We start from the raw sequence: 54,846 nt of genomic DNA on the forward strand, positions 1-54,846 counted from the left end.
GTTCCAGGGCGGCCTTCCCGCCGCCCGCCAGCGTCAGGCTCAGGCGACCGCAAGTGCCGCGCAGGAGCAGGAAATCAGCGCCGAGCGACTCGTGATCGCCAACGTCCGCTCTGCCTTCACCCAGTGGCGCGCGGCGAACGACGTGATCGCGCTCAACCAGACCGCGGTCGATGCCGCAGCGCTGAGCCTTGAAGGGGTGCGCGCGGAAAACACCGTGGGTAATCGCACGATCCTCAACATCCTCGATGCCGAGCAGGAATTGCTGCGCGCGCAGGTCGGGCTAGTGGCCGCGCGCCGCAATGCCTATGTCGCCGCGTTCAACCTCCTTGCCGCCATGGGCAAGGCGCGGGCGGCCGATCTCGGCTTCGATGCTGCCTCGCTCTATGACCCCGAGGTCAACTATCGCCGGGTGCGAGGGCGCGTGTTCGACTGGGCACTCGATGCCCCGGCACAGCCCAAGTCAACCCGCACGGTTGACACTCCGGCGCAAACTGCAACAATTCCTGCACAAACCGTGCCGTAATGGTACAGGCGTGTGGGGTGGTCGTGTGATTCGGCCAGTGGAGTTGTGTGGGGATCATGATGCGGCAGGCTTCCGAACCTTCGGTCGAGGAAATCCTTGAATCGATCAAGAAGGTGATCGCGCGGGACAATCGCGCGGACGCCGCGCGTGAACGCAGCCGCCGCGATGCGGCAGCGGACGTCGCTCCCGCTCCACGCGTCGCCGCCCGTCCCGCCCAACGCAGCGAAGGCCGGCCTGCAGCGTTTCCAGCCGATGTGCTCGACCTCAGCGAAGTCGCCGCGCAGATTCTCGGCGAGGAGCGCGCACGAAGCCAGCAGGACGTCGAAGTCGAAGAGGACGAGGTAGCACCACTCCTCGCTGAAGAGGCAACAGCATCGATGCGCGATTCGCTGGCCGCGCTGGCGATGCTCTCGTCGCCCGGCGCCACACCCCAGATAGTCCGCTCCGGCGAGACTTCGCTGGAAAGCCTGGTTCGCGAGATGCTGCGTCCGGCCCTGGCCGAATGGCTTGATCGCAACCTGCCGCCGATGGTGGAGAAGCTGGTAGCGGCAGAAATCACTCGAATCGTCGGCCGGAAAGGCTGATCTCGTCTTTTCTGGCGTGCTAGGGGCCAAGCATGGCGAGACCTGATCCCGCGTTGCTCGACCCTGCGCGCTACCCTTTCGCCAATGCCGTCACCACGCGGTTTGCCGATCTCGATCCCAACGGGCACATCAACAACGTGGCCATGGCTGCGGTCTTCGAGGATGCGCGGCTGCGCTTCATCACGGCTGTCGGCATGCCGAAGAACACAGATGGCGCCCGTTTCATGGTCGCCAATGTGACCATCGATTACCTCGCGCAGGCGTATTACCCGGCAGGCCTCGAATGCTGCGTCGGCGCGCTCCCTGGCGGGCGCAGCAGTTGGAGCCTGCGGCAACTTCTGCTGCAGGATGGCCGTCCGGTGGCGACCGCGCATGTCACCATCGTTTTCACCGATGGCGAGAGGCCGCAGCCGATCGCCGCTGATCTGCGCGGAAGGCTGGATGCATGGCTGATCAGGTAGTGCCCGACGAGATCACGCTCGCCCGGCAGGCCGTGGCGGGGCTCGGCGGTTTCGCGCCGCAGCGGCATATCCTGCTTTGTGCCGGGCCGGACAAGGACAAGTGCGCCCCGCGCGAAGCGGGCGATGAAGCGTGGAATTTCCTCAAGCGGCGTCTGGGCGAACTCAAACTTGGCGGGCCGCAGGGTGTGCTGCGCAACAAGGTGGGTTGCTTGCGCGTCTGCGCGGCAGGCCCGGTCGCGCTCGTCTATCCGGATAACGTCTGGTACCATTCGTGCACCCCGGCGGTGCTGGAGCGGATCATCCAGGAGCACGTGATCGGCGGCGTGCCGGTGGAGGAATATCGGCTCACCCCGCCAGAATGATCGCCTAACTCCACCATTCCTCGACGTGCTGTTCGAGGCCGTTGTCAACGGCTTCGTCGTGCCCGGTGCCGCTCGAAAGGAAAACGAGGCCCATCAGCGCGGCCATCAGCATCATCGTGAGGCCGATGCCCAGCACGGCCGCGATATAGAGGTGGATCGAGACCAGGCCGACGGTCTCGTAAAGGTAGGCCAGCGCCAGTGCGATCACCACGAGGGTCAAGAGGCCCATCCAGCGCATCACGCGGAAATAGCGGCCCCACGCGAATGCGGCGTAGTCCGGATCATCGAGCGGAGATGGGCGCACCGGATTGGTCATGCGCTTTTCCATGCGCCGCTGGCCGGGCCAAGGCAATCGCTTTCCCCGCCTGCCCTTTGGTGGCATGATCTGCGAATCGGCAAGCATTGGAACGACTTGCCGCACAAGCGTGACCTCCCGGAAGGGAGGAAGGAGGATGCCATGTCGATCGCGCTGTTGATCGCCGGCCGCTCGGGAGAGGTGTGGCACTGCCATGCCGATGATCTCGTTGCCGACGCTGTTGAAACTCTGGCCACACGCCGCATCGGGGCTTTGCCGGTCAAGGATTCGGGCAAGGAGATTGCCGGAATCTTTTCCGAACGCGATGTGCTCTACGCGCTGAAGACACACGGAGCTGCCGCGCTGCAGATGCAGGTGCGCGATGTGATGACAGCACCCGTGATCTCGGTCTCACCGGATCAGAGCGCACTCGAGGCGCTGGCGCTGATGACGCGGCGGCGCATTCGCCACCTTCCGGTGCTGGATAACGGGCGGATGGTCGGCTTCGTCTCGATCGGCGATCTCGTGAAGTTCCGCATCGACCGGATCGAGGCGGAAGCCGAGGCACTGCGCGAGTACATTCAGACGGCCTGACTTGAGCCGGCGCCCCAAGCGCCCTATCTTGGTGACATGACCTCGCTCACCCATGAGCCGGCCCTTGCCGGTGTAACGCTCGCCCCCAGCGCGGCGGCACGCGTTGCCGCGATTGCTGCCAAGCAGAACCGGCCCGCTGTGCTGCGCCTTGCGGTGGAAGGCGGCGGCTGCTCCGGCTTCCAGTACAAGTTCGAGATGGGAGGCGAGCCCGAGGCGGACGACCTCGTTGCCGAAACCGATGGCGTGCGCCTGCTGGTCGATGCGATGAGCCTCGATCTGATCGCGGGCGCGACGGTCGAATATATCGAGTCGCTCGGCGGTGCTGCTTTCCGCGTCACCAATCCGCAAGCGGCCTCGGGCTGCGGCTGCGGCGCGAGCTTTTCGGTGTGACGATCAAGGTTGCATCCTTCAACATCAACGGGATCAAGGCGCGGCTGCCCCGGCTTCTGGAATGGCTGGAGGAGACGCGCCCCAGCGTTGCCTGCCTGCAGGAAATCAAGACGCAGGACGCCGACTTCCCGGCCGTCGAGTTCGAAAAGATCGGCTATCACGCGATCTGGCACGGGCAGAAGGGCTTCAATGGCGTCGCCATCCTTGCCGACGGCACCAGGCCGGTCGAGATACAGCGCGGGCTGGCCGGAGAACCGGAGGATGAGCACTCGCGCTATCTCGAGGCCGATGTCTTCGGCTTGCGCGTGGTCTGCATCTACCTGCCCAACGGCAATCCGCAGCCAGGCCCCAAGTTCGATTACAAGCTGCGCTGGATGGAGCGTCTGCGCCGCCGCATGGCGGAAATCGCGGCAGAGGAAGTCCCCGCGCTGGTCATCGGCGATTACAACGTGATCCCCGAGGACAAGGACGTGTGGGATGTGCGGGCCATGGCTAGCGACGCATTGATGCAGCCCGAATCCCGCGATGCCTATCGCCGCCTCCTCAATGACGGCTGGACTGACGCGCTCGATCTGCACCATCCGCGTGGCGGCCTGTGGACATTCTGGGATTATCAGGCAGGCGCGTGGCAGCGCGACCACGGTTTCCGCATCGATCACGCCCTGCTGTCACCCGAACTCGCCGATCGGCTGGTTGGTGCCGGTGTCGACAAGGCCTATCGCGGGCGAGAGAAGGCCAGCGATCACGCGCCGATCTGGGTAACCCTGCGCGAACCGGCTCAAAGCCTGCCCTGAATCAGTTCAGCACCTTCCAGAACCGGATATGCGAGCCGGGGGCGATATCCACCGGCTGGAGCCAAGCGGGCGGCTTGCGGTGGAGCAGCTGCGCCATCAGGCCCTCTGGCGCCCGTGCGGCGTAGACGGCCGGTTCATAAATATCCGGGCAGACCGCAATCAGCGTGGCGTGGCGCTTGCGGATCAGCGAATGGGCTTCCTCCGCCGGGGCCATGAAGGTGGCAATCACGTCATGCATGCCGGCAGCGCCGCGATGGTGGCCGGTGGCGACCACCCGGTCGTGTGATTTCACGATCAGATCAGGCCCGATATCGAGCGGGGCGAAGATATCGGTCGCGGGCAGCCTGTTCAGCGCCGCGCCGGCCACGTCATAGCGGCACCTGGAAATGCTCATCGCGCCCACATTGATGCCGGCGACGGACTGCACCGCGCCACCTGTTGCCGAATTCGCCAAGACCGGCTTGACTGCGGCCATCGCCATGACCACCGGCAGTCCCGGCGCTAGCAGCGAGACCACGAGGGCATAGCCGCCGAGGCGCGGGAGGATCGGCACGCTGCGCAGCTTGTAGACCCAGCCGAGGATCAGCGCAGCAGCAGGCACGGCCGCAAAGACGAGCGCAGTCGCCGAAGCGCGCGCCACCGCCACGCCGATCAGCCAGGCACCGGCAAGCAGGAGCATGTGATCGAGCCACAAAAGACGCGTGGGCGCGTCCTTGGCATCGCGCCACAGACGATAGACACCGTAGAGCCCGACCAGTGGTCCAGCGACGATCGCAGCCGCCATCGGGGCGGACGTGTGCCAGAAGGGCATGCCTTCCGCGACCGAATCGTACCAGTAGCGCTTGACCAGAGGATCGAGCATCACGAAGGCACCGCCGCGGCATTCGGGCGCAATGCCGAACAGGATTGCGGCCGCACCTGCGCCCATCACGCCAAGCCCGGCGATCTGGCCGGTGAGTGTGCGCGGCGTGGCGAAACGAAGCGCAGCCGCGCCGGCTGCAACCCATGCGAAGAGCGCGAGGTGGACCGGCGAGATCGCATCGCAATGCGTGATGAGATCATACGTGCCGCGGGTCGTCAGGAAGATCACGCAGCTGCCGAGCGCGAGGCCCAGCGTTGCAGCATGGAGCCAGTCGAAGCGGCTCGACGGCATACGCAGGCCGCGCAGCGCGCAAATGCCCAGGAATAACGCGGTGAGCGGCAGGCCCTCGATCGAAATCGCCAGCAGCGCGGCCAGCGCCGCGCCGATCACGGCTCCGCCCTTCAGCGCATCCTTCGCATGGAGCCCACTCAGCGCGACGAGCGCGAGCACGATCTGCCAGCCGTGGTGATCGATGCGCATCGGGGTGAACTGGCACAGGATCGGCGGAGAAAGCCCGATCATCAGGCACGACATCGCCACGACTTCATCGTTGAACCAGCGCGCGGCAAGGCGGCCAAGCAGCGCCATGCCGCAGAGCAGCGTAAGGAGCGGCACCGTGACCACGGTGACGAATTCGGCCCCTGCCGTGCCCAGCAGCGGGCGCAGCAGCAGGATCAATCCGGCAATCGGAATATCGACAAGCCGCGACCAGTGCATCGGCACGCCTTCCGGCGCGGCAATGCGATACTGGTGGACATCGAACCACGATTGCCCGGCAAGCAGATCGCGCACCTGCAGCAAGCGCAGAGCGTCATCCGGATCGGTGAAGCGCAGCGCGGCGATCAGCTTGAAATTGACCAGTACCATTGTCAGCGCCAGCAGCGCCCAGGCGATCAGCACCCGGGTGAACGGCCCCTTGGCTGGATCGGTCACCGATACGGTCTGCGGCGAGGCGGCCTCACCGCCGGCATAGAGCGTTGCCATCAGCGGAACACCACGCGCTTGCGAAGAAGCCATGTCACCGCAAAGCTGACCACGATGGCGCACAGCTTGGCGCCGCGCGGATCGAGGCCCGCAGCCGTGGCCCCACCGACAATCAGCGTGGTGATGCCAAGCCCGATGAGCGCCGAGACGACGAACATCGCCTTCTGCTTGGTCCGTTCGATGCCGCTCTCGGCCACCTGATCGGCAAACACCTTCCGGCTCGAAAGGATCCAGTGAACCATGATCCCGATGGCATACCCCGTGGCCGACGCAGCGACAGGAGGAACCCCGGCGGAGAGGAGGGCAAGGAACGTACCCATGTCCACCGCCAGCGCACCCACGCTGGCGAGGACATAGCGCACCAGCACGATCTGGCGGATGCGGTTGAAGGGGGCGATATCGAGCACGGTCACGGACTGATCCTGTCTAGCGGGACATCACGTAAGGGGGGGGCGCCTTGGTCAGGCTGCAGCGCGGTCCTTGCCCTCGACCTTGGCATCGACCTTGGCGGCAACGTCGTCGACGATCCGGGTCGGCACATCGCGCAGCGAGTTCAGCGCGGCGGCCTGGTCCTCGCTCACGGCGCGGGCGGGGATCGAGTTCTGCGCGCCCTCGTCGCCAGCCTCGTGATACTCGGCGTCTTCGTTCACGCACCAGATGTCGTAGACGCGGTGGCCGGCGAGGATGTTCTCGACCGTGAGCATCGCGGTCATCATCGCGTGATCCTGGTTGTTGTAGCGGTGCATGCCGTTGCGGCCGACAAGATGCAGCGTCGGATGGCTGGCTTCGAGTTCGGCGCGCATCGCGGCGACGTTGGCGGCGTATTCGTCATCATAGACCGGATAGGCCTTTTCCTGCCGGACGACCGCGCCGCCGATCACCTTGGCGGGATCGACCAGGCCGAGGATGTCCATTTCCTTCGTCGCCAGCTTGATCAGGTCCTCGTCGCTCGAGGCCCAGAGGTCGTCGCCTTCGAAGCAGAAGTATTCGAGACCGACACAGGCCACGCTCTCATCGGGCACCATTTCGGGCGACCACGAGCGGAAGTTCTGCACGCGGCCGACGCGGACCTTGCTGTCGTGGATGTAGATCCAGTTGTCAGGGAACAGGTCCTCGGACCGGATCTTCAGCGCCACGGTCAGGAAGTCGCGGTACTTGAGGCGGCTTGCCTCCAGCGTCGATTGCGGCAGCGGGTGCAGGCGCGCGGCAAGCTCGCGCATCGGTGCGGAGCTGATCGCGTGGCGGGCACGGATCACCGTCTCGCCGCCATCCTCGGCCCGCGTCGCCGAAAGGCGCCAGCCGCCCTGGCCATCACTGGCAAGCTGCTTCATCGCATGGCCCATGAGGACAAGGCTGCCGGCAGCGACGATCTTGTCGCGCGCGGCTTCCCACATCATGCCCGGGCCCTGGCGCGGATAGCGGAAGGTTTCGAGCAGGGTCTTGGTCTGCATGCCGTCGTTCGGGCGCTTGTTGAGCCCGAGGCTGCGCTTGAGGCCATCGAAAACCGCAGCGCCGAGTGAGAGCCCCTTGATGCGCTGCGCGGCCCAGTCCGCGCTCATCTCGTTGCAGGGCATACCCCAGACCTTCTCGGTGTAGGTCTTGAAGAAGATCGAATAAAGCTTCTTGCCGAACTGGTTGCTGGTCCAGTCCTCGAAGCTCTTCACCTCCTTGATCGGGAACAGCTTCGTCCACGCATAGCTCGCCATGCAGGTGGTCGAGCGCCAGATGCCGAGGTTGCGCAGCGCCTCGAACGCGCGCAGCGGATAGGAGTAGAACTTGCCCTCATAGTAGATGCGGCTCATGCGCGGGCGCTGGATGAAGTCGTCCGGCAGGATCTCGTTCCACAGGTCGACGACCTGCTGCGACTTCGAGAAGAAGCGGTGGCCGCCGATATCGAAGCGGTAGCCTTCGTGCTCCACGGTGCGGCTGATGCCGCCGACGTAGCGAGTATCCTTCTCGATGATCGCGACCTTGAGGCCCTGCTTGGAGAGGAGGTAGCCGGCCGTCAGCCCGGCAGGCCCCGCGCCGATGATCGCGACATCGACCTGAACCTCGCTGCTGTCCCCCTGAAGACCCGTGAAACCGTTACCCATCACTTGCTCCCGCTGATGCGTTCATGCCTTGGCAACGGAAGTGAACGAAAATGGATAAGAGACGGTTAACAACGGCCGCGGGAAAGGCGAAAACAGGCCTACGTCAGGCCTCGCCAGCCGGACGCTGCAGCGCCCCCGTGGCGGCCTGCTCCTCGAGCAGCTGCGCGAGCTGGAGCGGTGCCGAAATGTTCGCCAGCTGCTCGAGCCGGAAGGTATGCTCGAAGATCAGGCCGTAGCGCGGATGACTGCGCCAGCGCACCTTGGCATAGAGCGGCGGTGTGACTCCGGTATCGATGCGCACCAACTCGTTCATCAACAGCCACTTTTCGGATTCGATGCAGGCTCCCTGTTGCGAAAGATTGCGGAACGCCACCGGCACGGCCTCTCCGCCCGAATGCAGTACGCCGCCCAGCACGATCTGCAGCCGAACCTGCCGCTTGGGATACAGCCCGCGGGATTCGTCGAGCAGCTTCTCCACCTCGATTTCCTCGGGAAACCGCAACCCGGCGAAGTCATCCTTCTGCCAGACCAGAGTAACCGGATAGCGATCGCCCGTCATCATCTCGAGGATCAGTTCGCGTGACGGGGGAAGCGCGCAGAACAAGCGAATCTTGAGGCCGCTCGAGGAGGCATCGCGGATGATGCAGAGAAACTCGCGCCCGTCGGCAATGATCTTGGCAGTGCGAATCAGAACGGCGTAGCGCGGTGCGGAGCGTAGCTCCGAACCGGGTGGCGCACCGATCTCTTCCTGCCGGGACTCTCCCGGCAGCTGCTGTTCCTGTGCCAAGCCGTGTTTCCTCTTGCGCACCCCACCGGGCGATCCCGGCAAAACGCGCACTCCGCTGTGCAGGAGCGCTTCTAACGCACTGATCCTTGAGATGTTGTTACCCCAAGGTAAGTCGGTGGGGTTACCAGAGCACCCAGGCTTCGGCCTTCTCGGCCTTAAGGAACGTCTCGGCCTGCGGCCCTAGCAGCATGGCAAGAGTGGAAAGCGTGCCAGCCTGCACACAAGTTCGTGCGGCGACCGTTACCGAGCGGGGCGGACCTTCGACCGGCCATCCGGTGCGCGGATCGAGGATATGGCTGTAGCGCTTGCCATCCTTTAGCAGGAAGCGCTTGGCATCGCCGCTTGTCGCGACAGCCCCCTCCCCGATCTGCAGCAATCCACCCGAGGTCTTGGCGGGATCAAGCGATTCAATGGCCACGGCCCAACGACTGCCCGCCTTGGCGCGCGTCGTGCGCAGATCGCCACCGAAATTGACCAGCACGGGAGCATCAGCTGCCGCCAGGATCGCCATCGCCGCCCGGTCGACGGCATATTCCTTGCAGATGCCGCCAAGATCGATTTCCATGCCTGGTGGCAAGGTGAGGCGTGGCCGCTCCCAGCCCACCTTGCGCCAGCCGATCAGCGGCATGAGCGCGTCGACTGCGGGGGGCTCGGGCACGCGGTCCGATCCATCGAACTTCCAGGCCCGCCGCAGCACGCCCGAGGTTATATCGAAGCGGCCCTCGCTCAGCGCATGGACCTGCGCGGCGTAGTCGAGCAGACCAGCGGTTTCTTCGTCCACCTCGACAGGTTGGCCGCCTGCATTGTTGATCGACCAGACTACGCCAGTCGGCTTGTAGCGCGTGTATTTTTCCTCGATGCGCCGCGCCTCGGCCTCTCCGATCCGCGCGAGCCGCGCACCGAGCTTGCTGTCGCGCGTCTCGACCTGCACTTCGCAGGGGGTGCCCATCGCCGTGAAGCGGTGCTTGTGTACGCCCGCCGGTTTTGCAGTTTTGCCCAACATGCCAGGTCAGCTAGCGCCACGTATACCGCAGCCCGCTGATCAGGCTGGTCGAACGGGTACCGTTGAACAGATCGGTTTGAGCCAGAACTCCAGGCGCGCTGCGATCGAACCGCCGCCCTTCCTGCACATAGCGCTCTGCCGCACCATACAGCTCGAGCCGCGAGGTCAGGTGTGCGCCAGCCTTGAGCGAAAAAGTCCACGCACGGAAGCGGGAAAGCCGGCTGTCCGCACTCACGAAAGGCGGGGTCGGCACGTCGATGCCGAGGTAAGGCGCAAAGAAGCGCGCGGCAGTCTGCCGGTAGAACCTGAGGCCCGGTTCAACATAGCCTGCGTGGCCGACCGGCGCGTGTTCCGAAACCGCATAGGTCATCGCGTTGACGCCCCAGCTGTCGTGATACCAGCGCACGGAAGCGTCGGTGACCGCGGAGCCCAGTGCGAACTTGGTCGCACCGTAGATGCTGCTGCGCTCGCGCCGGTCGGGCCGCTTCTCATAGATATAGAAGAAGGGATCTCCGGTATCGACATCGACCAGCGTGAATATCTTGTAGGGATCGGTGTGATAGCCGCGACTGTCGCCGTAGCTGTAATTGAGCTGGATCAGCCAACGCGGGGTGAGCACTTGCGTCACCCCGACGACGAGGCTGTAGATCTGTTTCACCTTGGCCCCGCCAACGATGCGATCACCCATGTAGGACAGCGCACGGGGCACACCGGTGAACGGCCGCACGCCATCGCGTTCATAGTTGAAGCCAAGCGAGAGCGTCGTGTTCTTGCCCCACATGTCCTTGGCCAGCGAAGCGCGTGCGGAATAGGAGCTGAAATCGGTTTCCGAGGAGGCTGCGCCTCCGACGCTCAGCTTCAAGCCATCTGCCAACGGAAAGGTCACGCCAAGATCATAGGCCTCGCGGTGGTCCTTGAAACCCTTGTCCACCGGCAACTGGTTGGGTGCGACCGTGTAGCGCCCCGATGCGCCGGTATGCGTGTCAGGATTGATTCCAAGGCCTCCACCGATGAAGCGCGTCTTGCGCGGCGGCACGAAGGTCTGCTCGTAGCGTGAGCGGATCGCGCCGTTGGGTGTCGCGCCAGTCAGCGTGTCATAGGTGAACTTGCCAGAGACGATCATGCCGCTCGGCGCGTTCCAGGTCAGGCCGGTTTCCGATTCGATCGCTCGGACGCGGTGGTCGTCTTCCTGATAGACGAGCAGCGCGGTATCGGCGACAACCGAGCCGACTTCGCTTGCGCTCTGGTCATAGGCGTTGGTTGCCGAAGCAGCCTCTGCCTCAGCCGCGGCCGGCGACGATCCCAGCAAGGTTCCCGCAAGCGCTCCCAGGACCGCAGCGATACCGCTACGGTTCAATTGCACCCGCAGCCCCCGCCATCAAAGCTGCGCCCGCCCGAAGCCGCTTCCTTGCTGAAATAGGTGTGCTCGTCGAAGGCCATGATCGCCGGCTCGCGCGCAAGCTGCATCGATTTGCGTGCAAGGACGTCGCGCTCCCACGGCTGCGCACCGATGTGCGCGCAGGCACCGAGTAGAGGCAGAAGGGCAAGAACGAGGAGGCGGCGGCGCAAGTGCTTAGCCCTCCCGCACGAGCTGGGCGACATGGCCCTCGTACTCGCGCACCTTGCCCGGAAAGAAGCCCTGATGGCGGAAACGCATCACGCCCTTGCGATCGAACACCAGCGACGTCGGCATGTCGGCCACTTTCCAGGCCTGCGCCAGATCGCCGGTCGCATCATAGATCACAGGGAGGTTGGAACGGACCTGCCGCATGAAGGCATCGGCAGCGGCGCGCTGGCGATCGACATTAATCGTCACCACGGCAAGATCACTCGCCGGATAACGCGCGGCAAGCTGTTGCATGAAGGGAAACGAGAGCTTGCAGGGCCCGCACCACGAGGCCCAGAAGTCGACGTAGACGACCTTGCCGCGATACTTGGCGAGATCAAGCACGGCCGCAGCCTTTGCTGGCGTGACGCTACCTGCCAGTGCAACGCCGGCGAGGCCGCCTAGAACAGCGCGGCGCGAAGCCGGAACCGAAGCTGTCATTGCAATCATGCGCCTCCCGCGCGGAACCTAAAGAACGAAGTCACTGGATGTCAGCGTGTGGACGCCTAGAATCTTGATGCAGAAATCCGCCGTCGCATCGCCATTGACGCTGCCATAGACGTAGGTGTTTCCGCCGATAACGTCATAGCGCAACTCGCGCGCCGTTTCGATATGGAAGCGGTTGTGGTTGATGAACACGAACGACTGGTCGCCGGGCTGGTTGTAAGGCGTCGCCGTGCTCACCGCATCGACGAGGCTCAGATCGATCTTGTCGCCCGCTGTGAAGTCGACGATCACATCGGCGTTGGTTGCCGTCTTGCTGGAAAAATCACCGTCGTCGAACACGAACTTGTCGTTGCCGGCACCGCCGGTCATCTTGTCCATGCCTTTGCCGCCGACGAGCAGATCCGCACCGGCCCCGCCATCGAGGCTGTCGTTGCCATCAAGGCCCTTCAGTATGTTGGCGCCGGTGTTGCCGGTCAGGGTGTTCGCCAGACTGTTCCCGGTGCCGTTGATTGCGCTCGTGCCGGTGAGCAGCAGGTTCTCGATGAAATTGCCAAGCGTGTAGCTGACGCTGGCCTTTACAAGGTCGATGCCCTCGCCGGTCAGTTCGATCACCTTGTCGCCGGTGGAATCGACGATGTAGGTGTCGTCCCCCGCGCCGCCGTACATGGTGTCGTTGCCGACGCCGCCGTCAAGCAGGTCGTTTCCGCCAAGCCCCTTTAGAATGTCGATACCGGCAAGACCGGTGATCTGGTCGACATCCGCAGTCCCGTTTAGCGTATCGGCGTTGATCGTGCCCTTGATGACCGCCATGGCCAGCCTCCCTGCAGCTTTCAGACGCTTTGCGCCGGTTATATTAACCGGGACCGAACGGATATCCTTACGTTCGCGTAACCGTCCGCACAAGCGGCGGAGGGAGGTGAGTTCACGGCAAGTGGATGGGGATCGGCGAGATACCCCTGGTACGGACGGCGGGACTCGAACCCGCACGAGCTGAGCTCAAGGGATTTTAAGTCCCCTGCGTCTACCATTCCGCCACGTCCGCACGTCGATGGTCAGGAACGCGGCGATGGCACAGCGCCGCGCGCACGGCAACGGGCGCGGTGACCGCGGGGCCTTCAGAAAGCAGGAAGGAATGGCCGGTCGCGGAATACTTGCCGCGCCTGCCGTCCGGCACCTACTCGGCGTTGAGCCGGAGGCGCATATCCTTGCCGGGCTTGAAATAGGGCACGCGCTTGCCGGGAACCTCGACGGAATCGCCGGTCCGTGGATTGCGGCCCTTGCGGGCGTCGCGCTCGCGCGTCGAGAACGCACCGAAGCCGCGCAGTTCGACACGCCCACCTTCAGCCAGACGCTTTGCAATCTCGTCGAAGAACACGTCGACCACGCGCTCGATCTCTTCGCCGCGCATGCCTGGACTTTGTTTGGCAAGCGCCTGCAACAATTCGGATCGGATCATCCGCATCCCCCCTACTTACCAGCCGGAGCGTGCGGGCACCCTTTGGGCTTGGTCCGCACTTCCGACAACACTCCTCCCGGGCGAGTCCCGGTCCGCTGGAGCGCCGCAAGTGTGCCAGACCATTGCCGGTGCGGCAACTTATCAATCGTTATACGTCAAGGGATTGCGTGAAGGGGCGGTTCAGGCCCGCTCCGGCTCGCCAAACAGTTGTGCCGGATCGATATGGAGCCGTCGCATGCGTGCCCTGATCTCGGGCAATTCCGTGGTCAGAAATGCCTCGCGCTCACGGGCCCGCAAGGCCTCGGCTGCACCGGGGGCCACGAACATGCCCACCCCGCGCTGGACCACGACAAGACCTTCGTCCTGGAATTGCTGGTAGGCCTTCGCCACGGTGAGCGGATTGGCCCCTTCGGCTGCGGCATAGGCGCGCACGGATGGCAACATGGCCCCTTCAGCGAAGGTCGCATCCAGAATCGCAGCGGCGATCTGCTCGCGCAGCTTGAGATAGACAGGCCTTGCGGCAGTGCTGGTCGATGATGACATGTGGTGATGCAGTGCCATAATACAGCGACGCAGGCAAGGACGCGCAACAAAGTTTCGCCAAGCGGCGCGCCAGAACAATCCTCGGTCCCGCAGGCGAGGCGAGGCGCATGAAAGCGCCTTGCCCCCTGAAACACCAAGGAAAACCGCGACAAGAACCTTCCAATGGCGCGGTTAAACGCTAATCATGCCGTCAAAATCCGCGCACGATGCGCAAGGGGAGCACATTCACGTCATGACAGAACCGCTTGGTGCCGCCGCCACGGCAGCGTCGCGACAGGGCAAGACTGAGAACCTGTGGTTCGGGCATCCGGCTCAGCTCGCCCGGCTCTTCACGACCGAGGCCATGGAGCGCTTCGGCTACTACGGCATGCGCGCGTTGCTGACGCTCTACCTGGCCCAGCATTTCCTGTTCAGCGACACCACCACGACCGGTCTCTACGGCGGCTTCACCGCGCTCGTCTATCTGACCCCGCTGATCGGCGGCATGATGGCCGACCGGTTCCTTGGCTCCAAGCGCTCGGTCAAGTTCGGCGCCATCCTGATGAGCCTCGGCTACGCAATCCTCTGCGTCTCGAGCACCGGCGGCGCGGCCAAGCCCTATGCGATGATCGAGGGCACGCGTTACGAAGTGACAGTCGAGGGCAGCGGCGAGGCGCGCAAGCAGTACGTTACCGATCACGGAGCGATGCTGCGGATCAAGGGCAACGAGGACAAGAGCGTCTCGCTGCTGCGCGGGGACGGCAGCGAGGCACGTCATGTGCCGGCCGGCGGGTTCGAGGGCGGGGGGGAGCGCAATCCGCTCTACACCTTCCTGCTCATCGTCGGCCTCGCCTTCGTCACGGTCGGCAACGGCTTCTTCAAACCCAACATCTCGACCATCGTCGGCGAACTGTACGAGCAGGGCGACCGACGGCGCGATGCGGGCTTCACCATTTTCTACATGGGCATCAATCTGGGTTCGCTGTTCTCGCAGATTCTCTGCCCGCTGCTCGCGGTGGGCATGGGCTCGTGGGGCGGGCTCGGCTGGTGGGCGGGTTTCGCGCTGGCCGCTGCGGGCATGGCCGTCTCGTGGCTGCTGTTCCAGTTCGATGGCGGCAAACTTGACGGCTTTGGTGAACGGCCCGCTGGCGCAAACGCTTCGCGCGACGTTGTCGTCTATGTCGGCGCGATCCTGGCGATCCCGCTGGCCTATCTGCTGTTCGCCAACCTGATGGCCTACGTGAAGCCGCCCGCTGGCAGCGGTCTCGTCGGCTACATCATGAGCCTGCCGATCATGGGCAAGATCATGTTCGGCACCTTCATCGTCGCGATCCCGGGCATCCTCGTCTGGTCGTGGCGCAATGGCGACAAGCGCGAGTTCGAGATGATGGTGGCCGCCATCGTCCTCATCACGTTCAACACCGTGTTCTGGACCCTCTTCGAACAGGCCGGCTCCTCGCTCACACTGTTCGCCGATCGCAATACGGACATGAATGTGTTCGGCCTTTTTTCCATCACCGCCGGGCAGACCCAGTTCTTCAACGCCTTCTTCATCGTCGCACTCGCGCCGCTGTTTTCGATGCTGTGGGGCACGCTGGCGCGGCGCGGGATTGAGCCCGGGATTCCAGTGAAATTCGGCGTCGCGCTGGTCGGTGTTGGGGCGGGCTTTCTGTTCCTCGTCTGGGGCGCGCAGTTCGCCGGGCCCGACTACAAGGTCGCACTGTGGTGGCTGGCCGGGCTTTACCTGATCCACTCAATGGCCGAGCTGTGCATTTCGCCGGTTGGCCTCTCGATGGTGACCAAGCTCTCGATCGCACGGATCGTCGGCCTGATGATGGGCACCTGGTTCCTCTCGATTGCTGTTGCGCAGTATGTCGCCGGCGTCGTTGCACAGCTGGCCAATGTGGAGACGGTCGGCGGCGAAGTGACCAACCTCAAGGTCAGCCTCGACACTTATGTCGGCGTGTTCCAGACGATCGGCGAGATTTCAGCCCTTATCGGGCTCGTTCTTCTGGCGCTTTCAGTGCCCCTGAAGCGCCTCATGCATGGTGTGAAATGAGCGAAATGACACCCTTCAAGTCCGTCGGCCGCGCCATGCTTCATCTTGTGGCCGGCCTTGCGGTAATTGCCGCTTCAAGCCCGGGATCTGCGGAAACCAAGTCGGCCCCCGGGACTCCGGTCTGGCAGGAAAATCCCTTCCCCTCGACCTACACGCCTTATCCGGGCGAGCCGACCGCGATTGTTGGCGCCACAGTGTTTGACGGCACCGGCGGGGAAATCCCGAGCGGGATCGTTCTGCTGCGTGACAGCAAGGTGGTTGCAATCGGCGATGCGCGGCTGGCCGTACCGGACGGCTACCGCAGGATTGACGGAACCGGCAAATTCGTCACCCCCGGCGTAATAGACATTCACAGCCATCTCGGCGTCTATGCGAGCCCGGGTGTGCCCGCGCATTCCGACGGCAACGAGGCGACCTCTCCGACAACCCCGCAAGTCTGGGCCGAACACAGCGTTTGGCCGCAAGACCCCGGCTTCAGCCGCGCGCTCACCAACGGCGGCGTCACCACGATGCAGATTCTGCCAGGCTCGGCGAATCTGATTGGCGGGCGCTCGGTCGTGCTCAAAAACATCTATGCCCGCACCGTACAGGCGATGAAGTTTCCCGGCGCGCCCTATGGCATGAAGATGGCCTGCGGCGAGAACCCCAAGCGCGTATACGGCGGACGAAACCAGATGCCCTCCACCCGCATGGGCAATTTCGCGGTGGACCGGCAGGCCTGGATCAAGGCCGCCGAGTACCGCAAGAAGCGCGCCGATGGAAAGCTGACCGAGCGCGACCTCGCTATGGATACGATGGCCGACGTGCTCGACGGCAAGATCCTTGTCCAGAACCACTGCTATCGGGCGGACGAGATGGCGCAGGTCATCGATATGGCCAAGGAGTTCGGCTACAAGGTCTCGGCCTTCCACCACGCGGTCGAAGCCTACAAGATCGGTGATCTGCTGCGCGACAACGGCATCTGCGCGGCGATCTGGGCCGACTGGTGGGGCTTCAAGATGGAAGCATTCGATGCCATTCCCGAGAACGCGGCGCTGCTGGCCGATGCCGGGGCCTGCGTGATCATCCATTCCGACGACGCCAACGGGATCCAGCGGCTCAATCAGGAGGCCGCCAAAGCGCGCGCCGCTGGACGAAGGATCGGGATCGACATTTCCGATGGACAGGTGATCCGATGGATCACGCTCAATCCGGCCAAGGCGCTTGGCATCGACAAGCAGACCGGAAGCCTGGCTGCGGGGAAGATGGGCGATGTGGTATTGTGGAACGGCAACCCACTGTCGGTCTACTCGCGGCCCGAGAAAGTCTGGGTCGATGGGGCCTTGCTGTTCGATGCTACCGATCCGAAACGACGTCCGGTGAGCGATTTCGAGCTTGGCCTGCCCGGCGAAGGAGATGTCAAGTGAAGCGGACCGCTCTTGCTCTTGCCGCGCTGCTGCTGGCCGGGACTGCCATCCCGGCCACCGCTGCCGATGCCCCCTCCAAGGCACCACCGTCGGGCGATTTCGCAGTCACCAACGTGACTGTCGCCATAGGCGATGGTAGCGCACCCATTCGCGGCGGCGCGGTCGTCGTCCGCGGAGGCAGGATTGTCGCAGCCGGCAAGGACGTGGCTGTTCCCGCAGAACTGCCCGTGATCGACGGCACCGGCAAGTGGGTCACGCCTGGATTGGTTTCCGCGATGACCGACCTCGGCCTCGTAGACGTCGGCGCGGTCGAGGAAAGCAACGACAGCTATGCCGGCACCGCGCGGTTCTCTGCAGGGCTCGATGTCTCACTGGCGATCGACAACGATGCACCACCGGTTGCGGTGAGCCGCGCGAGCGGCATCACGCGTGCTGGCGTGGCGCCGATTGCCGCCAATGCGATCTTTGCCGGGCAGGGCGCGGTGATCGATCTCGCGCAGAACGGGCCGGACGCCGTTCAGCCGCGCGCCTTCCAGCTGGTCGAACTGGGCGAGCGCGGCGCGGATCTTGCTGGGGGCAGCCGGGTCGCGGCGCAGGCGTTGCTGCGCAATGCGCTCCGCGAGGCGCGCGAACTGGCGCAACGCAAGCCCGGCAAGGACACCGAAGGTCTCACACTGGGGCAGCCGTCCGATGCGCTGCTGAGCCGCGCCGACGCCGCCGCACTCATTCCAGTGGTTACCGGCAAGCAGCCGCTCTTCGTGCATGTTGAGCGCGCGGCAGACATTCGCGGCGTACTCGCACTGGGCCGCGAGTTTCCGGCTCTGCGCCTTGTGATTGTAGGCGCGGGCGAGGGCTGGCGGGTGGCGAACGAGATCGCCGCAGCCAAGGTGCCGGTGCTGGCCAGCGCGCTGGCCGACCTTCCCGGCAGTTTCGAGACGCTCGCCGCGACACAGTCCAATGTGGGGCGGATGACTGCCGCGGGCGTGAAAGTGGCGCTCGGCGGTTTCTACGACAACGACCAGCCGCGCTATGCACCCCAGTTTGCAGGTAATCTCGTTGGCCTGTCGCGCGTGCCCGGTGCCACCGGGCTGAGCTGGGGTCAGGCGCTGGCGGCGATCACGTCGATACCAGCCGAGATCCTGGGCGGAGGCAGCACCTTCGGCAGCCTGAAGCCCGGCTTTGTTGCCGACATGGTCCTTTGGGACGGCGATCCACTCGAGATATCGACCGGTGCGGTTACGATCTTTATCGACGGAAAGCCGCAATCGCTGGTAAACCACCAGTCACGTTTGCGCCAAAGGTATCGTTACCCGAAGGAAAGTGGACTACCCAAAGCCTACGAGTGATCACGAACCTGCTCTGCCGATCCAACGGGGGCAAGCATCACAGAAGGAACCAAACCTTGGATATGGCGACTTTGCTGCTTGCATTGGGGATGACCGCCTTCGTCGGTAGCCATCTGCTTATGTCGCACCCTTTGCGCCGCGGTCTGGTCAGTCTGTTCGGTCAGACCGGCTTCCTTGTGATGTATTCGCTGGTTTCGCTGGTCTTGTTTAGTGGAGCGGTCATCTCCTTTGGCAAGGCCTCGCCCCAGCCGCAGTTGTGGGAAGGGCAAGCGCTTGTTCCCTGGGTGATCGCTTCGTTGCTGACGATCACCGCCCTCGCACTGTTTCTGGCCTCGCTCATCGGCAATCCGGCCCTTGCCGGCACTGATGTCTCAGGCCTGTCTACTCGCCTCCCGAAGGGCGTGTTCAAAGTCACCCGGCATCCGATGATGTCCGCTTTCACGCTCTGGGGTGTGGCGCATATCCTCGTCGCACCGAGCGCAAGGACAATCATTCTGGCCGGCGGCGTGATCCTGCTGGCGGTGATCGGATCATATGGTCAGGATGCGAAGAAGGTCGCGCTACATGGTCAGGATTGGCGCGTCTGGATGAGGCGCACACCATTTTTTCCCAATCCCGCAGCATTCGGTCATCTCGGCCTTTACTGGTTGGCCGCAGTGCCGGCATGGTTGTTGCTGACGTGGCTTCATCTGCGGCTCGCGCTTATCCCGGCCGGAGTGTGGCTCTGGACCGAGCAGTATTGAGCCAGCGAAGCGGGCGCCCGGCAAACAGTCCGGTCGTCAGGCGCGCGCTTCCTGCACTCCGGCGCTGTTGTGGCGCAAGGCCTTCAGGACCGTATCGACGATCTGGGGGGCATTGAGGCCCGCGGCATCGTACTGCTTATCCGGCGCATCTTGGTCCTGGAACACGTCGGGCAGTCGCAAGGTGCGGATCCGCAGGCCCGCATCGGTCAACCCTTCGTCACTCGCCATCGTCAGCACGTGCGCGCCGAGCCCACCGATCGCGCCTTCCTCCACCGTTACGATCACATCGTGCGATGCCATCAGGCGGCGGATCAGCGCCTCGTCGAGCGGCTTGACAAAACGCAGGTCGGCCACCGTGGTCGAAAGACCCTTGGCATCGAGATGGTCTGCCGCCTTGAGCGCTTCAGCCAGCCGCGTGCCCAGCGAGAGGATGGCAACCTTGCTCCCTTCGCGCACAACGCGGCCCTTGCCGATCTCGAGCCGCTCGGGAACCTCGGGCATTGGTACGCCGACGCCGTTGCCGCGCGGATAGCGGAACGCGATCGGCCCGCTGTCGTGCATCGCTGCGGTGTGGACCATGTGGACCAGTTCGGCTTCATCTGCCGCAGCCATCACGACCATGTTTGGCAACGTGGCGAGATAGGTCACGTCGAACGAACCCGCATGCGTTGCGCCATCGGCGCCGACCAGGCCGGCGCGATCGATTGCGAAGCGCACCGGCAGGTTCTGGATCGCCACATCGTGGACGACCTGATCATAAGCGCGTTGCAGGAACGTCGAATAGATCGCGCAGAAAGGCCGCATACCTTGCGCGGCCAGGCCTGCGGCAAACGTGACGGCGTGTTGCTCGGCAATGCCGACATCGAAATGTCTCTCTGAATACGCCTTGGCGAACTTGTCGAGACCCGTGCCCGAAGGCATCGCAGCCGTGATCGCGCAGATCGTGGCATCGCGCGCCGCTTCGGCCATGAGCGCCTGGGCGAACACAGCTGTGTAGCTCGGCGGTCCTGCCGCGCTCTTGGCCTGCTCGCCGGTGATCACGTCGAACTTCTGGACGCCGTGATACTTGTCCGCCGCGTTCTCGGCCGGAGCATAGCCCTTGCCCTTCTGTGTCACCACATGGACGAGGCACGGCCCTTCGGCCGCATCGCGCACGTTCTCCAGCACCGGGATCAGCTGATCAAGGTTGTGCCCGTCGATAGGCCCGACGTAATAGAAGCCGAGCTCCTCGAACAAGGTGCCGCCCATCGCCATGCCGCGCGCGAATTCGTCGGTCTTGCGCGCCGCCTTGTGCAGCGGCTCGGGCAGGCGGCGCGAGATCGCCTTGAACATCTCGCGCAGTTCAAGGAACGGCCGGGAGGACACGAGCCGCGCCAGATAGGCCGAGAGCCCGCCGACCGGGGGCGCGATTGACATGTCGTTATCGTTCAGGATGACGACGAGGCGGTTCCCGGCCTCGGCCGCGTTGTTCATCGCCTCATAGGCCATGCCCGCGCTCATCGCACCGTCACCGATCACCGCGATGGCCTTGCCCGGCTGGTTGGCCAACTTGTTTGCCACGGCAAAGCCAAGCGCCGCCGAGATCGAGGTGGAGGAATGCGCCGTGCCGAACGGATCGTATTCGCTCTCGCTGCGCTTGGTGAAGCCGGACAGCCCGCCGCCTTGGCGCAGGGTGCGCATGCGGCTGCGCCGGCCGGTGAGGATCTTGTGCGGATAGGCCTGGTGGCCGACGTCCCAGATCAGCCGGTCGCGCGGGGTTTCAAACACGTAATGGATCGCGGTCGTCAGCTCGACCACGCCAAGCCCTGAACCGAGGTGACCGCCGGTCTGCCCGACGGTGGCGATCATTTCATCGCGCAGTTCATCCGCGAGCTGGCGGAGTTGCGAAGGCTGGAGCTTGCGAAGGTCGTCAGGCGTATCGACCGTATCGAGCAGCGGCGTAACCGGTTTGGACATTAAGGTGTCTTACACCCTTGTAATGGCTGTGTCGAACCCGTCTTGCTCAGAAAGTGATGCAGACGATCAGGTGGCGCTAGCCCCCAAACCACAGGCATCGCAGCAACCGCGGATTTCCACCACCGGGCGCACAGCGGCAAATCCGGCCCGGTGCGCCGCATCGCGCAGCGCGCCGGTCAGGCTGTCGTCGTCGAGATGAGTCGCCTCACCGCAGATGTCGCAGATCAGGAAGATGCAGTCGTGGTGGCAGCCGGGATGCGTGTTCGCGACATAGGCGTTTGCGCTTTCGACCCGCCGCGCAAGATTGGTGCGCACGAACAGATCGAGGATTCGGTATACGCTGTTGGCCGCCACCCGCTTGCCCCGACGCACACCTACGCTTTCGGCAATGTCGTAGGCCGACGCGGGCTTTTCGTGCGCCGCCAGCGCTTCGAAGACGTCGCTGCGCATATCGGTCCATTGCTCGCCGGCAGCCTGAAGCGCCCCGCGTGCAGCATCCACCAGCATGTCGCCGGCGAAATCGTGATGGTTGTGTTGGCCCGACATAGCCCGGGAAATACGCCGCCTTGCGCGCTAGCGCAAATCCGCGTGTCAGCCGCGCGTAAAATCGGGTTTCCACAGCCCCGGGAACACCCGCTTCAGGGCAGCCACCTTGGGCACGTCCCAATAGCGGATATAGGGATGGTCAGGGTTCTTCAGCGCGAAGTCCTGATGATAGCCTTCTGCCGGAAAGAAGCCGTGATCGGGTTCCACTGCCGTGACGATCGGGCGCTTCCAGAGGCCCGCCTTCCCGAGCTGGGCCAGATATCCGGTCGTTACCCGAGCCTGTTCGGGGCTGAGCGGCACGATCGCGCCGCGATACTGCGGGCCGGTATCGGGACCTTGCCGATTGAGCTGGGTGGGATCGGCTGCCACCGAAAAATACACCTGCAGCAATTGGTCAAAGCGCACCACCGCTGGATCATAGGTGATCCGCACAGCTTCGGCGTGGCCCGTCGTGCCGGTGCTGACGGTCTCATACCGCGCATCGGCCTTGCGGCCGCCCTCGAAGCCCGACACGACACTGGTCACTCCCTTCACATGGCTGAACACCGCCTCCATGCCCCAAAAGCATCCACCTGCAAGAACAGCGGTCTTGAGCCCCTTGCCCTCGCGGGCCTTCACCAGAGCTTCCGGGGCGGCAACCACAGACTCGGCCTGTGCCGGCTGGAAACAGGCCGCCACGAGTGCGGCGCCGAGCGCGGCGACAAAAAACCGGGCGCGGCTCATCGTACGGTCTCAACCGCAGGAACCGAAGCGGATGCGGCCTGCGCCGGCTGCACTCCATAGGTGAGCGCCATGGCCGCCGAGCCGAGCACAAAGCCCAAAGCCAGCGAGCGAACCAGATCCTTGCCGAAAAGCGTCATTCCACACCGTCCAATCTAGTGTCGCATCAGCGGGACCGCTTGATCGGCCAAAGCCCGACCGCGTGGTTTCCGGCCCAGTTGTGAAGATGGGCACAGAGTTGTCACGGAGCCGTCCGCTGGTGGAGGGCAGATGGTTACGGACCCGCAAAATACAAGGTACGATCCGCTGCGCAGCGACGGGCCGAAGCGTGGCTCGATTGACCTTCCAGGTCCAGCGCGCGAAGAAGGCCGCGCAGATGCCCAAGGAGAGGAATATCCCATGTTGCGCCCCACGCCGAGCCTCCTTGCCCCAATAGCCACGGCGCTGGTCCTCGCGCTCGCCGCCGCCCCGCTGGCGAGCAAGGAAACGTCCGCCATACCGAAGGATCTGCCGCCCGTGTTCGAGGCAGTGGTCAATTGCCGCACTCTCACTTCAGATAGCGAAAGGCTTGCCTGCTACGACCGGAGCGTCGCCGCACTTGCCGCCGCGCGCGACAAGGCAGACATCGTCGTCGCCGACCGCGCGACAATCCGTGAGACCAAGAAGGGCCTCTTCGGCTTCACCTTGCCCAAGCTCAAGCTCTTCGGCGCCGCCGAGAACGACGGCGACGACGTAAAGGAAATCGAAAGCACCATCACCGCGGTGCGCCGCACCGCCGATGGCCTAGCTATCTTCACACTGGCCGATGGCGCCCGCTGGAAGCAGACCGATGGCGGCGCTACCTTTGCCAAGCCCGGCATCGGCATCCGCATCAAGCGCGGCACGCTGGGCAGCTACCTCGCCTCGATCGACAAGGGCGCGTTCATCCGGGTCGTGCGCCTCGCGCAATAGGCGCCCTACTCGTGGCCGTTTATCAACTTCGGCGTCATTCTGTCGACCGTGTCGCGTGCATTCTGATTGCCCTCGAGAAACTCTTTTTCCCACTGGGCGTTAGTGTGGCAGGTCAATGTCCGCTTGATCAGCGAACCGGTTTCTTCGAAGCGCTTGCATCGAATATAGTTCGGATCCTTTTTATCGCGTCCCAAATTGAACGCCCGGATCTCCGATTGCGTCATCACGGTGGGATCTTTGTCGAACGCCGGAATAACTGTCGCAGGGGCCTCAGGACTCGTCGCGACGACAGCAAGAGCAAACAAGAATGACGCAGGCATGCGCAGTGATCCTCTGGCGATTAGGGGCTAGGTGTATCTAACTGGCCGCCGACCAGCCCGCAAGGCGGGGAAACGTGCTAACCGAGGGCAGCATCGTTTGCCGCGAAGTACGCAGAAATGGCCGCGCATTCACGCTCGGTAAGATGCGGATTCCACGTGTCGATGATCAGGACCGCGCGCCGGGCGTCGCTGTCGTTCCACGCTTCGTGCTCTATCGTGTCATCGAAAGCAAAGGCCTTGCCCTCCACCCACTCACGCATCTCTCCGCCTACCCGGAATCCGCAGCCTGGCGGCACGTCGAGCGCAAGGTGGACAATCGCGCGGGTATTGGTGACACCGGTGTGTGCCGGGATGCGGCTGTGCGGCTGCAAAATCGAGAAGAACGCATTCGGCGCGCGGCCCGGAATCCGTGCGAGCGACAGGTTTTGCAGAACCCGGGCGGTGTGCGGGCATCGTTCAACAACGGCCGCGTTGGGCACGCCATATTCCCATAGAAAGCAGGCCGACCAATCGAGCGAGCCATCGAGCGCGGTCCACTTGTTGTCCGGGCTGCCCGCCTCCATCCGCACATAGGGCCGGATCGCCTCGCCAGGTTCGGCCAGCAGCGCATCGAGTTCGGCCCGGATTGCCGCGGCCTCTGCTTCCAGCGCCGCGAACCAGGGGAAGTGGCGACGGTCGAAGAATTCATCGGCAGGCAGGAACGGATAGTGCAGCCCGGCGCACTCGTTCACGTAGATACGTCGCTGTCCCAGCGCTGCCGAGGCAAAGGCGTCGATCCGGCGCCGCTCGGTCTCGTCACGCAAATCGGCATCAGTCGCGAGCGCAGCGCGCGTGGCCGCTGCAATCCGCGCACGCAAGGCAGCGCAATAGCCCTCACCGGCAGAAAGCTCGGCGCGGACCGGGTCGGGCAGGCCAGGAAAGTGCTGCGCCAGTTGCAGCACCCCGTCCCACGCAAGCAGAGCCTTGGTCTCGTCGCCTTCGCGCTGGAGCAGTTGAGCCATGCGCAGCTGTGCCGTGAAGTCCAGCCGGTCGAGATCGAGCGCCCGCTCCAGCGCTCCGCGCTCGCCCGCGCTGTCGCCACCCATCCGGCAGGCGAGCGCCAGATTGATCCACAGCGACAACGCCTGCGGGTCAGCCTCTGCCGCCTCGCGCGCCGCCTGGATCGCGGCGGGCGCATCGCCGGCCCTGAGCGCAGCCATGGCACGGGCATTGGCGGCCTGGGCCCGGGCGCGATCGATCGGAGCTGGTGTCATCGCCGCCAGTGTCTACAGCGCCGCGCGCGTCAGGCAAGCGGCGTTGCAGGAGCGAGGCGTGCGCCCTAAGGCTGGCGGCATGGCTTCAAGGTCGTTCCAACTTGGTGATGCCGAATGGCTCGCTCACAGGCTGGTCGAAGGCACGGACGCGGTCCGCTTCGCCCACGTGCCCCGCGCGGCGCATGAAGGCATGGCCTTCCTGACCGACGAGAGCTTTGCCGCGCACTTTGGCGCCATGCCTGACCAGGTCGATGTGCCGGCTGTCGAGCTGCTCGCCGGAATGCCGCGGCGTCCTCTTGGCCTGCTGCTCCATTCCGCTTTCTGCGGCTCCACGCTGCTGACCCGCGCCCTGGCGGCACCCGGTGTGGCGATGGGACTGTCAGAACCGGTGATCCTCAACGACGTCGTCGGCATGCGTACCCGCGGCGCGGCGCCAGCAGCCGTTGCCCGTGCGGCAGACCTTGCGCTGCGCCTGCTTGCGCGACCCTTCGCGCAGGGCGAGGGTGTGGTGATCAAGCCCTCCAACCTGCTCAATCCCTTTGCCGAACTGCTGCTCGCGCTCGCACCCGAAGCGCGCGCGCTGTTCCTCTACGCGCCGCTCAAGACCTTTCTCGTTTCGGTTGTCCGTAAGGGGCTGCCCTGCCGGTTGTGGGTGCGCGAGCTATTGGAAGGCTATCTCAAGGCCGGTATCGTGGCGCCGCTTGGCATCACCCCCGAAGACGTGTTTCGCCAGACCGACCTGCAGGTTGCCGCAACGGGTTGGCTGGCACAACACCGCCTCTTCGCACTGCTTGCCGCCAAAGTGGGACCGGAGCGGCTTCGCACCCTGACCTCCGAGCAGCTTACCAGCGACCCCGCACGCGCGATTGCCGCATCCGCCGGGCATTATGGCCTCGCGCTTGAACCCTCGACCGTTGCGCGAATCGCGGCCGGGCCAGCCTTCACGCGCCATTCCAAATCCGGTGAGGCGTTCACGCCTACCCAGCGCCGCGCCGAATATGCTGCTGCCCACGCGGCACATGCCGAGGAGATCAATCTGGTGCATCGCTGGGCGCTAGACGTGGCGGAGCAGGCCGGCATCGCGATGGATGCCCCCAACCCACTGCTTCAGCCCGCGTAACCCAGTTTCTCGATCCACGGCTGGAGGATCGGCAGGACCGGCTCGAGGTATTCTGCATAAGGCTCCCACTGCCGCGTTCCATCGTAAAGCCCCCGCCGGACCTGTTTTGCACTGGCGGTCGAGACGCCCCGCGTGCGCGCCGTGCGGTCGAAGCGGCGAAGTGCCTCGGTCCACTCCAGCCCAACGAACCGGCAGATCGCCTGCGTCGTCGCATCGAAGTCCTGTACCATGCGATGGTAGGGCACTTCGTGCAGAGCCAGCGGCAACCGCGCGAGCGCAACTTCGGTAAGCTGCATTAGCGCGTCGTAGTGCCGCGCTGCGCCTTCCAGCGTGGTGAAGTCCATCGCCGCATTGCTGAGCGCGAAACTGGTGCGAAAGCAGCTCCACACCACATCGCGCGGATCGCGGCGGACCAGCAGTACCTTGGCTGATGGAAACAGCCGGGCGATCAGAGGCAAGCGAATCGTCTTCAGCGGATCCATGTCGATCAGCGCCAAGCTCGCCGGGTCGCGGCCGAGGACCTGCCCTGCGCGCTGCCAGTACGCGGAGCGGTATGACGCAAGCGCTGCCTCATCGAGCCCGGCGAACCTTGCCAGCCCGCCCGGTTCGGCCAGAAAGGCTATGTCCGCCTCTCGCAGCGTCGGCATTTCCTCGATCGCGGCGGTGCCCGGCAACGAAGCCAGCACGTTCTCCAGCAGCGTGTTGCCACTGCGCGGATAGCCCAGCACGAACACATGCGGCGGCGCGGTGGAAGTGGTGGGCGCTAGCCAGCCGGAGACGTCCATCGTCGCCAACGGCGTCGTCACACCGGCAATGAAATCACGGTGCGACTGCCGACCAGCAAACGTCCCAGCGTGGATCGCGGCGAAATCCTGCTTGGCCTTCGCATATGCGGCAAAGGCGGCGCCAAAGTCGCGCAGGCGGCCGCAGGCATCGCCCAGCGTATGCAGCAGTTCCATCCGCTCCGGCGAAGGGGCCGTGAGGCGGGCGAGCGCCGGTTCGACAAGATCGCGAGCCGCCTGCGCGTCACCCGCTTCGAGCTCGATGGCGGCAAGCGCCGCGACCGCCCCGGTGTGGCCGGGCTCGGCGGCAAGTGCTGCTAGGGCGTGCCGGCGGCCGATTTCCTCTTCGCCATCGCGCGCGGCAATCGCGGCTAGCCCCGCATGGGCCGCCGCATGGGCCGGTGCCCGTGCCAGAACCTCTGCATAGCAGCGTCGCGCCTCGTCCATCACGCCGCCCGCCGCCATGACACAGGCGCGCTCGAACCAGGCCTCCGGGTAGCCGGGCGCCACAGCAAGCGCGGCATCACAGCTGAGCGCCGCATCGCGCAGCCGACCCGCAGCGCGATGAAGCCCCGCAAGGCCAATCATGGCTTCCACGTCGCGCGGGTTCAGCTGCAGCGCCCGCTCGAACAGGGCACCTGCCCCGGCGTGATCCCCGGCAAGCGCGCGGTGCCAGCCGAGCGTGGTGCAATCCTGCGCCGTGCCGCGCCCGGCAGCGAGCGCTGCGGCAGCGGCTTGTGCGGCGGTCTCGAGGTCCTCGGCCATGCCAGGTGCCATCACCTGCGCCGTGCCTCAGGTCAACCGCTGCGGACGCGGCAGGTAAAAAAGGGGCGGGCATTGCTGCCCGCCCCCCTGTTTGGTGCCTGATCGGTAAGGATCAGAACTTGACGCGAGCACCGATCGCGAAGCGACGACCCAGCGCGTCGTACGACGACGGGAAGGTGTTGCCGCTGTTGTACGCGGTCGAACCGATGGTGTTGCCCACGATCGGCGGCTTCGTGTTGAACAGGTTCTGCACCGTGAAGGTCAAGGTGAACTGCTCGACATTGAAGCGGGTCGTCACGTCGAGGTAGTCGAACGAGTCGATCTTGCCGAAGTTGACCGCCTGGCCGCTGAGCGCGCCGCTGTCCGCCGGGATCGTGCCGTTGAAGGCACGCGTCGTGCAGGGCTCGACCGCGTTGCAGGGTTCCTGCTTCGCGCTCGACTGATGGCGCCACAGCAGCGACAGGTCCATCGCCTTGAAGCTGAAGGTGTTCTGCACCGACCAGGTGCGACGCGGCTGGATCGAGCCGGTGAACGAGCAGTTCACCGAGTAGTAGCCGACGCACTCGCGATCGAAGCCGCTCGGGGTGGCCTTGAACTTCGAGTGGAAGGTGAAGTTCGCCACGGCGTTGAGGGTCCACTTCACCGCGCCGATCGGACGCTGGTAGTTGAGGATCACGTCGACACCGTCGGTGAACAGCTTGCCCTGGTTGGTCAGGCCACCGAACAGACCCTTGGTCGTTGCGGGGCTGCCGTCCAGACCGCCGGTCGAGGGATCGCGACGGATGATCGTGCAAGCCGGATCCGTGGCGCTCGCCGCCGTGAGGTTGCCGAAGCAGGCGGAGATAAGGTCGGCAGGCAGCGGGGTACCGATCTGGTCGGTCACCTTGATGTTGTAGTAGTCAACCGAAGCCGAGAAGCCGGGCAGGAACGACAGGCCCTGAACGACGGCGCCGACGGTGTAGGTCGTTGCCTTTTCCGGGTTCAGGTTGAGGTTGCCACCGGTGGTGATGTTGGCCTGGGCCGCTGTCGGATCCTGGATCTGGCCGATCGAGTTCGCCGGAGCGCCCTGAGCAAGGCAGACAGCCTTGAGGACATCGCTCTTGAGCGGCTTGTCGCCCGAGCACGGATCCTGGCCAAGGTTGGTCAGGCCGGTGGTGTTGGGCGTGAACAGTTCGGCGATGTTGGGTGCACGAACCGCGCGCGAGTAGTTGCCACGCAGCTTGAGCTGATCCACCGGCTCCCAGCTGCCGCCAACCTTGTAGGTCCAGGTCTCGGTCTTCTTGCCGCCCTGCACGCTGTACTTCGAGTAGCGCACGCCGCCTTCGACGGTCAGGCTCTTGAAGAAGGGCTTGTCCGAAACGAGCGGCGCCACGAGTTCGCCGTAGCTTTCCCACACGCTGTAGGCGCCGTTGATGTCGGGAGCAGCACCGCCCGCGCCACCAAGCTCGCCCGGAGTCTTCGAAAGGGTGTCAGAAATCTGGACCGCCTTGTACTTGCGGTATTCCGCACCAGCCGCAAAGCCAACCGGCTCGCTCGCAGTCGGAACGGTGAAGCCGAAATCACCCGAAAGCAGGCCGCGAACCTGCAGCAGCGAGGTATTGTTCGCTGTGGTCGAAGGCGACAGCGTGTAGGCAGCCTGCTGCGGCGTGATCGAGCCGGCAGGACCGAACAGGTTGATCGGCACGCAGCCATCGTTCTGGCTGAGGCACTCAGTCCGGCTGGTCGCGAGCAGTGCATCCTGAACACGCGACTTGAGCACGTACCCGGTGATGGTCTGCAGGCGGTCGCTCTCGCCGTAGCTGGCGCGAACGTCCCAGTTCACCGTCTTCGTCAGCGCGCCGCGGAAGCCGAGCGAGTAGTCGAACACATTGGTGGTGAACTGCGAATTGCGAGTGCCGGTTTCGACGAAACGACGGCGCACCACCGTGTTGAAGGTGCGGTAGTTCGGATCCGTCGGATCGGTCGCGGCGCGGGCAGCAACGCACTGGGCATCGGTCAAGCCGTTGGCGGCGCAGAACTGGCTGGCAGCGCCGTCGGGCAGGTAGGGGTTGCTGAACGGGATCGTCATGCGCTCGGCGAACAGACCCGAAGGCGCGATGATGGTCTTGACGGTGTTCTTCGAGAACAGGCCGCGGGTATAGACTTCAACCGCATCCGAGAGCTGGTAGTTCGCCTGGGCGAAGATGTTGAAGCGCTGGAACGGCGTCTGGAAGATGTTGTAGGGGTTGAAGTTGAAGGCGTTGAAACCGCCGGTCGTCTTCAGGAAGCCCGTGGTCGGATCGATCTGGCGGTTGCCGCCGTTGATCGAGAAACGCGACGGAGCCGTGGTGCCCGAACCGCCAGCCGTGCCCGAGAAGCTGTCGAGCTGGATGTTGGAGAAGTCGCGCGCGCCCTGATAGACGGCGTTCGACTTCTGGTAGCCGAGGCTCAGCACGGCGTTGCCGCGGCCGTCGTCGAAGTTGACGCCGGTGGTCACGTCGGCGCGGAAGTAGTTGCCGTCACCCTGCTCGGTGAGCTGGTCCGAAACGGCGAGATCGACGCCGGCAAAGTCCTTCTTGGTGACGAAGTTGACAACGCCGGTGATGGCGTCCGCACCATAGGTGGTCACGGCCGCACCGGTCAGCGAGTCGACGCGGCTGATCAGGGCGAGCGGGATGTTGTTGAGGTCGACGCGGCCCTGAAGGTCGGCCGGGACGATGCGCTGGCCGTCGAGCAGGACGATGTTGCGGTTCGAACCGAGGCCGCGAAGGTCGACGTAAGACGAACCGCCGTTGCCGTTGTTCACCGCCGAACCGATGTTCGGCACGATGCCGGGCACCTGGCGCAGAACTTCTTCCGCGGTGTTCGACTGCTTGAGCGCGATCTGGTCAGCCGTCGTCACGTTGACGGGCGTGGCCTGCACCAGATTCGGGTTGCGGATGAGGCTGCCGGTAACGACGATCGCGGTGGGTTCGTTGGTCTCGGTCGCGGCGTCAGCCTGCGGAGCCGCCTGCTGCGCGAACGCGGGGGCGGAAACGAGCGCGAGCGCGACAGCGAAAGGCGCGGCACCGGCCTTCAGCACGGTGTTCTTGTTGGTCTTCACGTGTCCAGTCCCTTCAATGGGCGACCTCGATCCCCAAGGCCGCCGGAAGAAGTCCCTCGATCTGGAATGCCTCTCTCCCGGTCTGCGCCGGGCGCGACAGAAAGCATTCGATCTATGAGGAACGGTGGGGCTTACTGGTAGATTTCGCTGTGCTCTTGGAAGGAAGTTCTTAGGGCAGGCCGCAAATCGTCCCCACCATGTGGCGAGATTGCAACACCCTGTCGGCAGTCCGCAACGCCCGGAAAACCCGGCGTTCAACAGCGCAATGCTTAAAAATTACCTCCGGATCGGTGTCAGGATAATTTTTTGCGTCCGTGGCTGACTTTGGAGAAAGAAACGTACGCTTAGCGGTAAAATCAACGTTCTGGGTTTGCGAACAACCGCGGATCGAGGCGGCGGCCTCGCCAGGTCATTGCCCAGTGCAAGTGCGGCCCCGTCGCGCGGCCGGTCATCCCGACATGCCCAAGGAGCTGACCCTGCGCGACAGTGTCACCCTCGCGCACCACCAGATCGGAGCAATGGAGGAAAGCCGACGTCAGTCCCATGCCGTGATCGAGGATCAGCAGATGCCCTTCGAGTGTGAAGGGCGCGTCGCCTGCGGCCAGTGTCACCACGCCGTCGGCCGGTGCGCGGATTTCGGCGCCTGCGGGGGCGGCAAGGTCGATGCCGGCATGGTAGGCACCCGGCTCTCCGCGATAAATCCGCTGCGAGCCGAACTCGCCCGAGATGCGACCCGCCGCTGGCCAGATCATGCCCTGCCGCCAGCCACCGGCAGTGCTGCCGAGCCGGCGCGCTGCGCCGATGCGGGCAAGTTCCGCCGCGCGCCGCGCCTGAAACTCGGCGTCGGGCAGCTTGCCGGGCCGCTTGGCCACATTAATCGATTCGATCCGCCAGCTGCGCGGCGCGATGGCGAGCTCCGTGGAAAGCGTAAAGCCGTCAGACGCCGTGACCGCCAAGGCAAGACTTGCAGGCGCGTCGCGATCGAACGCGGCGAAAAATGTGCCGTCTGACGCTAGCGGCAGCGGTGTTCCGCCCAGCGTCACCGCGCGCGTTCCGTCAGGGGCCTGACCGCGGAGCCAGCCACCCTGTGTCAGGCGGCCACGGTACTGTAAACCGCCGACCGAAACGCTCGTAGGCGCCGCGGATGGTATCGGCGCGGGGGCCGGTGCAGGCAGCGCCTGAGGCGCGTGCTGGGACTTGGCGACGGGCAGCGCGGAGACCGCGGGGGCCTGGCTTGCACCGCAGGCACCGAGCACCGCCAGCGTTGCCAACGCGCCGCGTAAAACCGCGCCAGCCGGTGACATCACGGCGGTTGCGCGCCTGCGCTTCATTCCTCGCCGAGAAGACGGCGCGTCGCGATTTCGGCACTCGCGTAGGCTTCCTGCCGCTCCACGCTCCAGTAGCGCAGCATATCAAGCCCGATCCGCGCCCCGCTCACCGCGCAAAGCACGTGATCGCCCGCGCCGGTCTGGCGGAAGTGGCTGGGCAGGTAATGGAGACGCGCAAGGCGATTGGCAGGGTTCATCAGCATGACGCGCAATCTACTGCGTACAGCGGCTCAACGCAATTTGCTCTCACAGAAGTTTGGGCTGGGCATCGCCGGAGGCGGGCGGGCGCGGTCTGGCAACAGGCCTTGCAGGAGCGGGGGAGGGCGCGGGCCCCGGCACAACATCGAGCACGCCGTCGACGAATTTCAGCTGAAGCAGCGCCTGCGCAGTCGCCGCCTCTCGCGATCGGACAAGTGCGCCATCTGCACCCTTGACCAGCACATACCCCCGCGCGAGGGGCGCTTCGGGATCGAGCGACCGGCGCAGCCGGTCGAGGCCCGCGACCGCGCTGCGCGCAGCCTCGATTCGCTGCAGAACCAGCGCCGATCGCAGCCGCTGGGCCGCCAGCGCACTGCGCGCCTGCTGCAACCGGGCTGCAAGCACAGCGGGTCGCAGGCCGGCAGCGCGCTGTGCGAGCTGCGTTGCGGCAAGGCCGGTACGGTGCGCCAGACCGCGCCGCAACCGGTCAGCGAGGTCATCGAGCCGCTGCGTCTGGGCATCGAGCAGCATCTGCGGCTCAGGCAATCGCCATGCGCGCTGCTCCAGCCGTTCGCGGGAAAGGCCAAGCAGGCGCACCACCGCGCGCTGCTGCCGGGCATGGAGATCCGCCAGCCCAGCGATCAACTCCCCCCGCACCGGTACCGCCATCTCGGCTGCGGCTGTCGGGGTTGGCGCGCGGACATCGGCAGCGAAATCAGCGAGCGTTGTGTCCGTCTCGTGCCCCACCGCGCTGATCGTCGGGATCGATGAGGCGGCTATGGCCCGCACCACGTCCTCGTCGTTGAAGCACCACAAGTCCTCTATCGATCCGCCACCACGCGCGACGATGACGAGATCGGGGCGGGGGACCATGCCGCCGGGCTCGATGGCGGAAAAGCCGCGCACTGCCGCCGCGATCTGCGCTGCCGCGCCCTGGCCCTGCACGAGCACCGGCCAGACGACGACATGGGTCGGAAACCGGTCGCGCAGCCGGTGGAGGATATCGCGGATCACCGCGCCGGTGGGCGACGTCACGACGCCGATCACGCGCGGCAGATAGGGCAGGGGGCGCTTGCGCGCGAGAGCGAAAAGGCCTTCCGCCTCTAGCCGCGCCTTGGTCTTCGCCAACAGCGCAAGCAGCGCGCCTTCGCCGGCGATTTCCATCCGCTCGATCACGATCTGGTAGTTCGAACGGCCGGGATAGGTCGTCAACTTGCCTGTCGCGATCACCTCGACTCCATCTTCAGGCACGAAGCCCAGCCGCTGCGCCCCGCCGCGCCACATCACCCCGTCAAGCCGCGCGTTTTCGTCCTTGAGGCTGAGGTAGAGGTGCCCGGATGCCGCGCGCTTCACGCCCGAAAGCTCGCCGCGCACGCGCACGAAACCGAAGCGGTCCTCGACCGTCCGCTTGAGCAGCGCGGAAATCTCGCTGATCGAAAGCGCCGGGGCGTTGTCGCCTGCGGTCTGGACCGCTAACAGCCCGGCATCTGCATCATCACGGTAAGGCGGCGTCTCTGGCATGAATATCCTGCTCATCGGCTCGGGCGGACGCGAACATGCGCTGGCGTGGAAGCTGGCGCAATCGCCGCGTTGCACCACGTTGTGGGCTTCTCCGGGCAACCCGGGCATTGCCGAGGTGATCGATGAGCTGGACACACGTCGCAGCGGCGAGGTTCCCGGCGCCTGCGTGGCGATGGACATCACCGACCACGCCGCCATCGCCGCGTTCTGCGCCGCCCATGCCATCGATCTCGTCGTGATCGGCCCCGAGGCCCCGCTGGTCGATGGCCTTGCCGATTCGCTCCGCGCTGCCGGCATCGCCGTGTTCGGGCCCAGCAAGGCGGCAGCGCAACTCGAAGGATCCAAGGGCTTTACCAAGGACCTCTGCGCCCGCGCCGCCATCCCGACGGCAGGCTATGTCCGGGCGAAGAGCGCAGCCGAGGCCCATGCCGCGCTTGCCCGTTTTTCCATCCCGGTCGTGATCAAGGCCGATGGCCTTGCCGCCGGCAAGGGCGTGGTCATCGCCCAGACCGCAGAGGAAGCCACCGCTACGGTGGATGACATGTTCGGCGGCGCGTTTGGCGGGGCCGGCGCCGAGGTGGTCATCGAGGAGTTCCTCGAGGGCGAGGAAGTCAGCCTGTTCGTGCTGACCGACGGCAAGACGATGATGACATTCGGCTCGGCGCAGGATCACAAGCGCGTCGGCGATGGCAACACCGGCCCAAACACCGGCGGCATGGGTGCCTATAGCCCGACCCCGGTCCTTACGCCGGAGGACGAGGCCGCGACGCTCGAGCGGATTATCGCACCAACGGTAACGACCATGGCAGCCGAAGGCATGCCCTATTCGGGCGTGCTGTTCGCCGGGCTCATGCTCACTGCCGAAGGCCCCAAGCTGATCGAGTACAACTGCCGCTTCGGCGATCCCGAATGCCAGGTGCTGATGGCGCGGCTCGAAAGCGATCTGGTCGACATTCTCGACGGATGCGCGCGCGGCAAGCTGGCAGAAGTCGCGCCGCCGCGCTTTGCCGACGGTTTCGCGATGACCGTGGTTGTGGCCGCAAAGGGTTACCCGGCCGCGCCGGCAAAGGGCGGGCGGATCACGCGCATCGCCGAAGCCGAGGCCCACGGCGTCCGGGTGTTCCACGCCGGCACCACACGCGATGCGGAGGGCCATCTTGTCGCATCGGGCGGCCGCGTGCTCAACATCACCGCCTGCGAGCCAACGCTCGTCAAGGCGCGCCACCGCGCCTACCGCGCGCTCTACGAGATCCGCTATGCCGACGGTTTCTGGCGCAGCGATATCGGCGCAGCAGGTGGTGCGCGGCTGATGCAGGCCGCGCGCGAACGCGAGCGGAACAGCCGCCCCGGAACCGCGACCGAAGTCTTCCGCCAGCGCGGCGCCCGCCGCCTGGTGATGTTTCACTGCGATCACTTCGAACCCTGGCGCAACAAGCCGCGCACGATCGGCCCCGAGAACGCCGAGCTGATCGCGCGCTTTGCCGAGGTGACAGAGGCGCTGCCCCATGCCCGGAAGCTGACCCTGTTTTATCGACCCCACGTCAAGCCGATCGACGCGCCGCGCAAGGGCGGGCAGTTCGTGGAAGGCGATCCCCTGGGCTTCGTCCCGCTGCGACCGGTCGATCTGGACATCACGACGCCCGCGATCCGCAGGCTGGTCAGCGCGGGGCACGAAATCCAGCTACACATCCATCACGAGCGCGTGACGCGCAACACGCGCTATGCCCCTCACACGAAATGGGCAGATCACGTCGAGACCTGCGGCGATACAGCAGATTCGGCGCGCTATGAACTTCTCGTGCGGCTCAGCGTGGAAGCCGCGCGTGCCGAAACCGGGCTCCCGTTCAACCAGTGGCTGCACGTCCATGGCAATTGGGCCCTCGCCGCCTCCGATCCGCGGGTGTGCAACGTGCGCGACGAGCTGGCGATCCTGCATCGCCACGGCTGTGCGGGGGATTTCACCTTCCTCGGCGAGCCCCACGACGTGTTCTGCCTGCCGGGCTACGATTCGCCCACACTGATCCGTCCTGTCGTGGGCGAGAAGGCCTACGACCTGCCCGAGGCCGACCCGGTTCCCGCCTGGGGTGCCGGTTTGGAGGGAGCGGCCGAGCGCCTGTTCATCTGGTCCACCGCTGAAGGCCGCGAGGCGCATTCGCTGGACTATACGAGCATGCCGGTCCTGCTGCGCCGCGAGGATCCCGCGGCGTGGGCCGCCGAATTGGCAAGCAAGGCGGTGCTGCTTGGCGATACGCTCTATGTCGGCACCTACGCCCACTCGATGAGCGCGGCGCACGGAAGCCATGAGGACATGGTTTTCCCGCACGAGCAGCCGCAAGTCCGCAAGATGCTGGAAACGCTGATCGAGGGTGCCGAACGGGCAGGTCTGACCGTGATGCTGCGAACCGCAAGTGAAGTGCGCGAGGAGATTCTGGCCGGTGCATAAGTCCGAGATCGCGGCCTTCGAGGCCGAAGCCCGCACATTCCTCGCCGAGCGCCTTGCAGCCATGGGCCCGGACGAAGGCGGCCTGGCCAATTTCTACCTGCGCAAACTGGAAACCGGCCGCATCTTCAGCCGCTACGACCGGGAGCTGATTGCCCTGCTGGAAGGCGAGGCGCGGGTGGTCCATGCCGGTATCGGGATAGGCCAGCTGAGCGCGGCGCTTGCGCTGCAAGGCAGCGAAGTGCTCGGTTTCGAAGGCGACCTGCGCCGCCACGCGGCGGCCGAGGCGCTGCGTCTGCGCCTCGCGCCCGATGCGCGCTACAGCATTGCCTTCGCGCGGTTTCCCGACGGGCTCGATCCGGCCTACGATCCGTCCGGCGCGACGCTGCTCTTCACCAACGTGGCGGCCACCTGGCCGGATGAGACCTACGAAGCGATGTTCGCGATGATGCACCGCTTCCGCCGCACCATCCTCGATCTCGCCCGCTTCGGCGATGCTCGGCAGGAACCTGCCGAGCAGGCCGAGCTCGCCGAGCGGATCGCGGCGAAAGGCCTTGCCCTGACCCCGCTGAACTTCGTGGCCGAGAAGACGGCCTTCATGGAAATCCGCCGCGCCGCGTGACGGTCAGGCAAGGCGCTCTGCGGTGAGGGCGGCCAGATCGGCTTCCGGACGCGCGCCATAGTGCGAGATCACTTCGGCCGCGCAGATCGCACCGAGCCGCAAGCAATCGGCCAGGCCCTTGCCGCGCACATGGCCGAACAGGAAGCCCGCTGCGAAGAGATCGCCCGCGCCGGTCGTATCGACCACCCGCTCGACCGGTTCGGCCGGAACGGCAACGTGTTCGCCGTGCGCAACCGCATGCGCCCCGTGCTCGCTGCGGGTAACGACCAGAACAGGCACCTTCGGCGCCAGCTGGGCAATGCCCGCGTGGAAATCGTCCTCGCCGGTCAGCGCGGCAAGTTCATGTTCGTTGGCAAACAGGATGTCGATTTCGCCCGCATCGATCAGGGCGCGGAAATCATCGCCGTGACGCGCGATCACGAAAGCGTCCGACAACGTGAACGCCACCTGCCGACCAGCAGCACGGGCAGCCGCAATGGCACGGCGCATGGCATTGCGCGGCTCCTCCGGATCCCACAGATAGCCCTCGAGGTAGAGGACCGCAGCGTCTGCAATCGTGCTGTCATCGAGCGCGGAGGCGGGCAGAAACTGCGATGCGCCGAGATAGGTGTTCATCGTTCGCTGCCCGTCGGGCGTCACGAAGATCAGGCAGCGCGCCGTCGCGGGGTCCTCGCCGCGCGCTGGTGTGTCGAAGGCAATGCCGCCCGCACGGATGTCATGCGCAAAGACTTCGCCGAGCTGATCATCCGCCACCTGGCCAATGAAGGCGCACTTCGCGCCGAGCGCCGCGAGACCGGCCAGCGTGTTCGCCGCAGACCCGCCGGAAATCTCGCGCGCCGGCCCCATCGCCTCGTAAAGTTCGTGAGCGCGCGCGGTATCGATCAGGGTCATCCCGCCCTTGGCGAGGCCGAGCTCCACGACGTCCTCCTCGGCCGCAGGTGCCATCACGTCGACGATCGCATTGCCGATGGCGATCACATCGAAGCGGGCAGGGGCAGGGCTCATAGGGACACTCCAGCTCAGGGAAGACACTTGGCGCGGCCTAGCGGGGGCGGCGGCCCGGTGCAATGCTGCGTTGCAGCGTACCACGAAACGTTGACACCGCGCGGTGCAGCGGCGATTCACGCCGCCATGAATGTGCGTCACCTGCTTGCCCTGCCCGCGCTGCTGGCCCTTGCCGCGTGCGGCGGCAGCTCCGATGCGGTGCGCCCGCTGCCGCCACCGCCCGCACCCAAGGGGATCCATCCGGCACCCCCTGCCGTCATCCAGACGCAGCGCCCCAAGGCCCATCTGCAAGTGCTGCCCGGACTTGAAGGCGTGATCGGCGCAGATGCCGATGCGCTCACGCGGCAATTCGGCACCCCGCGGCTGGACGTGCGGGAAGGCGATTCGCGCAAGCTGCAATGGAGCGGCGTGGCTTGCGTGCTCGATGCCTATCTCTATCCGCCAGACGGCGGCGGCCGTCCCACCGCGACGTATGTCGATGCGCGACGCGGCGATGGCCGCGATGTCGATCGGGCGGCGTGCGTGGCAGCGCTACGACAATCGCCGCAGCGCCGCTGAGCCTTACCCTTCCACGGCGAAGGCGATCTCCGCGTGCGCGCGCAGACGCTCGACCAGCGCCTCGCCCAGCAGCGCGCCCGGCGTCGCGATTGCTCCTTCCGCCTCGCATGAGAGGAGCGCAATGCCGGTCTCGGCCAGCATGCGGCTGGTCGAGCCATAGCCCGGATCATACCGGCCCTTGACGCCATAACGGATCTCGCGCCCATCAGGCATCTCGCCGATGAACAGCACGTCGTAGTGCCCGTTCTGCCGTTCTTCCGCGCTCGGGCCCTCGCCGGGCTTGGGATCGTTCGGCCCGCCGATCATCGGCGTCCTGGCGACGTGCTCGGCAATTGCCTGGCCCTGCTCGCCCGGCCCGGTCAGCACCATCTCGTCATAGACGAAGTCCGCGCCATAGGGATGTCCGCGCAGAAAATTGGTGCGGTGGACGTTCTTGGTGTTGATCACCGCCATGATGAACGGAGCGGCCCAGCTGCCGGTGGCGTCATCAAGGAACGGCTTGTCGCCCGCCGGCTGCTCCGGCCCCTCGAAGCCTGGTGTGAGACCGAACGGACTGGTCATGATCGGGATCAGCGAAGGGTTCGCCCCCAAAGCCTTGAGCGTGGCGCCGAGGCTCGCCGCCGTGCCGCCCGAGAAACCGCCCTGCATCGCCCGCACGCGGCACTTCACGCGCGGTGCCGGGACACCGAAACGCGCCTTGGCTTCCTGCTGGAGCATGAACACGCCAAGATCGAACGGAATCGAATCGAAGCCCGAGGAAAACGCCACGCGCGCCCCGGTTTCCTTCGCCTGCTCGTGCAGGGCATCGACCATCTGGCGCATCCACACCGGCTCGCCGCAGAGGTCGGCATAGTCCGTACCCGCCGCGACGCACGCGCGCAGCACCGGCTCGCCATAGAGCTGGTAGGGGCCGACGGTCGTCACCACCACGCGGGTCTGTTCCGCCATCGCAGCAAGGCTGGCGGGATCGGACGAATCGGCGACCACCAGCGGCGTATCAGCCGGCGCGCCGATCAGATCGCGCACTTCCGCCAGCTTTTCGACGCTGCGCCCGGCCATCGCCCAGCGCGGACCATCCTTGCCATAATGATGCGCCAGATACTCCGCCACCAGCCGGCCGGTGTATCCGGTCGCGCCGTAAACGATCAGATCGAATGGCCGTTCGGCCTTGCTCGTTGCCATCATTCTCTCCCGTCAAATCGTTGTTTTCAGAGCCTCGGCAGGGTCACCCCGCGCTGGCCCATGTACTTGCCCGCGCGGTCCGCATAGCTCACCTCACAGGGCTCGTTCCCCTGCAGAAACAGGAACTGGCACGCGCCTTCATTGGCATAGATCTTCGCCGGCAGCGGCGTGGTGTTGGAAAACTCCAGCGTCACATGGCCTTCCCAGCCCGGCTCCAGCGGCGTGACGTTCACGATGATCCCGCAGCGCGCGTAGGTCGACTTGCCGAGGCAGATCACCAGCACGTCGCGCGGCACACGGAAGTATTCGACCGTCCGGGCCAGCGCGAAGGAATTGGGCGGGATCACGCAGACGTCGGTCTTTCGATCGACGAACGAGTTGGAATCGAAATCCTTGGGATCCACCACCGACGAATCGATGTTGGTAAAGATCTTGAATTCATCCGCCACCCGCGCGTCATAGCCATAGGAGGAGAGGCCGTAGGAAATGCAGCCCTCGCGCCGCTGACTCTCGACAAACGGCTCGATCATGCCGTGTTCCATGGCCTGCGTGCGGATCCACTTGTCGGAAAGAATGGCCAAGGCGGCGCTCCGGTATGCTGGAAAGGGAAGGAAGAGGTTCAGGCCAGATTGGCCGGTCCGAACGCGTGCGGCAAGAGGGCGGAGAGCGGCATTCGGGTCAGGCCCCTTTCGGAAGCCCCGATGATCTCGGGATCGCTGCCGCCGAGCGCTGCGAGTTCATGCAGCATCTGCCGGCAGCGTCCGCAGGGCATGACCGGCTCGGCACCCGGCATCACCACACCTGCCGCATCGGGCCGCCCGCCCACGATGACCACTGCAACCAGTCCGCCACGCCGGCCCTCGGTCATTGCGCGGACGACGGCATTGGCCTCGGCGCACAGCGAGAGCCCGTAGCTGGCGTTCTCGACATTGGCCGCCGGAACCACCGCGCCATCATCGAACAGCAGCACCGCGCCGACATGGAAACCGGAATAGGGCGCATAGGCACCTCGCGCCGCCCCCATCGCCGCTGCGACAAGTTCGTCAATCTCGGCGCTCATCGATGCACCGCCACCCAGCGCACCGGGCCCGCCAGACCCGCGATGCGCAGCCGCGATGTCGCGGTCCACATCACCCACGGCCGCCCGGTGTAGCTCGGGTCCAGAAAGTCTCCCGCGACCCAGAGATTGCGGTCGATCCGTGCGGCAAGGTGATAGTGCGCCTCGAACGTACGCGAAATCATCAGGATGGCCGGGCGTTCGGTGTGCTTCTCGATCTGGTTGAGAAACGTCGTGAGCTCGCTCTGCATCGCCGCCTCGCCCGGCGGCTCGGGGCACGAGCGCGAATCGAGATCAAGCGCTACGGCCGGGGGGAGCAGCGCATCATCGCGCGGCACCACGGTGACGAAGTTTGCCGCCTGCGCATCGGCGGGTGCACACAAGTCGTACACGTGAACCGCCCCGAGCTGCAAACCTGCCTTGCGCGCGGCCGCAAGGCCCGAATCGAACGCTTCATCGCGCCGTCCGGCCCCCTCGCTGGCGCTGAGATAGACAAAATCGGCTCCGTGCGCCTTGAGCATGGACCAATCGGCTGCACCGTCATGCGCATCGAGCCAGGCCCCCTGCACCGGAAAGCGATTGCGATCGGGTTCCCACCGCCGCGATTCCCACCAGACGAACGCTGCTGCTCCCGCGATGAGCAGGACAGCCCACAGGATCCACACGCGCCGCCGCGCCGGCTTTCCGGGCTTGCTCACGATGGGTTCTCTCGTCTGTTGATCATCCCCTGATATGCAGGACGCAGATCAGGGTGAACAGTCGACGGGCTGTGGCAAAATCGGTCTCAATCTTGCCTTCCAGCCGCTCGAGCAGCATTTCCGCCGCTTCGTTATGGACTCCGCGGCGGGCCATGTCGATCGTCTCGATCTCCTGCGCAGTCGCGCGGCGGATCGCTTGATAGTACGAATCACAAATCGCGAAGTAGTCGCGGACCGGGCGGCGGAACCGGCCAAGCCCGAGCACGATCGTTTCGAGCGGACTTCCGTCTTCCGTCGAAATCGCCAGGGCAAGCCGACCATCGTCGACTGAAAGCCGCAGACGGTAAGGCCCATTATGGCCGGCCGCAGCCGCACGCAGCGGGCGGAAGGTGTTTTCCTCGATCAGATCGAAGATCGCGATTCGGCGTTCCTGCTCGATATCGGCATTGCGCCACACGATCGTCGCCTCATCGAGCTCGATATGCGAGATGCGCGGGTCGGCCATGGTGGCCAGTGTCTTGCAGACGGATTCAACGCGGGCAAGCCATTTGCGAGAGGAATCCGCGCTCTTTCCCTATCCCTCCCCGCTATCCACAGGCGGTGTGGCATCTGCGCCGCTTGCCGCGAGGGCACCGCTCCTCCACAAGGAAGGGATGTCCGCTGTCCAGCCCATTCCCCTGCGCGAACCCGAACCAACCGGGTCCTCTGCCGCCTCCCTCCCCGCTAACGTCGAGGCGGAAGCTGCGTTTCTGGGTGCGGTGCTGATCGACAACCGGATTCTGGAAGAACTGCCCACCCCGCTGCGCCCGGAGCACTTCTTCGCGCCGGTTCATGGCCGCGTGTTCGAGCGCATTCTCGCCCTGATCGACCGCAAGGCAGTGGTCACCCCGGTCACCCTGAAGCCCTATTTCGAAGCAGATGACGGCCTCAAGGAACTGGGCGGCACGGCCTATCTGGCACGGCTCACGGCGGACGGTCAGGGCCTCCTCGCGCCAAAGGAACTTGCCGAGCAGATCTACGACCTTGCCTTGCTGCGCGAACTGATCACCGTCGGGCGCAATCTCGTCTCCGGCGCGATGGACACCAGCGAGACTGTCGCGCCCCTGAAGCAGATCGAGCACGCCGAAGCCGCGCTCTATGCCGTCGCGGAAGGCGCGCAGACCGGAAACGAGGCGCAGAGCTTCGGCACAGCCACGCGCGTCTCGCTCGAGATGATCGAGAAGGCGCTGCTGTCCGGCGGCCACATCTCGGGCAAGACCACCGGCCTAACCTCGGTCAACGAGAAGATCGGCGGCTTGCACGATAGCGACCTCATCATCCTTGCCGGTCGCCCCGGCATGGGCAAGACCTCGCTGGTAACCAATATCGCGTTCAACGCGGCAGATCGGCTGCGCCGTGACATGGCGGATGGCATCCCGGTCAAGGATTCAGTCGGCGCGGCGGTCGCGTTCTTCAGCCTCGAAATGAGCGCGGACCAGCTCGCCACGCGTATTCTTGCCGAGCAATCGGGCATCAGTTCCGAGGCGCTGCGCATGGGCCGCATCAGCCGGGAGGATTTCCAGCAGCTATCCTTCGCCAGCCAGCGGCTCGCCGAGCTGCCGCTCTACATCGACGACACCCCCGCGCTCACCATCGGCGCGCTGCGTACCCGCGCACGCCGGCTCAAGCGCCGCCACGACATCGGCCTAATCGTCGTGGACTACCTGCAGCTGCTGCAAGGCTCGGGCCGCGCCAGCGACAATCGGGTAAACGAAATCTCGGAAATCAGCCGCGGGCTCAAGACGCTTGCTAAGGAGCTCGCAGTTCCCGTGATCGCGCTCTCGCAGCTCAGCCGCGCGGTCGAGCAGCGCGACGACAAGCGCCCGATGCTCTCGGACCTGCGCGAATCGGGCTCGATCGAGCAGGACGCCGACATGGTCTGGTTCGTATTCCGCGAAGATTACTATGTCGCCGCGCGCGAACCCAAAGTCCCGCAAGGCACCGACGACGCCAAAGTGCAGGAAGCCCACGCCGCCTGGCAGGCCGAAATGGAGCGCGTGTTCGGGCTTGCAGAACTGATCGTCGCCAAACAGCGCCATGGCTCAACCGGCAAGGTCCGCCTCAAGTTCGAAGCACGGATCACCCGCTTCAGCGACCTCGCGCCAGATCACATGGCCTACGACTATGGGGACGAGTAACGCGGGACGCGACTCGCGAACTCCGCATTTTCTTGACTTTCCGGCAGGCACGGCCTAGCTCGCCGCTCTTTCATCCATTCCTGTTTTGTACGGAGTGCCCCATGGCGCGCGTTACCGTCGAAGATTGCGTCGACAAGATCCCCAACCGCTTCGATCTCGTGCTGCTCGCTGCAGAGCGCGCGCGCGCCATCTCGGGTGGCTCGGAGCTGACCGTCGACCGCGACCGCGACAAGAACCCGGTCGTCGCGCTGCGCGAGATCGCCGAAGGCACAGTGCGTCCCACCGTGCTCAAGGAAAATCTGATCCAGTCGCTGCAGCGCGTGCTGCCGGATGACGATGACCAGGTCGACGAGATCGGCTCGCTCTCGCAGTCGGCCGAAGCGCTTCGCATCACCGCCGCGGCACCGGTGCGCAACACTTCGCTCGGCGCCGACTACGACGGCTGAACCTTGATCCCCCTTCCCGTTTGCGGGAGGGGCCGAGGAGGGTCGGTTCAACGTCAGCCTCTGGATAACACACCAAAGGCCGCTTGCGCCCGGCAGGCGGCCTTGCCACATTCATTGGCATGGCCAGCTTCATGCCTTCGCGCGCTGACCGCGACCGTGCTCCGGTCAAGGCCGTGCTTGGCCCGACCAACACGGGCAAAACCCACCTCGCCATCGAACGCCTATGCGCCCATTCCTCGGGCGCGATCGGCTTTCCGCTGCGCCTGCTGGCACGCGAGGTCTATGACCGCGTCTGCAAGATCAAGGGCGAGGCCAACGTCGCGCTGATCACTGGCGAGGAACGGATCGAACCGCCGAACGCGCGCTGGCATCTCTGTACGGTCGAGGCCATGCCGAGTCGGCCGGATCTGGCCTTCGTCGCACTCGATGAGGCCCAACTCGCCGCTGATCCGGAACGCGGGCACGTGTTCACCGACCGCCTGCTCCACACGCGCGGGCGTGAGGAGACCATGTTGCTGGGTTCCGCCACCCTCGAACCGATGGTCCGGGCGCTGGTGCCGAATGTGGAAGTCGTCAGCCGACCACGTTTTTCGACGCTCAGCCATGTCGGCGCTAAGAAACTCAGCCGCATTCCGCCCCGCAGCGCCATCGTCGCTTTCTCGGCCGAACAGGTCTACGCCATGGCCGAGATGCTGCGCCGGTTCCGCGGCGGTGCGGCGGTCGTGATGGGTGCCTTGAGCCCGCAGACGCGCAACGCGCAAGTGGCGATGTATCAGGCAGGAGAGGTGGACTATCTGGTGGCGACCGACGCCATCGGCATGGGGCTCAATCTCGATGTGACCCATGTCGCCTTTGCGGGCCTCTCCAAGTATGACGGCCACCGTCACCGGAGGCTGACAACCGCCGAAATGGCCCAGATCGCGGGCCGCGCGGGGCGCCATCACAAGGACGGCACGTTCGGAACTCTGGCGGGCATGGGCAGCCGATCTTCGGACTCCGGCCCGGAGTTCGCGGACGAGGAAGTCTATGCGATCGAGGAGCACCGCTTTCCGCCGCTCACCCGCTTGTTCTGGCGTGAGGCCGAACCGAGGTTCGATAGCCTGACGACGCTGATCGAGGATCTAGAACGCCCGCCGCCGCGTGCGGAACTGGCCAGCGCACCGCCAGCCATCGATCTCGCCGTGCTGAAGCGCCTCGCCGACGAAACTGATGTGACCTCTGCCGTACGCGGCCGTGCGTCGGTCCAGCGTTTCTGGCAGGTCTGCTCCCTCCCCGATTTCCGTCAGCAAGGCGCCGAAACGCATGCGCGCTTCGTTGCCCGCCTCTGGCAGGACTTGCGCCAAGGTTATCTCGGTGCGGACTATGTCGCCCAGGCCATCGCGCAGCAGGACAATCCATCGGGCGATATCGACACCTTGCAGGGGCGCATCGCCGCAGTGCGGTCCTGGGCCTACATCACCCAGCGGCCTGACTGGGTGATGGCACGCGAGGAAATGGCCGCACGCGCACGCGCGGTCGAGACCCGCCTTTCCGATGCGCTCCATGCGCGCCTCACCGAGCGCTTCGTCAATCGCCGCACCACAGTGCTGATGCGCAAGGCGGGGGGCGATGCATCGCTCCTGCCGGTGCGGATCAGCGAGGCTGGCGCGGTGCTGGTGGACGACGAGCCCATCGGCCATCTCGATGGCTTCCGCTTCGTGATCGATCCGCTAGCCCGCGCTGCCGATCGCAAGCTCCTGCTTGCCGCTGCCGAGCGACACTTGCCAGGCATTCTGACAGCACGGGCCGACGACCTGATCGCCGCCGCGGCACAACCCGCAGGCCTTGCTCTGGAGAACGCGGCGCTGACATGGAACGGACTTCCCGTCGCGCGACTTGAGCCGGGCAAGTCGGTGCTCGAACCGCGCCTGCGCCTCGAAAATGCGCTGGGCCTGCTGCCTGCTCGCCAGCGCCCCCTCCTGCTCGCGGCGCTTGATGGCTGGTTGGCCGGGCGCATCGGCGCCGACCTCGGTCCTTTGCTGCGTCTCATCGAGGCTGCTCGCGCCACCGAATCCGGGCCCGATCTGCGCGCCCTACTCCTTCGCCTTGTGGCCGGCGGGGGCGTTCTGGGGCGCGAAGAAGCCGCACTCGAACGGCTCGATTCCCGCCAGCGCGATATGCTGCGGCGCCTCAGCGTGCGCACCGGCGCGCTCGACTTGTTCGTGCCGGCCATCCTCAAGCCCGGCCCGATCGCGCTCTGGTGCCGCCTCGTGGCCTTGCGCGGTGAAACCCCCGCGGCACCACCACATCACCTCCCGCCTGTGGTAGCGGCCAAGGTCCCGCCGGCGGGCTATCGCCGCGCCGCCGCACAGGCCATCCGCGTCGACATGGCCGAGAAGCTGCTGCAGACAGCACACCGCCGACGCATCGCTGCGGCAGGCAAGCGCTATCCGCTCGATCCGGCCCTGGCCCGCTCGATGGGCCTTGCCACGGCAGGCTACGCCGCGCTGTTGCGGGCGGCAGGCTTTCGCGTCCACATGGCGCGGCCGCTCGCAGAGGCAGCGCACGGTCCGCCCGCCCCGCCGATGTGGGACTGGCGCCCGCCACGCGCAGCCCCGGCCCGGCTGCCGACAGCGCTTTCACCGCCGCCCAACGGCGCGTTCGCCGCACTTGCCGAGCTGATGCGCTGATGGCCGCCGAAGGCTCGCTGCGTATCGACAAGCTGCTATGGTTCCTGCGCTTTGCCAGTTCTCGCAGCCTTGCCCAGGACTGGGTCGCCGAGGGCCACATCCGCCTGAACGGCCGCCGCATCGAACGCGCGAGCACGGCTGTGCGCTGCGGCGATGTTCTCGTCCTGCCGCTGCGCTCCGGGGTGAGAGTGATCACCATTGGGCAGCTGCCTCGCCGGCGCGGACCGGCCGAAGAAGCCAAGGGTTGCTATGAGGTGCTTGACGCAGCGGCCTTGGCCCCTCTAGCACGGACCGAAAGAGACACACCCATAACCGAACCTGAGGGATTGCCACTGCCATGACCTATGTCGTTACCGAAGCCTGCATTCGCTGCAAGTTCATGGATTGCGTCGAGGTTTGCCCGGTGGATTGTTTCTACGAGGGCGAGAACATGCTTGTGATCAACCCCAGCGAATGCATCGACTGCGGCGTGTGCGAACCGGAATGCCCGGCAGAAGCCATCCTGCCCGACACCGAAAACGGCCTCGAGCAGTGGCTCGAGCTCAATGCCAAGTACTCGGCCGAGTGGCCGAACATCACCACGAAGAAGGATGCGCCTGCCGACGCAGACGACCACAAGGGCGAGGAAGGCAAGTTCGAAAAGTACTTCTCGGCCGAAGCTGGCGAGGGCGACTGAGCTCTGCATCAAGCGTGCGCCCATGCGCACGCCCGCATTTGCTGCATTTTGGCGCACGAACTGTGCCCTTGCCTCTGGCATTTTTGTGACAGAGCTGCTATATCCCTTGGCAAGCGCTGGGCGGAACGATCCGCCCCGTCGCCAACAACACGCTAAGGCAGGACAAACGGCAAACGGATCGCAGTGCTTGTAGACCGCGTAAAGACGGTCGTGTTTGCCGGACCTCTCCCCAAAAGGGCCCGGACTGCTGTCCGGGGGCGTTTCTGCCCCACCTTGCTCTCGTCCCTGCTGCGCCGAAAGGATAAGCAATGGCAACCAAGGCACTTGCCTTCGATGTTGGGGATTACGTCGTCTACCCGAAGCACGGCGTCGGCCGTGTAGTAGAACTTCAGAACGAGGAAATCGCAGGCATGAAGCTGCAGCTCTATGTGCTGCGCTTCGAGAAGGAACGCATGACCCTGCGTGTGCCCGTGAACAAGGTCGAGGCGATCGGCATGCGCAAGCTGTCCTCGGACAAGACGCTGCGCGAGGCGCTCGATACCCTCAAGGGCAAGCCGAAGGTCAAGCGCACGATGTGGTCGCGCCGCGCTCAGGAATACGAAGCCAAGATCAACTCGGGCGATCTCGTTTCTATCGCCGAAGTTACACGCGATCTGTTCCGCGCCGATGACCAGCCGGAGCAGAGCTACTCGGAACGCCAGATCTTCGAAGCGGCCTCCTCGCGCCTCGCACGCGAACTTGCAGCCATGGAAAAGACCGACGAACCGGCTGCGCTCAAGAAGATCCTCGCGATCCTCAATGAGCATGCGCCCAAGTACTACGAAACGGCTTGAGCCGGACGTGCCTGCGGGGAGGCACAGAAGAATTGAGGGCCGCCGGATCGCTCCAGCGGCCCTTTTTCTTGCCCGCACCTCCGGCGAACCCCCAACAGGGATCGGCGAGCGACTTGGCGGCCAGTGCCACAGTGCATTATAGGGGTAACACACCAGGCCTCGGGCCAGACCTTAGGAGCACCCCATGATCAAAGATCTTGCCCGCACGCTGGCCGGAATTGCCGCAGCCGCCACCGCCCTTTCGCTCACCGCCTGCAGCGGCGCGACCTTCGAGATTGATGGCATGAAGGGCGTCCCCCTGGCGGACCTCAACCTTTCAGCCACGGCGCCTGAAGAGATTACCCTGCTCGGCCCCGATACCGTGCGGGTGGTCCAGGGCGACAAGCTCGCGATTAGCGTGGAAGGGAGGCAGGATGCCAAGGATCGCCTCCGCTTCGTGCTCAAGGACGGCAAGCTGGCGATCGGCCGCGAAGGCTGGAAGATCGGAGGCAGCGATGATCTCGCCACGGTCCAGATCACGGTACCTGCGGCCAGGCGCCTCGTGATGGCGGGTTCGGGAACGATGCATGCCGATACCCTTCGCGGCGAAACCGCAAGTGTCAGCATTGCAGGCTCGGGCGACATCGAAGTCCCGGCAGTAGAAACGGGCGAGTTCAAGGTCGAAGTGATGGGTTCGGGTGACGTGAAGGCTGGTGGCAAGGCCCGGTCCCTGAAGCTGGCGATTGCAGGCTCTGGTTCGGCCAATCTCGAAGCCCTTTCCGTCGAAGAGGCCAAGGTCGATGTAGCCGGATCGGGTGATGCGCGCTTCGCGTCTGACGGGCAGGTTGCAGCCAATATCATGGGTTCGGGCGAAGTCCACGTGAAGGGCCGGGCGCAATGCAAGGTCAAGTCAATGGGGTCCGGAACGCTTGTCTGCGAACCATGACAGCAAAAATAATTTGTCGTACGACAAGATGAATTGGGGTAGGCGCTGTATTTCTTTCAGAAAGGGCTTGCGCTTGTCCCGTTTTATTTTCCTGCTCGCTCCTTTAGCCGCGCTTTCGCTTTCGGGCTGCCTCAGCACTGCTGCCAGCATTGTCACGGCGCCAGTTAGAGTCGGCGCCAAGGCGGTGGATCTCGCCACGACGAGCCAATCAGAAGGTGACCGGAATCGTGGCCGCGCGATGCGCAAGCGCGATGAGAAGATCCACAAGCTGGAGAAAAAGTACAATCGCCGGCTGGAGGCCTGCAATCGCGGCGAAACCGCCGCCTGCGCCGAAGCCAAGGACTTGAGCAGCGAAATCGAACAGCTTCGCGCCAAACGCTAGGACTGGATACCTGTCACACGGCAGCGCCGTGATGGCGTGATCTGGCCCTAGACCGCAGCGCGCCGCAACCTGTCATTGATGGCGATGCCGATGCCCTGCTCCGGGATTGGCGCAACCGCGATGCGGGGTTCATCTGCTGCAGCCGCAAGGTGGAGGCAGGCATAGAGCCGCGCAGCAGCCTCGGCGAGATCGCCCGATGCTGACAGCGAGATCGCCCCGTGCACATCGCCGAAACCGATCAGGAATTCACCGGGCTCGGCCGTCAACGCGTGCAGCCGCACCGGCTTGCCCGGTGCGTAGTGGCTGGCAAGTTGTCCCGGTGCCTCGATCCCGCGCTCTTCGCCGGGCGAAGCTGCCGCTCCCAGGAGCGCCGAAATGGCCGCTCCAGAGACCGGGCCGGGCCGCAGGATCTGCCAGCCGCTACCGGGCCGGACCGCAACAATCGTCGATTCAAGACCCTGATCGGTTGCACCTCCATCGAGAATGAGATCAGCCCTTTCGCCCAAGGATGCCGTGACATGTGCTGCACACGTGGGGCTGACGCCGCCGCTGCGATTGGCCGAGGGTGCTGCCAGCGGGAGGTTCGCGGCCTTCAGCAGCGCGCGCATCACCGGATGGTCCGGCACACGCAGCGCAACAGTCGGCAGCCCGGCGCTGACCGCAGCTGCGAGGGGCGCATCGGCGCGCAGCGGGAGGACCATCGTCAGTGGCCCCGGCCAGAAAGCGGTCGCCAGCGCGCGGGCGTGACCATCAAAATGCGCGAGGCGCTCAGCCGCAGCGAAGTCCAGCACGTGGACGATCAGAGGATTGAAATCAGGTCGCCCTTTCGCGCGGTATATACCAGCCACGGCCTCTGCCTGATCCGCACGGGCGGCAAGGCCATAGACCGTCTCCGTCGGCACAGCGACGGTTCCACCGGCCGCCAGCACACGCGCGGCCTTGGCCACGGCTTCGGCGGTTGCAGCCAGCACATTCGGGGGCGTTTGCGTGCTCATGCCTTGCCGCTATAGCCCTGCGCAAAGGCTGCCAAGGAAAACAGCGCATGAGCTTTACTGCACCCACTCAAGACCAGATTCTCGCGATGCGCGTCTGCGCCGGAATCGAGGAGCTGGCCAGCGATGAACGCTACGGCGCGGCCACTCCCGATGTGGTCGAAGCGATCGCGGAAGGCATTGGCGCGTTTGCGGCAGGCGAGTGGGCTCCGCTCAACCGAATCGGCGATACGGAAGGCGCGCATTGCAAGGATGGCGTGGTCAGCTCGCCCGCCGGCTATGCCGAGGCTTACAAGGCGTTCGTCGAACAGGGCTGGGGATCGATCGCCGGCCCGGCCGCATTCGGCGGTCAGGGCCTGCCCTTCACGCTTGCGACATGCGTGCTCGAGACGCTTGGCGCAGCCAATATGGGCTTCACGCTGCTGCCCATGCTGACCGTGGGGGCGATCGAAGCGCTCGATCACCACGGCAGCGATGCGCAGAAGGCGATGTACCTGCCCAACCTCATTTCCGGCGCATGGTCGGGAACCATGAACCTGACCGAACCGCAGGCCGGCTCCGATGTCGGCGCGCTGCGCAGCACTGCCGTGCCGATCAGCGATGGGCCGCATGCAGGCAAGTACCGCATCGCCGGCACCAAGATCTACATCACCTGGGGTGAGCACGAACTGGCCGAGAACGTGATCCACCTCGTGCTGGCCCGCACCCCCGGCGCACCTGCCGGCTCGCGCGGCATCTCACTGTTCATCGTGCCCAAATATCACGTCAACGCCGATGGCTCGCTGGGTGAGCGCAACGACCTGCGCGCGGTTTCGATCGAGCACAAGCTCGGCATCAACGTCTCGCCGACTTGCGTCATGTCGTATGGCGACAACGCAGAGTGCATCGGCGAGCTCGTCGGCCACGAGAACGAAGGTCTCAAAGCGATGTTCACGATGATGAACTCGGCGCGTATCAACGTCGGCAGCCAGGGCGTACAGATTGCCGAACGTGCATTGCAGCAGGCCCGTGGCTATGCTCGCGACCGAATCCAGTCCGCCCGCGCCGGGTCGCCCGACAAGAACCCGGTCGCGATTATCGAGCACCCGGACGTGCGCCGGATGATCCTGCGCATGCGCGCGCTTACCGAAGGCTCGCGCGCGCTGCTGTATTACACGGCCGGGCAGGTCGATCGCGGCCTGCTGGGGGACAAGGCGGCAGGAGCGCGTGCAGAACTTCTCGTGCCGCTGCTCAAGGCATGGGGTACCGATGTCGGCTGCGAGGTGGCCAGCCTCGGCATCCAGATCCACGGCGGCATGGGCTTTGTAGAGGAGACCGGGGCAGCCCAGCACTATCGCGACGCGCGCATCGCCCCGATCTATGAAGGCACCAACGGCATCCAGGCGGCCGACCTCGTCACGCGCAAGCTCGGCATGGAGCAGGGCGGAGTGCTGCAGGCGCTGATGGCGGACATCTCGGCCGAAATGCAGGATGTGCCCGAAGTCGCATCGCTCGCCAAGGATTCCGCCGCCATCGCTGCCTGGATGGCAAGCGGCGATGCCAGCCTTGATGACCGGCTCGCCGGCAGCGTCCCGTTCCTCACGATGTGTGCGGTTGCGGTGGCCGGCTGGCAGCTTGCCCGTCAGGCCCGCGCGACAGGCTCGGCGGAGAAGACCGCCGTAACGAAGGTGTTCAACCGCACCATCGTGCCCGAAGCGCGCGGGCTTGGGGCAGCAGCGATGGCCGGCGCGGCGCTCTATTACGAGCTGGAATCCGAGGCTCTCACCGGATGAGCGCCGACGAGCCTCTGCTCGCCCGGATTGCCGCCGCACTCGAACGGCTCGCCCCGCCTGCACCGATCACCACCGATTGGCTGGCCCACCCGGCCTATGTCTGGACCGGCAACAGTACCCGGGCGGTCGATCCGCTCGAGGCGCCTGCGCTGAGCCTGATCAAGGGTGTCGACGCGCAGAAGGCCGCAGTTGCCGAGAACGTCCTGCGCCTTGCCGCGGGTGCAGCAGCGCACGACATGCTGCTGTGGGGCTCGCGCGGGATGGGCAAATCAGCCCTCATTCGCGCGGCGGTCCGTGCGGCGCAGGATGCGCATGCGAACCGGATCGCTCTGGTCCAGGCCTCGCCCGACGAAAGCCTTGCCGCACTCCTCGGCCAGCTGCGCGAGGTCGACCGCCGCTTCCTCATCCTGCTCGATGATCTCGGCTTCGATGCCGGGGATGCGGGTTCGGCGCGCCGCCTGCGCTCATGGCTCGAAGGGGGTGTCGAGGCGCGTCCTGCCAATGTCCGCCTCGCCGTTACCTCGAACCGCCGCGCCATCGTCGAGCGGCACATGGCCGAGCAGGACGATCCCATAAATCCGCGCGACGTGGTGGACGACCGCCTTGCGCTGGCCGACCGCTTCGGGCTCTCCCTCGGCTTCCATGCCTGTTCGCAGGACGACTACCTTGCGATCATAGCCGGCTATGCCGCGCACTATGGCCTCACCTTCGCCGAGGAAGACGCGCTGGCGTGGTCGAAACAGCGCGGCGCGCGTTCGGGCCGCGTGGCGTGGCAATTCGTCAACGAGCTAGCAGGCCGCGCGGGGCGGAGCCTCTAAGCGGGTATCCCGTTCCGGCGGACCGTGCCGAAAGGTGCCAGCGCGCCTAGTTCTGCGGTTTCGTCAGATCCGAATCCATCGTCGGCTTGACGATGAACTTCGTGCCCAGCTTGGGCGCAGGCGGCATCGGCGTCGCCGGAATCGGGGCAATGGCGGCCGCAGGCTTGGCGCCCGGGGCGACCACGCGCCAGATCACGCCGCCGGTATCATCGCTCACCAGCAATGCGCCATCCCTGGCAAAGGCAACCCAGGTCGGCCGGCCATGTGCCTTGTCATCCTTGGTCAGGAACCCGGTCAGCACCGGCACCGGTGGCTTCGGCACCGCATTGCCGTTGTTGTCGAAAGCGACGAAGACCACGTCGTAACCAGACAGCGGCTTGCGGTTCCACGAACCGTGGCGCGCCACGAAGGCACCGCTGGCGAAGCCTTCGCCCATCAGATTTCCGCCACGGGCGAACACAAGGCCAAGCGGCGCGACGTGCGAACCGAGGCCATATTCCGGCTTGCGGACATAGGAGAACATGTCGCGGGGCATCGGGTCGTTGACGCGCCAATCGATGTTCTTCTTCCAGTAGACCCACGGCCAGCCATATTGCGCGCCGACCGGCACATTGGTGAGGTAGTCGGGAACGAGGTCAGAGCCCAGCATGTCGCGCTCGTTCACCGTGGTCCACAGTTCGCCGCTGCGCGGGTTCCAGTCGAGTCCGTTGGGATTGCGGAGGCCCTCGGCATAACGGCGCGAACTCTTGCGGACGAAGTCGTACTCGTAGATGGCAGCCCGGCCCTTTTCCGCGTCGAGCCCGCGCTCACCTATGTTCGAGGCCGAACCAACTGTGATGTAGAGCAAGTTGCCATCTGGGCTAAGCAACAGATTGCGGGCCCAATGGTTGCCGCCGCCAGGCAGGTCCATCAGCTTCTCGGGCTTGCCCTCCAGCGTCGTCTGCCCCGCCGTGAAGGGCCATGAGACGACGGCATCATGATTGGCAACATAAAGCCGGCCCTCGCGCAGAACCATGCCGAAAGGCGAATTCAATCCCGGATTGCTCATCTCGAAGCGCTGATCCGCCAAGCCATCGCCATTGCTGTCGCGTAGCACCACGATCTTGTTGGGCGAGGCCTCGCCTGCACCGGCCGATGACATCAGATAGCCCATGACAAGGCCCGTAATTCCGCCCGGGCCCCGCTGCGCAGGACCATTCGTTTCGGCAGCCAGCACATCGCCATTGGGCAATACGGTGAGGGCGCGTGGATGGTCCAGCTGATCGGCAAACCGCGTCACGACAAGACCCTGCGCCGCCACCGGCTTCTCACCTGCCGCCCAGCCTACCGGCTTGGCGATACCGATCGTTGGGAACCATTGCGGCGCGGCCTCGACCAGTTCGGGCTTTGGACCGGTCGTCTTGTCAAGCGCGAGCTGCGCGGTATCGCCGCGCAACAACCAGATGGCACCAAGGCCAAGCACGATGAGGACGATGATGAGCCCGATCAGGGCTTTGCGGATGGTCAACATAGTTGTTTGTCTAGAAGCCGCGCGGCGGTCTCGCAATGGTCCTCGCGATCCGTGCGGGAGGCTGCTAAGTTCGCATGATGTACGATTTTGCCCCCGTCCCCGGCCAGTCCAAGCCGTCACTCTACGCCGATCTGATCGAAGCCGCCCGTGCGATCACCCACGGCGAGCCCGATACCGTGGCCAACATGGCCAATTGCGCTGCGCTGATCGGGCTGTTCCTGCCCG

At 65.2% G+C, this 54,846-nt stretch carries 57 protein-coding genes, 1 tRNA gene and 1 pseudogene (2 of these 59 only partly in view); 27 read left to right on the forward strand and 32 right to left on the reverse strand.

What is annotated here, in order from left to right; translation table 11 throughout:
* The 4 genes in view from AQZ52_RS02725 to AQZ52_RS02735 are tightly spaced (at most 59 nt apart) and all read left to right on the forward strand, a layout consistent with a single transcriptional unit that may run on beyond the window.
* A protein-coding gene (locus AQZ52_RS02725) for a TolC family outer membrane protein (protein WP_067909285.1) crosses the window boundary here: on the forward strand, positions 1-523 show its final stretch. It extends 938 nt beyond the left edge of the window; only the last 523 of its 1,461 coding nucleotides appear in the window; the start codon falls outside the window, past its left edge; the stop codon is at positions 521-523.
* 59 nt (positions 524-582) lie between these two features.
* Positions 583-1,107: a DUF2497 domain-containing protein gene (locus AQZ52_RS02730; RefSeq protein ID WP_067909287.1), complete on the forward strand. Its 525-nt coding sequence runs from the start codon at positions 583-585 to the stop codon at positions 1,105-1,107.
* 32 nt (positions 1,108-1,139) lie between these two features.
* Complete coding sequence (locus tag AQZ52_RS18020) at positions 1,140-1,568, forward strand: acyl-CoA thioesterase (RefSeq protein ID WP_082697511.1); 429 nt, start codon at positions 1,140-1,142, stop codon at positions 1,566-1,568.
* Positions 1,553-1,930, forward strand: coding sequence for a (2Fe-2S) ferredoxin domain-containing protein (locus tag AQZ52_RS02735; protein ID WP_067906392.1), 378 nt, complete (start codon positions 1,553-1,555; stop codon positions 1,928-1,930). Before AQZ52_RS18020 ends, AQZ52_RS02735 begins: the two co-directional genes overlap by 16 nt.
* Before the next feature lie 4 nt (positions 1,931-1,934).
* On the opposite strand, the gene AQZ52_RS02740 is transcribed toward AQZ52_RS02735, so the two are convergent.
* Positions 1,935-2,246: a hypothetical protein gene (locus AQZ52_RS02740; protein WP_156424760.1), complete on the reverse strand. Its 312-nt coding sequence runs from the start codon at positions 2,244-2,246 to the stop codon at positions 1,935-1,937.
* A gap of 141 nt (positions 2,247-2,387) precedes the next feature.
* On the opposite strand from AQZ52_RS02740, the gene AQZ52_RS02745 reads away from it, so the two are divergent.
* Genes AQZ52_RS02745 through xth form a run of 3 tightly spaced genes read left to right on the forward strand, consistent with a single transcriptional unit; the run spans position 2,388 to position 4,003 of the window.
* Positions 2,388-2,819: a CBS domain-containing protein gene (locus AQZ52_RS02745; protein WP_067906394.1), complete on the forward strand. Its 432-nt coding sequence runs from the start codon at positions 2,388-2,390 to the stop codon at positions 2,817-2,819.
* 36 nt (positions 2,820-2,855) lie between these two features.
* The gene (locus tag AQZ52_RS02750; RefSeq protein WP_067906395.1) at positions 2,856-3,209 is read left to right on the forward strand and encodes a HesB/IscA family protein; all 354 of its coding nucleotides are present in this window, start codon (positions 2,856-2,858) and stop codon (positions 3,207-3,209) included.
* A gap of 2 nt (positions 3,210-3,211) precedes the next feature.
* Complete coding sequence (xth, locus tag AQZ52_RS02755) at positions 3,212-4,003, forward strand: exodeoxyribonuclease III (RefSeq protein WP_067909290.1); 792 nt, start codon at positions 3,212-3,214, stop codon at positions 4,001-4,003.
* Position 4,004: 1 nt separating this feature from the next.
* On the opposite strand, the gene AQZ52_RS02760 is transcribed toward xth, so the two are convergent.
* The 12 genes from AQZ52_RS02760 to AQZ52_RS02815 form a co-directional block, all read right to left on the reverse strand.
* A complete protein-coding gene (locus AQZ52_RS02760) occupies positions 4,005-5,849 on the reverse strand; it encodes a hypothetical protein (protein ID WP_240481420.1) in 1,845 nt (614 codons plus the stop codon).
* Positions 5,849-6,262: a GtrA family protein gene (locus AQZ52_RS02765; RefSeq protein WP_067906396.1), complete on the reverse strand. Its 414-nt coding sequence runs from the start codon at positions 6,260-6,262 to the stop codon at positions 5,849-5,851. The genes AQZ52_RS02760 and AQZ52_RS02765 overlap by 1 nt, the downstream gene beginning before the upstream one ends.
* A 48-nt stretch (positions 6,263-6,310) precedes the next feature.
* On the reverse strand, positions 6,311-7,942 hold the full coding sequence (locus tag AQZ52_RS02770) for an NAD(P)/FAD-dependent oxidoreductase (RefSeq protein ID WP_067906397.1): 1,632 nt from the start codon (positions 7,940-7,942) through the stop codon (positions 6,311-6,313).
* Between the two features lie 103 nt (positions 7,943-8,045).
* Positions 8,046-8,780 carry a PilZ domain-containing protein gene (locus tag AQZ52_RS02775; RefSeq protein WP_205626409.1) on the reverse strand — a complete coding sequence of 245 codons (735 nt, stop codon included), beginning with the start codon at positions 8,778-8,780 and terminating at the stop codon, positions 8,046-8,048.
* 70 nt (positions 8,781-8,850) lie between these two features.
* On the reverse strand, positions 8,851-9,732 hold the full coding sequence (locus AQZ52_RS02780; RefSeq protein WP_067906398.1) for an FAD:protein FMN transferase: 882 nt from the start codon (positions 9,730-9,732) through the stop codon (positions 8,851-8,853).
* Positions 9,733-9,742: 10 nt separating this feature from the next.
* Positions 9,743-11,041 carry a DUF3570 domain-containing protein gene (locus AQZ52_RS02785; protein WP_067906399.1) on the reverse strand — a complete coding sequence of 433 codons (1,299 nt, stop codon included), beginning with the start codon at positions 11,039-11,041 and terminating at the stop codon, positions 9,743-9,745.
* A 44-nt stretch (positions 11,042-11,085) separates the two neighbouring features.
* On the reverse strand, positions 11,086-11,301 hold the full coding sequence (locus AQZ52_RS02790; RefSeq protein WP_067906400.1) for a DUF4266 domain-containing protein: 216 nt from the start codon (positions 11,299-11,301) through the stop codon (positions 11,086-11,088).
* A 4-nt stretch (positions 11,302-11,305) separates the two neighbouring features.
* Positions 11,306-11,788 (reverse strand): TlpA disulfide reductase family protein, encoded by a 483-nt coding sequence (locus AQZ52_RS02795; RefSeq protein ID WP_082697513.1) that lies wholly within the window; start codon positions 11,786-11,788, stop codon positions 11,306-11,308.
* Between the two features lie 18 nt (positions 11,789-11,806).
* Positions 11,807-12,595 carry a calcium-binding protein gene (locus AQZ52_RS02800; protein WP_067906402.1) on the reverse strand — a complete coding sequence of 263 codons (789 nt, stop codon included), beginning with the start codon at positions 12,593-12,595 and terminating at the stop codon, positions 11,807-11,809.
* A gap of 147 nt (positions 12,596-12,742) precedes the next feature.
* Positions 12,743-12,827 (reverse strand) — tRNA-Leu (locus tag AQZ52_RS02805).
* 132 nt (positions 12,828-12,959) lie between these two features.
* Complete coding sequence (locus AQZ52_RS02810; RefSeq protein ID WP_067909296.1) at positions 12,960-13,241, reverse strand: integration host factor subunit beta; 282 nt, start codon at positions 13,239-13,241, stop codon at positions 12,960-12,962.
* A 180-nt stretch (positions 13,242-13,421) separates the two neighbouring features.
* Complete coding sequence (locus AQZ52_RS02815) at positions 13,422-13,784, reverse strand: GntR family transcriptional regulator (protein ID WP_240481421.1); 363 nt, start codon at positions 13,782-13,784, stop codon at positions 13,422-13,424.
* Between the two features lie 232 nt (positions 13,785-14,016).
* Here AQZ52_RS02815 and AQZ52_RS02820 point away from each other — a divergent pair, with 232 nt between their 5' ends.
* The 4 genes from AQZ52_RS02820 (at position 14,017) to AQZ52_RS02835 (ending at position 19,317) form a co-directional block, all read left to right on the forward strand.
* Complete coding sequence (locus tag AQZ52_RS02820) at positions 14,017-15,822, forward strand: peptide MFS transporter (RefSeq protein ID WP_067906404.1); 1,806 nt, start codon at positions 14,017-14,019, stop codon at positions 15,820-15,822.
* Positions 15,819-17,228, forward strand: coding sequence for an amidohydrolase (locus tag AQZ52_RS02825; RefSeq protein ID WP_067906405.1), 1,410 nt, complete (start codon positions 15,819-15,821; stop codon positions 17,226-17,228). The genes AQZ52_RS02820 and AQZ52_RS02825 overlap by 4 nt, the downstream gene beginning before the upstream one ends.
* A complete protein-coding gene (locus tag AQZ52_RS02830; RefSeq protein WP_067906406.1) occupies positions 17,225-18,574 on the forward strand; it encodes an amidohydrolase family protein in 1,350 nt (449 codons plus the stop codon). The genes AQZ52_RS02825 and AQZ52_RS02830 overlap by 4 nt, the downstream gene beginning before the upstream one ends.
* 62 nt (positions 18,575-18,636) lie before the next feature.
* Entirely contained in the window at positions 18,637-19,317 is a 681-nt protein-coding gene (locus tag AQZ52_RS02835) for an NnrU family protein (RefSeq protein WP_067906407.1), read from the forward strand.
* 36 nt (positions 19,318-19,353) lie between these two features.
* Here AQZ52_RS02835 and dxs read toward each other — a convergent pair whose 3' ends face one another.
* The 4 genes from dxs to AQZ52_RS18390 form a co-directional block, all read right to left on the reverse strand.
* The gene (gene dxs / locus AQZ52_RS02840; protein ID WP_067906408.1) at positions 19,354-21,273 is read right to left on the reverse strand and encodes a 1-deoxy-D-xylulose-5-phosphate synthase; all 1,920 of its coding nucleotides are present in this window, start codon (positions 21,271-21,273) and stop codon (positions 19,354-19,356) included.
* Between the two features lie 66 nt (positions 21,274-21,339).
* Positions 21,340-21,819: a Fur family transcriptional regulator gene (locus AQZ52_RS02845; protein ID WP_067906409.1), complete on the reverse strand. Its 480-nt coding sequence runs from the start codon at positions 21,817-21,819 to the stop codon at positions 21,340-21,342.
* 45 nt (positions 21,820-21,864) lie between these two features.
* A complete protein-coding gene (msrA, locus tag AQZ52_RS02850; protein ID WP_067906410.1) occupies positions 21,865-22,542 on the reverse strand; it encodes a peptide-methionine (S)-S-oxide reductase MsrA in 678 nt (225 codons plus the stop codon).
* Complete coding sequence (locus AQZ52_RS18390; protein ID WP_156424761.1) at positions 22,539-22,679, reverse strand: hypothetical protein; 141 nt, start codon at positions 22,677-22,679, stop codon at positions 22,539-22,541. The genes msrA and AQZ52_RS18390 overlap by 4 nt, the downstream gene beginning before the upstream one ends.
* A gap of 259 nt (positions 22,680-22,938) precedes the next feature.
* Between AQZ52_RS18390 and AQZ52_RS02855 the strand changes: the two genes are divergently transcribed.
* Complete coding sequence (locus tag AQZ52_RS02855) at positions 22,939-23,490, forward strand: hypothetical protein (protein WP_067906411.1); 552 nt, start codon at positions 22,939-22,941, stop codon at positions 23,488-23,490.
* Positions 23,491-23,495: 5 nt separating this feature from the next.
* On the opposite strand, the gene AQZ52_RS02860 is transcribed toward AQZ52_RS02855, so the two are convergent.
* Both AQZ52_RS02860 and AQZ52_RS02865 read right to left on the reverse strand, forming a co-directional pair.
* The gene (locus AQZ52_RS02860; protein WP_067906412.1) at positions 23,496-23,810 is read right to left on the reverse strand and encodes a hypothetical protein; all 315 of its coding nucleotides are present in this window, start codon (positions 23,808-23,810) and stop codon (positions 23,496-23,498) included.
* A gap of 77 nt (positions 23,811-23,887) precedes the next feature.
* Entirely contained in the window at positions 23,888-25,063 is a 1,176-nt protein-coding gene (locus AQZ52_RS02865; RefSeq protein WP_067906413.1) for an aspartyl/asparaginyl beta-hydroxylase domain-containing protein, read from the reverse strand.
* 79 nt (positions 25,064-25,142) lie between these two features.
* On the opposite strand from AQZ52_RS02865, the gene AQZ52_RS02870 reads away from it, so the two are divergent.
* Complete coding sequence (locus AQZ52_RS02870; RefSeq protein WP_067906414.1) at positions 25,143-26,183, forward strand: hypothetical protein; 1,041 nt, start codon at positions 25,143-25,145, stop codon at positions 26,181-26,183.
* On the opposite strand, the gene AQZ52_RS02875 is transcribed toward AQZ52_RS02870, so the two are convergent.
* From AQZ52_RS02875 to xseA, 5 genes are all read right to left on the reverse strand, one after another.
* Positions 26,171-27,730 carry a sulfotransferase gene (locus tag AQZ52_RS02875; protein ID WP_169793705.1) on the reverse strand — a complete coding sequence of 520 codons (1,560 nt, stop codon included), beginning with the start codon at positions 27,728-27,730 and terminating at the stop codon, positions 26,171-26,173. The two genes, AQZ52_RS02870 and AQZ52_RS02875, sit on opposite strands and share 13 nt — an antisense overlap.
* A gap of 112 nt (positions 27,731-27,842) precedes the next feature.
* Entirely contained in the window at positions 27,843-30,812 is a 2,970-nt protein-coding gene (locus AQZ52_RS02880) for a TonB-dependent receptor domain-containing protein (RefSeq protein ID WP_067906416.1), read from the reverse strand.
* 356 nt (positions 30,813-31,168) lie between these two features.
* The gene (locus AQZ52_RS02885) at positions 31,169-32,116 is read right to left on the reverse strand and encodes a M23 family metallopeptidase (RefSeq protein ID WP_082697679.1); all 948 of its coding nucleotides are present in this window, start codon (positions 32,114-32,116) and stop codon (positions 31,169-31,171) included.
* Between the two features lie 23 nt (positions 32,117-32,139).
* Complete coding sequence (locus tag AQZ52_RS02890) at positions 32,140-32,343, reverse strand: DUF2093 domain-containing protein (RefSeq protein ID WP_067909302.1); 204 nt, start codon at positions 32,341-32,343, stop codon at positions 32,140-32,142.
* Between the two features lie 43 nt (positions 32,344-32,386).
* The gene (gene xseA, locus AQZ52_RS02895) at positions 32,387-33,859 is read right to left on the reverse strand and encodes an exodeoxyribonuclease VII large subunit (RefSeq protein WP_067906417.1); all 1,473 of its coding nucleotides are present in this window, start codon (positions 33,857-33,859) and stop codon (positions 32,387-32,389) included.
* Between xseA and purD the strand changes: the two are divergent.
* Positions 33,858-35,147 (forward strand): annotated as a pseudogene (gene purD, locus AQZ52_RS18995) (phosphoribosylamine--glycine ligase); the annotation flags it as partial. The gene xseA and the pseudogene purD sit on opposite strands and share 2 nt — an antisense overlap.
* Positions 35,148-36,294: 1,147 nt before the next feature.
* On the forward strand, positions 36,295-36,921 hold the full coding sequence (locus AQZ52_RS02905) for a class I SAM-dependent methyltransferase (RefSeq protein WP_067906418.1): 627 nt from the start codon (positions 36,295-36,297) through the stop codon (positions 36,919-36,921).
* Positions 36,922-36,924: 3 nt separating this feature from the next.
* On the opposite strand, the gene AQZ52_RS02910 is transcribed toward AQZ52_RS02905, so the two are convergent.
* Complete coding sequence (locus AQZ52_RS02910; protein WP_067906419.1) at positions 36,925-37,926, reverse strand: adenosine kinase; 1,002 nt, start codon at positions 37,924-37,926, stop codon at positions 36,925-36,927.
* Between the two features lie 126 nt (positions 37,927-38,052).
* On the opposite strand from AQZ52_RS02910, the gene AQZ52_RS02915 reads away from it, so the two are divergent.
* Positions 38,053-38,484, forward strand: coding sequence for a hypothetical protein (locus tag AQZ52_RS02915; protein WP_067906420.1), 432 nt, complete (start codon positions 38,053-38,055; stop codon positions 38,482-38,484).
* Positions 38,485-38,487: 3 nt separating this feature from the next.
* Here AQZ52_RS02915 and AQZ52_RS02920 read toward each other — a convergent pair whose 3' ends face one another.
* Genes AQZ52_RS02920 through AQZ52_RS02940 form a run of 5 tightly spaced genes read right to left on the reverse strand, consistent with a single transcriptional unit; the run spans position 38,488 to position 41,926 of the window.
* Positions 38,488-39,666, reverse strand: coding sequence for a saccharopine dehydrogenase family protein (locus tag AQZ52_RS02920; protein WP_067906421.1), 1,179 nt, complete (start codon positions 39,664-39,666; stop codon positions 38,488-38,490).
* A 26-nt stretch (positions 39,667-39,692) separates the two neighbouring features.
* Positions 39,693-40,247, reverse strand: a complete 555-nt coding sequence (dcd, locus tag AQZ52_RS02925) for a dCTP deaminase (RefSeq protein ID WP_067906422.1) — start codon at positions 40,245-40,247, stop codon at positions 39,693-39,695.
* Between the two features lie 38 nt (positions 40,248-40,285).
* Positions 40,286-40,726: a cytidine deaminase gene (locus AQZ52_RS02930; RefSeq protein WP_067906423.1), complete on the reverse strand. Its 441-nt coding sequence runs from the start codon at positions 40,724-40,726 to the stop codon at positions 40,286-40,288.
* Positions 40,723-41,421 carry a glycoside hydrolase family 25 protein gene (locus AQZ52_RS02935; protein ID WP_082697515.1) on the reverse strand — a complete coding sequence of 233 codons (699 nt, stop codon included), beginning with the start codon at positions 41,419-41,421 and terminating at the stop codon, positions 40,723-40,725. The genes AQZ52_RS02930 and AQZ52_RS02935 overlap by 4 nt, the downstream gene beginning before the upstream one ends.
* Positions 41,422-41,443: 22 nt before the next feature.
* Positions 41,444-41,926 (reverse strand): UPF0262 family protein, encoded by a 483-nt coding sequence (locus AQZ52_RS02940; protein WP_067906425.1) that lies wholly within the window; start codon positions 41,924-41,926, stop codon positions 41,444-41,446.
* Positions 41,927-42,074: 148 nt separating this feature from the next.
* Between AQZ52_RS02940 and AQZ52_RS02945 the strand changes: the two genes are divergently transcribed.
* The 8 genes from AQZ52_RS02945 to AQZ52_RS02980 all read left to right on the forward strand — a co-directional run bounded on the left by AQZ52_RS02945 (position 42,075) and on the right by AQZ52_RS02980 (position 49,529).
* Positions 42,075-43,598 carry a replicative DNA helicase gene (locus AQZ52_RS02945; RefSeq protein ID WP_067906426.1) on the forward strand — a complete coding sequence of 508 codons (1,524 nt, stop codon included), beginning with the start codon at positions 42,075-42,077 and terminating at the stop codon, positions 43,596-43,598.
* Between the two features lie 101 nt (positions 43,599-43,699).
* A complete protein-coding gene (rpoZ, locus tag AQZ52_RS02950; protein ID WP_067906427.1) occupies positions 43,700-44,044 on the forward strand; it encodes a DNA-directed RNA polymerase subunit omega in 345 nt (114 codons plus the stop codon).
* Positions 44,045-44,175: 131 nt separating this feature from the next.
* Positions 44,176-46,713: a helicase-related protein gene (locus AQZ52_RS02955; RefSeq protein WP_169793706.1), complete on the forward strand. Its 2,538-nt coding sequence runs from the start codon at positions 44,176-44,178 to the stop codon at positions 46,711-46,713.
* The gene (locus AQZ52_RS02960; RefSeq protein WP_067906428.1) at positions 46,713-47,054 is read left to right on the forward strand and encodes an RNA-binding S4 domain-containing protein; all 342 of its coding nucleotides are present in this window, start codon (positions 46,713-46,715) and stop codon (positions 47,052-47,054) included. Before AQZ52_RS02955 ends, AQZ52_RS02960 begins: the two co-directional genes overlap by 1 nt.
* Entirely contained in the window at positions 47,051-47,389 is a 339-nt protein-coding gene (fdxA, locus tag AQZ52_RS02965; RefSeq protein ID WP_067906429.1) for a ferredoxin FdxA, read from the forward strand. Before AQZ52_RS02960 ends, fdxA begins: the two co-directional genes overlap by 4 nt.
* A 308-nt stretch (positions 47,390-47,697) precedes the next feature.
* Positions 47,698-48,222: a CarD family transcriptional regulator gene (locus AQZ52_RS02970; protein WP_067906430.1), complete on the forward strand. Its 525-nt coding sequence runs from the start codon at positions 47,698-47,700 to the stop codon at positions 48,220-48,222.
* A 184-nt stretch (positions 48,223-48,406) separates the two neighbouring features.
* Positions 48,407-49,147 carry a head GIN domain-containing protein gene (locus AQZ52_RS02975; protein WP_067906431.1) on the forward strand — a complete coding sequence of 247 codons (741 nt, stop codon included), beginning with the start codon at positions 48,407-48,409 and terminating at the stop codon, positions 49,145-49,147.
* The gene (locus AQZ52_RS02980; protein WP_338045468.1) at positions 49,131-49,529 is read left to right on the forward strand and encodes a hypothetical protein; all 399 of its coding nucleotides are present in this window, start codon (positions 49,131-49,133) and stop codon (positions 49,527-49,529) included. Before AQZ52_RS02975 ends, AQZ52_RS02980 begins: the two co-directional genes overlap by 17 nt.
* A 47-nt stretch (positions 49,530-49,576) precedes the next feature.
* Here the strand turns inward: AQZ52_RS02980 and AQZ52_RS02985 are convergent, their stop codons facing one another.
* Positions 49,577-50,524 carry an L-threonylcarbamoyladenylate synthase gene (locus tag AQZ52_RS02985; protein ID WP_067906433.1) on the reverse strand — a complete coding sequence of 316 codons (948 nt, stop codon included), beginning with the start codon at positions 50,522-50,524 and terminating at the stop codon, positions 49,577-49,579.
* A gap of 47 nt (positions 50,525-50,571) precedes the next feature.
* Here AQZ52_RS02985 and AQZ52_RS02990 point away from each other — a divergent pair, with 47 nt between their 5' ends.
* On the forward strand, positions 50,572-52,293 hold the full coding sequence (locus AQZ52_RS02990; RefSeq protein WP_067906434.1) for an acyl-CoA dehydrogenase family protein: 1,722 nt from the start codon (positions 50,572-50,574) through the stop codon (positions 52,291-52,293).
* Complete coding sequence (locus AQZ52_RS02995; protein WP_067906435.1) at positions 52,290-53,111, forward strand: ATP-binding protein; 822 nt, start codon at positions 52,290-52,292, stop codon at positions 53,109-53,111. Before AQZ52_RS02990 ends, AQZ52_RS02995 begins: the two co-directional genes overlap by 4 nt.
* A gap of 46 nt (positions 53,112-53,157) precedes the next feature.
* Here the strand turns inward: AQZ52_RS02995 and AQZ52_RS03000 are convergent, their stop codons facing one another.
* Positions 53,158-54,621, reverse strand: a complete 1,464-nt coding sequence (locus tag AQZ52_RS03000; RefSeq protein WP_067906436.1) for a PQQ-dependent sugar dehydrogenase — start codon at positions 54,619-54,621, stop codon at positions 53,158-53,160.
* Between the two features lie 77 nt (positions 54,622-54,698).
* On the opposite strand from AQZ52_RS03000, the gene AQZ52_RS03005 reads away from it, so the two are divergent.
* Positions 54,699-54,846 carry the start of a GAF domain-containing protein gene (locus tag AQZ52_RS03005; protein WP_067909308.1) on the forward strand. Its footprint extends 335 nt past the window's final position, so 148 of the gene's 483 nt are visible here — the first part of the coding sequence; it begins with the start codon at positions 54,699-54,701; its stop codon lies off the right edge, out of view.

It is taken from the genome of Novosphingobium fuchskuhlense (assembly GCF_001519075.1).
GTDB lineage: Bacteria > Pseudomonadota > Alphaproteobacteria > Sphingomonadales > Sphingomonadaceae > Novosphingobium > Novosphingobium fuchskuhlense.

Coding starts and splice junctions, on each gene's coding strand:
- AQZ52_RS02730 (WP_067909287.1), top strand. CDS start 583: ATGCGGCAGGCTTCCGAACCTTCGGTCGAGGAAATCCTTGAATCGATC.
- AQZ52_RS18020 (WP_082697511.1), top strand. CDS start 1,140: ATGGCGAGACCTGATCCCGCGTTGCTCGACCCTGCGCGCTACCCTTTC.
- AQZ52_RS02735 (WP_067906392.1), top strand. CDS start 1,553: ATGGCTGATCAGGTAGTGCCCGACGAGATCACGCTCGCCCGGCAGGCC.
- AQZ52_RS02740 (WP_156424760.1), bottom strand. CDS start 2,246: ATGACCAATCCGGTGCGCCCATCTCCGCTCGATGATCCGGACTACGCC.
- AQZ52_RS02745 (WP_067906394.1), top strand. CDS start 2,388: ATGTCGATCGCGCTGTTGATCGCCGGCCGCTCGGGAGAGGTGTGGCAC.
- AQZ52_RS02750 (WP_067906395.1), top strand. CDS start 2,856: ATGACCTCGCTCACCCATGAGCCGGCCCTTGCCGGTGTAACGCTCGCC.
- AQZ52_RS02760 (WP_240481420.1), bottom strand. CDS start 5,849: ATGGCAACGCTCTATGCCGGCGGTGAGGCCGCCTCGCCGCAGACCGTA.
- AQZ52_RS02770 (WP_067906397.1), bottom strand. CDS start 7,942: ATGGGTAACGGTTTCACGGGTCTTCAGGGGGACAGCAGCGAGGTTCAG.
- AQZ52_RS02780 (WP_067906398.1), bottom strand. CDS start 9,732: ATGTTGGGCAAAACTGCAAAACCGGCGGGCGTACACAAGCACCGCTTC.
- AQZ52_RS02795 (WP_082697513.1), bottom strand. CDS start 11,788: ATGATTGCAATGACAGCTTCGGTTCCGGCTTCGCGCCGCGCTGTTCTA.
- AQZ52_RS02800 (WP_067906402.1), bottom strand. CDS start 12,595: ATGGCGGTCATCAAGGGCACGATCAACGCCGATACGCTAAACGGGACT.
- AQZ52_RS02810 (WP_067909296.1), bottom strand. CDS start 13,241: ATGATCCGATCCGAATTGTTGCAGGCGCTTGCCAAACAAAGTCCAGGC.
- AQZ52_RS02815 (WP_240481421.1), bottom strand. CDS start 13,784: ATGTCATCATCGACCAGCACTGCCGCAAGGCCTGTCTATCTCAAGCTG.
- AQZ52_RS02820 (WP_067906404.1), top strand. CDS start 14,017: ATGACAGAACCGCTTGGTGCCGCCGCCACGGCAGCGTCGCGACAGGGC.
- AQZ52_RS02825 (WP_067906405.1), top strand. CDS start 15,819: ATGAGCGAAATGACACCCTTCAAGTCCGTCGGCCGCGCCATGCTTCAT.
- AQZ52_RS02835 (WP_067906407.1), top strand. CDS start 18,637: ATGGCGACTTTGCTGCTTGCATTGGGGATGACCGCCTTCGTCGGTAGC.
- dxs (WP_067906408.1), bottom strand. CDS start 21,273: ATGTCCAAACCGGTTACGCCGCTGCTCGATACGGTCGATACGCCTGAC.
- AQZ52_RS02845 (WP_067906409.1), bottom strand. CDS start 21,819: ATGTCGGGCCAACACAACCATCACGATTTCGCCGGCGACATGCTGGTG.
- msrA (WP_067906410.1), bottom strand. CDS start 22,542: ATGAGCCGCGCCCGGTTTTTTGTCGCCGCGCTCGGCGCCGCACTCGTG.
- AQZ52_RS18390 (WP_156424761.1), bottom strand. CDS start 22,679: ATGACGCTTTTCGGCAAGGATCTGGTTCGCTCGCTGGCTTTGGGCTTT.
- AQZ52_RS02855 (WP_067906411.1), top strand. CDS start 22,939: ATGTTGCGCCCCACGCCGAGCCTCCTTGCCCCAATAGCCACGGCGCTG.
- AQZ52_RS02860 (WP_067906412.1), bottom strand. CDS start 23,810: ATGCCTGCGTCATTCTTGTTTGCTCTTGCTGTCGTCGCGACGAGTCCT.
- AQZ52_RS02865 (WP_067906413.1), bottom strand. CDS start 25,063: ATGACACCAGCTCCGATCGATCGCGCCCGGGCCCAGGCCGCCAATGCC.
- AQZ52_RS02870 (WP_067906414.1), top strand. CDS start 25,143: ATGGCTTCAAGGTCGTTCCAACTTGGTGATGCCGAATGGCTCGCTCAC.
- AQZ52_RS02875 (WP_169793705.1), bottom strand. CDS start 27,730: ATGGCCGAGGACCTCGAGACCGCCGCACAAGCCGCTGCCGCAGCGCTC.
- AQZ52_RS02885 (WP_082697679.1), bottom strand. CDS start 32,116: ATGTCACCGGCTGGCGCGGTTTTACGCGGCGCGTTGGCAACGCTGGCG.
- AQZ52_RS02890 (WP_067909302.1), bottom strand. CDS start 32,343: ATGCTGATGAACCCTGCCAATCGCCTTGCGCGTCTCCATTACCTGCCC.
- xseA (WP_067906417.1), bottom strand. CDS start 33,859: ATGCCAGAGACGCCGCCTTACCGTGATGATGCAGATGCCGGGCTGTTA.
- AQZ52_RS02910 (WP_067906419.1), bottom strand. CDS start 37,926: ATGAGCCCTGCCCCTGCCCGCTTCGATGTGATCGCCATCGGCAATGCG.
- AQZ52_RS02915 (WP_067906420.1), top strand. CDS start 38,053: ATGAATGTGCGTCACCTGCTTGCCCTGCCCGCGCTGCTGGCCCTTGCC.
- AQZ52_RS02920 (WP_067906421.1), bottom strand. CDS start 39,666: ATGGCAACGAGCAAGGCCGAACGGCCATTCGATCTGATCGTTTACGGC.
- AQZ52_RS02930 (WP_067906423.1), bottom strand. CDS start 40,726: ATGAGCGCCGAGATTGACGAACTTGTCGCAGCGGCGATGGGGGCGGCG.
- AQZ52_RS02940 (WP_067906425.1), bottom strand. CDS start 41,926: ATGGCCGACCCGCGCATCTCGCATATCGAGCTCGATGAGGCGACGATC.
- AQZ52_RS02945 (WP_067906426.1), top strand. CDS start 42,075: ATGTCCGCTGTCCAGCCCATTCCCCTGCGCGAACCCGAACCAACCGGG.
- rpoZ (WP_067906427.1), top strand. CDS start 43,700: ATGGCGCGCGTTACCGTCGAAGATTGCGTCGACAAGATCCCCAACCGC.
- AQZ52_RS02955 (WP_169793706.1), top strand. CDS start 44,176: ATGCCTTCGCGCGCTGACCGCGACCGTGCTCCGGTCAAGGCCGTGCTT.
- AQZ52_RS02960 (WP_067906428.1), top strand. CDS start 46,713: ATGGCCGCCGAAGGCTCGCTGCGTATCGACAAGCTGCTATGGTTCCTG.
- fdxA (WP_067906429.1), top strand. CDS start 47,051: ATGACCTATGTCGTTACCGAAGCCTGCATTCGCTGCAAGTTCATGGAT.
- AQZ52_RS02970 (WP_067906430.1), top strand. CDS start 47,698: ATGGCAACCAAGGCACTTGCCTTCGATGTTGGGGATTACGTCGTCTAC.
- AQZ52_RS02975 (WP_067906431.1), top strand. CDS start 48,407: ATGATCAAAGATCTTGCCCGCACGCTGGCCGGAATTGCCGCAGCCGCC.
- AQZ52_RS02985 (WP_067906433.1), bottom strand. CDS start 50,524: ATGAGCACGCAAACGCCCCCGAATGTGCTGGCTGCAACCGCCGAAGCC.
- AQZ52_RS02990 (WP_067906434.1), top strand. CDS start 50,572: ATGAGCTTTACTGCACCCACTCAAGACCAGATTCTCGCGATGCGCGTC.
- AQZ52_RS02995 (WP_067906435.1), top strand. CDS start 52,290: ATGAGCGCCGACGAGCCTCTGCTCGCCCGGATTGCCGCCGCACTCGAA.
- AQZ52_RS03000 (WP_067906436.1), bottom strand. CDS start 54,621: ATGTTGACCATCCGCAAAGCCCTGATCGGGCTCATCATCGTCCTCATC.